We start from the raw sequence: 48332 nt of genomic DNA, 5'->3' as shown, positions 1-48332 counted from the left end.
AAGCATGAAGCCCCCTTCAAGATGAGATTTCCCATTACGCAAGTAAGTAAGATCCCTCAAAGATGATGAGGTGGATAGGTCTGGGGTGTAAGTACGGCGACGTATGTAGCTGACAGATACTAATCGATCGAGGACTTAACCTATTTTAAAAAGTAGTTACTTGAACTACACAATGTCTTTTATTCAGTTTTGAGTGAACAAGCTTTACTCAAAGAGTCTAGTAACGATGGCGAAGAGGTCACACCCGTTCCCATACCGAACACGGAAGTTAAGCTCTTCAGCGCCGATGGTAGTTGGGGGTTTCCCCCTGTGAGAGTAGGACGTTGCTAGGCACGCGAAGCCATTCCCTTTGGGGAATGGCTTTTTTGTGTTTTATAAAATACTGTTGCTTAATGAGTTGTAAGGAAATCATACATAATTCTTCAATACCTAACCTGTAAAATCAGTAAATGTTCATGCATTTTCAATATCTGCTCTATAAATTCGGTTGTGTGCTCTATGTTTACCGCGTTCCGCTCAATGACCCCAGCCAAGCGCTCAATCGTCCCCCGTATCCGCTCAATGACCCTAAGACAAACAGTGCTGCTCTATACATCCCACACTCCGCTCTACAAATTGAGTCAATAACTCTATCCATCTCACAACCCTCACAGTCTCTCACCATACTCTACTATTTAAAAGACTTTCCTTGAGTTTTTAACGAAGGCGCGATACGATTATCCTACTTGTTTAAAGGAGTGGTGCAATGGTAATGATATTAATTATTTTCACGATCAATATTGTCTATGTAACGTTTATGACAATACGAATAATCCTGACACTCAAAGGCTATCGTTATATTGCCGCAACAGTGAGTATGATTGAAACGGTAGTATACGTCATCGGGCTTGGATTGGTGCTGGATAATTTAGATCAAATCCAAAACTTGATAGCTTATGCACTTGGGTATGGTATCGGGGTTATTATCGGTTCGAAAATTGAAGAACGTTTAGCACTCGGTTATATAACGGTGAACGTGATAACAGCAGATGTCGATAAGGAAATGCCTGCTGAATTGCGCCGACTAGGTTATGGTGTGACAGACTCATCAGCTAATGGATTAAGTGGTAATCGTTCTACAATGCAGATTCTGACGCCTCGTAAATATGAAGTGCAATTGTATAAAACGATAACGGAACTCGATCCGAAAGCATTTATTATATCGTATGAGCCTAAGTCGATACACGGTGGATTCTGGGTGAAGAGTGTGAAAAGAGGCAAGTTATTTAAATGAGTAAACAAAAGATGTGGTTTGATAGAGAAGAAGATGAAACACTCGAGGAATGTTTGGAGAGAATTCAGAGCTTGGGATATACCGTTGTTGCCAGACGTGAGAAGCCACTATTTAAACAGGTTGGAGAAGAGTATATTCCGATTAGACAGCAAACACAGTTTCAAGGGATCAAAAATAGCTAATAACTGTCAGTAGAAAGAGAACAGATGGTTATTCATTCATATGTCAACTTAAAAGCGAATGATTGTAAAAGACTTATATTATAATGTTCGTCTTTTAGTTGACGGATTATGTAATAATTGATAATATAATAAGAGTAAATGAGTTCCCCGTATATGCTACAGAATTGGCTGTGGCGTTTCTACCATGACACCGTAAATGTCTACACTATGTGGGAAAGCAATTTTTCTTGGATAATCATGGAGAATAGCTAAGTTATATTAGCTATGTATCCATTTTGGTAAGGGTCCTTGAAAGTTCTGCTTTTTGTGCATGTGAAAAGTGGAGTTTTCAAGGACCTTTTTATTATTTTATATTAAATCATCTTGTGCATGAAGGAGCGGATTAGATTTGGAACCAAAAATTGGTGTCATTATGGGCAGTAAGAGCGACTGGGAAACAATGAAGCATGCATGCGACATATTGGATGAGCTAGGCGTTTCTTATGAAAAGAAAGTAGTGTCAGCCCACCGTACGCCGGATTTTATGTTTGACTATGCGGAACAAGCAGAAAAAAAAGGATTACATGCTATTATCGCAGGAGCAGGCGGAGCCGCCCATCTACCAGGGATGGTTGCAGCAAAAACGCTAGTTCCTGTTATTGGTGTGCCTGTGCAATCTAAAGCATTGAATGGCATGGACTCGCTATTATCCATCGTTCAAATGCCAGGAGGCGTACCTGTAGCGACTGTGTCAATCGGTAAAGCGGGTGCTACAAATGCTGGTCTTTTAGCAGCTCAAATGCTCTGTGTACAAGATGAAGAATTACGTAAGAAACTACAGCAAAGACGCGATGAAATGAAGAAAATCTCGCTGGAAAGCAGTGGTGAACTGAATTGAAAATGATTCAACCAGGACAGACGATCGGTATCATCGGTGGTGGTCAATTGGGGCGGATGATGGGACTTGCAGCAAAAGAGGCTGGTTTCAAGATTGCGGTACTTGATCCAACAAAAAATTCCCCTTGCGGACAGTTGGCGGATATCGAAATCGTTGCACCGTATAATGATGAAGAAGCGTTGAATGAATTAAGCCAAGTAAGTGATGTCATTACATTTGAATTTGAAAATATCGATTATGAAGGATTGAAACGGCTGACAAAGAAAGCCTATGTACCCCAAGGTGCTGAATTAGTCCGTATCACGCAAAATCGTATCAATGAAAAGGCTGAGATACGAGCGGCTGGAGTACCGGTTGCGCCTTACATAACCGCTGAGACGTACGAAGAGCTAGTGCAGAAAATTGATGAACTAGGATTTCCTTGTATCGTGAAAACTGCTTTTGGCGGCTATGACGGTAAAGGTCAAGTGAAGCTTGAAGCGAAAGAGCAAATTGAAAGTGCCAAAGATCTTTTTACACACTCTTCTTGTATAGCAGAAGCTTTCGTTCCTTTTGATAAAGAGATTTCCGTTATTATTCAAAGAAATCCAGCAGGACAAACCTATTGCCTGCCAATAGCAGAGAATATTCATAAGCATCATATTCTGCACGAATCAATTGTACCTGCACGAGTAGATGAGGCGGTTCTGCAGCAAGCCGAAGATGCAGCAAAAAAAATTGCAGGTCATTTAGAGTTAGTGGGGACACTAGCAGTTGAAATGTTCGTACTGCCTGACGGTACAATCATTATTAATGAATTAGCGCCACGCCCGCATAACTCTGGTCACTACTCAATAGAGGCATGTAACATCTCACAATTTCATCAGCATATCCGTGCGGTCTGTGGTTGGCCGTTACGTGAGCCGAAGTTATGGGCACCATCCATTATGGTGAATGTACTTGGAGAACATGTAGCACCGCTTCAAGAGCGCATCGCGGATTATCCAGAATGGTCCATTCATTTATACGGCAAAGCAGAAGTAAAAGAAAAACGTAAAATGGGTCACGTTACAATCATGACGGAAAATCTTGATGAAACATTACAAGAAATTGAACAGTCCAGTATTTGGCAAGATAATAACTAATAAAAAACTATTATTTCCACTTTGGGAGGAACCGACAATGACGAAAGTAACTATTTATGTAACACTACGTGAAAGTGTTGTAGATCCACAAGGCATCGCGACAACTGAAGCACTTCAAAAGATTGGCTATGAAGAAGTGAAAAGTGTAAGAGTTGGAAAACTGATCGAATTACAGCTTGATGGATCAGAAGAGACAATCGAAGCACGTGTGAATGAAATGTGTAAAGATCTATTGATTAATAAAGTCATTGAAGATTATCGCTTTGAAATCGGGGAGGTTGCCAGCAAATGAAGTTCGCCGTTTTAGTATTCCCAGGTCTTACTTGTGATCTTGATATGTACCATGCAATTGAGGAAACAGTAAAGCAAGATGTTGAATACGTTTGGCATACAGAAGCCGATCAACTCGATCAATTCGATGCGGTTCTATTACCGACAGGCACTTCATACGGCAACTACTTACGTCCGGGTGCATTGGCGAAAAGTTCACCTGCTTGCAAACAGTTACAAGCATTTGCTGAATCAGGTAAATTGGTTCTGGGTGTAGGTAATGGTTTCCATATCTTAGTAGAAGCAGGTATCCTTCCAGGTGGATTCTTACGTAATCAGAGTTTGAAATTCCGTTCAGCTCGAGAAACAGTACGAGTGGAAAATAATAACACAGCTTTCACCAAAGAATATACACAAGGTCAAGTGCTCACATTGCCAGTAGCTAACGAATTTGGTAACTACTACGCTGACGAGCAGACAGTAGAAGAACTTAAAAATAATAATCAAATCGTTTTCACATATGCGAATGAAAATACAGATGGCAGTACAGAAGCAATCGCAGGGATCACAAATGAAAAAGGTAATGTACTCGGTATGATGCCACTTCCTGAACGTGCAGTGGAAGAAATCATCGGTGGAACAGATGGAACAGCTTTATTCCAATCAATCATGAACAATCGGGGTGAACAGCATGTCAATTAATCACGAACCTACAGCGGAGCAAATCAAAGAAAATCGTCTATATCTCCAAATGGGCATGACAGATGCAGAGTATGAGCGTGCAGTAGAAAAACTTGGACGTACTCCGAATTACGTAGAAACAGGTCTGTTTTCTGCTATGTGGTCAGAGCATTGTTCGTATAAAAGCTCAAAGTCTGTATTACGTAGATTTCCTACCGAAGGTGCACGTGTACTACAAGGGCCAGGTGAAGGGGCTGGAATTGTAGACATTGGTGATAATCAAGCTGCGGTGTTTAAAATGGAATCTCATAACTCACCATCAGCAATCGAGCCTTTCATTGGTGCAGCAACAGGTGCAGGCGGAATCATTCGTGACGTATTTTCTATGGGTGCGCGTCCGGTGGCATTAGTCAATTCACTTCGTTTCGGAGATTTAACAGATCCTCGTGATAAATTCTTATTTGAGGAAGCAGTTGCTGGAATTGCGAGTTACGGTAACGCGATGGGAATTCCAACAGTAGCTGGTGAAGTTCAGTTCGATCAGTGCTATTCGAAGCGTCCGTTGGTCAACGCAATGGCAGTCGGTTTGTTGAATCATGAAGATATTCAAAAAGGTGTCGCAGCTGGTATTGGCAACACAGTGATATATGCGGGGGCTACAACAGGTCGCGATGGAATTCACGGAGCCACCATGTCTTCTTCCGAACTATCTATTGAAGAAGAGCAAGAACTGCCGGTAATGCAAGCAGGAGATCCATTCATTGAAAAGCTATTGATGGAAGCTTGCTTAGAGCTAGTTCAATCAGATGCGTTGATCGGTATTCAGGATATGGGTGCAGCAGGTCTTACTTCTTCAGCAGCTGAGATGGCTTCAAAAGCTGGTTATGGTGTGGAATTGAACTTGGATCTTGTACCACAGCGTGAAGAGAATATGACAGCGTATGAAATGATGCTGTCTGAATCTCAGGAACGTATGTTGATCGTTGTGAAAAAGGGTCGTGAAGAAGAAGTTATTGCATTATTCACGAAGTACGGAATTACTGCAGCAACTATCGGTCATGTAACAGATGATAAAATGCTCCGTTTGCTTCATAAAGGCGAAGTCGCAGCAGAAGTTTCAGCAGATCTACTAGCTGAAGATGCACCTAGCTATCAGAAAGAATCAAAAGAACCTGCATCGTTTGCGGAAAACCAGGCGATTGAAAATACAGAACCACAAGTAACGAACTTGAAAGAAACACTACTCGATTTATTGCAACGTCCAACGATTGCTTCAAAAGAGTGGGTCTACAATCAATTCGATACAGGTGCAAGAACGAATACAGTACTAGCACCAGGAGCATCAGCAGGTGTAATCCGTGTTAGAGGAACAAATAAAGGTATTGCGATGACAGCGGATTGTAACTCTCGATTCATTTATTTGGATCCGGAAGTTGGCGGTAAAATTGCCGTTGCTGAAGCTGCACGTAACCTTGTCTGTTCAGGTGCAGAGCCAATCGCGCTGACTGACTGCTTGAACTTTGGTAGCCCGGACAAGCCAGAAGTATTCTGGCAGTTGGAAAAATCAGCTGACGGTATTTCTGAAGCGTGTCGTAAACTGAATGCACCGGTCATTGGCGGTAATGTATCTCTTTCCAATGAAGTAAACGGTGTGCCAATCTATCCAACGCCAACAATTGGTTTGGTAGGAATCGTTCATGATTTAAGTCAAGTGACAACACCTGGTTTCAAACAAGCCGGAGATGCGATCTACTTGATTGGTCAAACAGAAACAGAATTCGGTGGCAGTGAACTGCAACAAATGATCGAAGGAAAGATCTTCGGTAAATCACCTGCAATCGATTTGGATATAGAAGCAACTCGTCAGCAACAACTTCTTGAAGCAATCCAAGCGGGATTGATTCAATCGGCTGATGATTTGTCTGAAGGTGGATTTGCAGTAGCGCTTTGTGAAGGTACATTCGGTTCACAAGGTTTGGGTGCTGATGTAACAGTGGAAGGCTCAGCAATCACTGCGTTGTTCAGTGAAACACAGTCACGTTTCTTGGTTACGGTACAAGCTGATCAAGTAGCTGCGTTTGAAGAGAAAGTTCAAGATGCAGTGAAAATCGGAACAGTGACAGATGGCGAAGAAATCGTCATTAAAGATGCAGAAGGAACTGTCCTAGTAGAAGGGACGGTAGAAGAATTCCAAACTGCTTGGAAAGGGGCTATTGCATGCTTGCTGAACTCAGAGGACTAAACGAAGAGTGCGGCGTATTTGGTATTTGGGGACATGACGATGCTGCACAGCTCAGCTATTACGCATTGCATGCTCTTCAGCATCGTGGACAGGAGGGGGCCGGTATCGTCGTTAAAGGCGATAACGGTCTCCATGCAGTGAAAGGTGAAGGTCTAGTCAATGAAGTGTTCTCAGGCGAAAAACTGAATTCACTTGAAGGACGTGGCGCAATTGGACAAGTTCGCTATACGACAAAAGATGGACGTGGTATAGAAAATGTTCAGCCACTAGTCTTCCGTTCAACAACTGGTAGCTTGGCAATCGCACATAACGGTAACCTGATCAATGCGACAGATTTAAAAGAACATTTGGAGCGTCAAGGTAGTATCTTCCAAAGTACATCCGATACTGAAGTGCTCGCTCACTTGATCAAACGTAGCAGTGGTTCACGTAATCATCGAGAACGGGTGAAAAAGGCACTTAGTATTCTAAAAGGTGCATTTGCATTCGTTTTAATGACAGATGAAGGTTTGATGGTTGCACAAGATCCAAACGGTATGCGCCCATTATCTTTAGGAAAAATTGGTGATGCGTGGGTCGTTGCATCCGAAACTTGTGCATTTGAAATTATCGGTGCTGAACATGTTCGTTCTGTGGAACCTGGCGAATTGCTGATTATCAATGATGACGGATTATCGTCCGAGCGTTTTGCAGAACCGGCAGATAATGCGATGTGTTCTATGGAATATGTCTACTTTTCCCGTCCTGATTCAAATATCGACGGAATTAATATTCATGCTGCACGTAAACGTTGTGGTAAACAATTGGCTCGTGAAGTACAGATTAGTGCAGATGTCGTCACAGGGGTTCCAGATTCCAGTATTTCAGCTGCAATTGGATTCTCTGAACAAAGCGGTATTCCGTATGAGTTGGGATTAATTAAAAATCGCTATGTCGGACGAACGTTTATTCAACCATCTCAAGCGCTGCGTGAACAAGGTGTGAAGATGAAGCTATCACCTGTACATCAAGTCGTTGATGGTAAGCGTGTGGTTATGGTTGATGATTCAATCGTTCGTGGTACAACATCTAAACGAATAGTTTCAATGCTTCGCGATGCGGGCGCTAAAGAAATACATGTCGTCATTGCTTCACCACCTTTAATCGCTCCATGTTATTACGGTGTAGATATTAGTTCAGATTCAGAATTACTTGCAACGGGTCGTACTATAGAAGAAATGCGTGATGAGATCGGCGCAGATTCCCTATCATTCCTATCAATAGATGGAATGTTGGAATCAAATGGTCGGTCACCTGAAATGAAAAACTGCGGACAATGCTTAGCTTGTTTCACGGGTGAGTATCCAACAGAGATTTATTCGGATACGACAATGCCGCACGAAAAAGAAATCGTACGATAGGAGGCCTTTCCATGTCGAAGGCATATGAAAAAGCGGGAGTTAATATAGAAGCTGGCTATGAGTCAGTTGAACGCATGAAGTCTCACGTAGCACGAACATCCCGAAAAGGGGTAGCAGGTGCATTTGGTGGGTTCGGCGGAATGTTCGATCTATCTGCGCTCGAATATAAAGAACCGGTACTAATTTCCGGTACAGACGGTGTTGGAACGAAATTGAAATTGGCATTCATGGCGGACCGTCATGACACGATCGGAATTGACTGTGTCGCAATGTGTGTGAATGATATCGTGGCACAAGGTGCAGAGCCATTGTATTTCCTTGACTATGTTGCACTAGGTAAAGCGATCCCTGAAAAAGTGGAAGCAATCGTCAAAGGTGTAGCGGATGGTTGTGTACAATCGGGTGCAGCCTTGATAGGTGGAGAAACGGCTGAAATGCCAGGTCTTTACGAAGAAGATGAATATGATTTGGCTGGCTTTGCTGTAGGAGCTTGTGAAAAGAGCAAGCTGGTTACAGGCGAGCGTGTACAAGAAGGTGACGTATTAGTTGGAATCGCATCGAGCGGTATTCACTCGAACGGTTTCTCTTTAGTACGCCATATTGTATTTGAACAATTGGGCGCAGATATTAACGGTACGATTGAAGGCTATGAAAATCTCGGTACAGTAGCGGATGCGTTGTTAAAGCCAACTAAGATCTACGCAAAGCCGGTACTTGAAATGCATCAAAAGCTTGATGTGCATTCCATGGGTCATATTACGGGCGGTGGATTCTTCGAAAACCTTCCACGTATGTTCTCTGAAGGATTTGGAGTAGAAGTAGATTTAGGCGCTTGGCCTGTACTTCCTGTATTCCACATGTTGAAAGCAAAAGGCGAATTAACAGATCGTGATTTATATAGCGTATTCAATATGGGTGTTGGGTTCGTCGTAGCCTTACCGGAAGCAGAAGCTGATCAAGCAATCGAAATCGCTAAAGCACATGGTGAAGAAGCATATGTAATCGGACGTGTTACGAAGCAAGAAGGCGTAACATTTAACGGTGAGCATGACGGGACATTGTCATAATGAATAAAGTAAAGATCGCAGTATTTGCTTCAGGGAGCGGCAGTAACTTTGCCGCTTTGGCAGAAGCTTGTAAAGCGGAGCGCATTCCAGCAGAAATCGTTTTAATGGTAACAGATAAACCGGATGCTTTCGTCAGTGAACGGGCAAACGAAATAGGTATACCAATTGCGGCCATTCGTCCTCGTGATTTCGAAACCAAAAAAGCATATGAGCAAGCAGTACTTGAAGCATTACAAGAAGCACAAGTGGAGTGGCTGATATTGGCAGGCTATATGCGATTGATCGGTCCTGTTTTATTAGAAGCATATCCTGAACGGATCATCAATATCCATCCATCGTTATTGCCTTCATTCCCAGGTAAGGATGCGATTGGACAAGCTGTAGCTGCCGGCGTTAAAGTAACAGGTGTTACAGTTCATCTTGTAGATGAAGGAATGGATACAGGTCCGATTTTAGCACAACGTGCAGTGGACGTTATTGATGGGGATGCCGAGCGAACTGCTTTAGCTATCCATGCCGTGGAACATGAATTATATACCACAACATTGCAAAACTTATTTAAAAAATGAAGAGCCTGTTGAGATGACAGGCTTTTTTTATAAACTGGAGGGAATTCCTTTGAAAAAACGCGCATTGTTAAGCGTATCGGATAAAAGTGGAATACTAGAATTTGCGAAAGAACTTGAACAGCTTGGATATGAATTATTATCTACTGGTGGTACAATGAAGCATTTGAAAGACAATGGTATTGCTGTAACGGCTGTAGATGAAGTAACAGGATTCCCAGAAATTATGGAAGGCCGCGTGAAAACATTGAATCCAATGATTCACGGTGGATTACTTGCAAAACAAGATGACCCTGAACATCAAGCGCAAATGGAAGAACACGGTATCCAGCCAATCGATGTAGTCTGTGTTAACTTGTATCCATTCAAAGAAACGATTTCTAAACCAGACGTATCAGCAGAAGATGCGATCGAAAATATTGATATTGGTGGACCAGCAATGCTTCGCGCATCTGCAAAGAATCATACATACGTAACTGTCATTGTGGATGCAGCTGACTACGGTGCGGTACTCGACGAACTGAAAGCGGATGGCAAGACGACTCTTGAAACACGCCGTCGTTTAGCAGCTAAAGTATTCCGTCATACAGCAGCCTATGATTCATTGATTTCAGGCTACTTGACAGATCTTGCAGGCGAACAATTCCCAGAACAAGTTACCTATACATACGAGTTGAAGCAACCATTGCGTTATGGAGAAAATCCTCATCAGCAGGCAGCATTCTATAGTCGCCCGCTTGGATCTGATTTCTCGATCGCCTATGCAGAACAGCTTCACGGAAAAGAATTATCTTATAACAATATCCAGGATGCAAATGCAGCGATTCAAATTGTAAAGGAATTCACTGAGCCTGCAGCCGTTGCGGTTAAGCACATGAATCCATGTGGTGTAGGTACAGGAGAGACTATTGCAGAAGCTTTCCAAAAAGCTTATGAAGCGGATTCTACGTCTATTTTTGGTGGAATCATTGCGTTGAATAAAGAAGTGGACCAGGAAACAGCCGTGCAACTTGCTGATATATTCCTTGAAATTGTCATTGCTCCTTCATTTACAGAAGAAGCACTAGAGACATTAACGAAGAAGAAAAACATTCGTCTCTTAACAATTTCATTTGAACAGCAGAAAAAAGATCAGTGGAACACGGTATCCGTTGAAGGTGGATTGTTGATGCAACAACCTGATGCGCATGGTTTTGAAGAAGCGGATATCAAGGTGGCAACAGACCGAGAGCCGACTGAAGCAGAATGGAATGCGATGAAACTGGGTTGGGCAGTTGTCAAGCACGTGAAGTCCAATGCGATTGTCGTAACAGATGAGCATATGACAATCGGTGTAGGTGCAGGTCAGATGAACCGTGTAGGTGCTGCGAAAATCGCTCTGACACAAGCAGGCGAACGTGCAAAAGGAGCAGCTCTTGCATCTGATGCATTCTTCCCTATGGATGATACAGTTGAAGCAGCGGCAAAAGCAGGTATTACGGCAATCATTCAACCGGGTGGTTCAGTAAAAGATGCAGATTCCATTAAAAAAGCCAATGAATACGGCATTACGATGGTATTCACGGGTGTACGTCATTTTAAACACTAAGAGTGCAGGGAGTAGATCAACATGAAAGTTCTTGTAATTGGAAGTGGCGGTCGTGAACATGCGATAGCCAAACAGTTTAACCAAGCGCCTTCTGTATCAGAAGTATTTGTCGCGCCTGGCAACGACGGTATGCAGCAAGATGCAACATGTGTGCACATTGCTGCTACAGACTTTGAGGCTTTGGCAAATTTTGCAATCGAACAGCGTGTTACGTTGACGTTCGTTGGACCGGAACAGCCGCTAGCGGAAGGAATTGCTGATTATTTCTTAGCTAAAGGTTTAACAGTATTCGGCCCGACTCAGGCGGCTGCTCGCATCGAAGGCAGTAAGTCATTCGCCAAGGAAATCATGGACAAGTATGATATTCCAACAGCGGCTTATGGAACATTCACGGATGCTGAAGAAGCAAAGTCATTCATCCGCGAACAAGGTGCTCCAATCGTTGTGAAAGCTGATGGATTAGCAGCTGGAAAAGGTGTAATCGTCGCGATGGAATTACAGGAAGCGTTAGATGCAGTAGATGACATGATCGGAAATCAAAAGTTCGGTGAATCATCTTCACGTGTGGTGGTAGAAGAATTTCTCGATGGTGAAGAGTTCTCTTATATGTCGTTCGTTCATGACGGACAAATCTACCCAATGGTAATTGCACAAGATCACAAACGTGCGTATGACGGTGATCGCGGTCCGAACACTGGTGGAATGGGAGCATATTCCCCAGTACCGCAAATTTCGGATGCAATTGTGCAAGAAGCATACGATCGCGTAGTCGTACCTACTGTCGAGGCTATGACAGAAGAAGGAATTCCTTTTACAGGTATCCTCTATGCTGGTTTAATACTTACTGAGCAAGGTCCGAAAGTTATTGAATTCAATGCTCGTTTTGGCGACCCAGAAACGCAAGTTGTCTTACCGCGTATGAAATCGGATTTTGGTAAGTTCATGGAAGCACTAATGGCTGGAGAATCATTCGATCTTGAATGGTATGAAGAAGCGATGTTAGGCGTTGTCATTGCATCGGAAGGGTATCCTTCTGATGTAGTGAATGGCCGTGCACTCCCAAACCTTGATGTATTGACTGATAAAGGACTTGACGTCTTTCATGCAGGAACAAAGCTAGAAGATGATCACTTCGTCGGAAACGGTGGGCGTGTACTTCTTGTTGCAGCGAAAGCAGCTACGTTAAAGGAAGCACAGGAGAAAGTCTACAATGGCCTTGCTGATCAACCATGGGATGGATTCTTCCACCGTACGGATATTGGATGGCGTACATTTGAATAAAAGATTATATGGGACTGTCTTAGAAGTGTTGCATTACTTCTAAGACAGTCTTTTTTAATACTATAGGTAGGCGTTTGAAGTCTGTGAACATGTAGTAGATGCTGCATACAATTTATTCAGTTTGGAAAAAACAAGTTATCCACAACATATTATATAATTTGTGGTTTGTTAGTGGAGAAAGTGTGAGTAAGTTGTTGGTAATGTGTGTAAGTATTCAGTATCTTGTGGATTAATAAAAAGTCGCTTGTGGACAACATTTATGTGACGTAGCTATTCCAGATTGAATTGCTATGTTACGATAAAGCAATAGTTAACAAACTAGAAAACTACTTTTAGGGACGGTGATCGGCATGTGGAGTGCGAAAGAAATACAGTCACAACTTGCAATTATTGATGGACAGAAAGCTCCTGATATCGTAATTAAAAATGCTACGTACTTACATTCTATATTCAAGAAATGGGCGCAAGGAAACATTTGGATTCAAGGTGACCGAATCATTTATGTAGGGGAGCGCATGCCGGCTATGTTTGAAGGAACAGAATGTGTTGATGCTTACGGCAAGAAAATAGTCCCAGGATACATCGAGCCGCATGTCCATCCCTTCCAATTATATAATCCAGAAACATTTGCTGACTATGCAGCACGTCGAGGAACAACAACTTTTATCTCAGATAATCTCATCTTGTTCTCGATGCTGGATCAGCAAACGGCGTTTACGTTCATTGATCAACTGAACGAACTGCCATTCTCATTTTATTGGTGGGCACGTGTTGATTCACAAACTGTATTGCAAAATGAAAAAGAGCTTTTCAATCCTGTAGATATTGTGAAATGGATGGAGCGTCCTGATGTATTGATGACAGGGGAGCTGACAGGTTGGCCTAGACTACTACAAGGTGATCAAAATATCATGCAGTCTTTAATGGAATCCAAACGACTTGGTAAAAAGATCGAAGGACATTTCCCAGGCGCATCGGAACGTACACTGGCCCGAATGAAATTGCTTGGAGCAGACGGCGATCATGAGGCGATGACTGTGGACGAAGTGGGAAGACGATTGCAGCAAGGCTATGCTGCCACATTACGCTATTCTTCAATTCGTCCAGACCTTCCAGATTTATTGAAAGGTATTGTCGAGAAGGAATGGGATGTTTTTGATCATTTGATGATGACGACAGATGGTTCCACACCATCGTTCTACCGTGAAGGCGTAATGGACCAATGCATTCAGATAGCACTTGACGCGGGAGTACCACCGATCGATGCGTATCAAATGGCATCATATAACGTGGCGAGGTACTACGATATTACGGATTTGCATAGTGTAATTGCGACAGGCCGTTTTGCGACATTGAACTTTTTAGAGGATGAACATAATCCAGTGCCAACTGATGTATTATCAAAAGGGAAGTGGGTACTCCGAGATAGTATACCGTCTGATACTTTCAAAGCGGTGGACTGGAAAGCGTTGCCGGCATTTGAATTACCTTATGAACTGACAGATGAAGACTTCACATTCCCATCTTCAATGGGAATTCAAATGATTAATGATGTGATTACGAAAGTATATGAAAGCGATCTGGATCTCAGTAGTCCAACTATTGCTTCTGGTGATGAATGTTATTTGATGTTATTGGATAAGAACGGCAAGTGGCGAGTCAATACGATGTTGAAAGGATTCGGGAATAATCTGCAAGGTTTTGCATCTTCCTATTCAAATACGGGTGATGTATTATTGATTGGGCAGGATTGGCAAGAGATGAAGAGAGCGTTTAATGAAATTAAGAAAATAGGCGGGGGCATGGCACTCGCTGAAAATGGTAAGATAATTGAAACGTTACCACTACAAGTTGCAGGCGGATTGTCTGTTCAAGCGATGGAAACCATCATTGAAGAAGAGGTAGCTATGAAAAAAGCATTAAGAGAGCGTGGTTATGCGCATGGAGATGCCGTATATACGCTGTTATTCCTTCAGTCTGTTCACTTGCCGTATGTCCGCATCACGCCGATTGGTGTCGTGCAAGTAATGAAAAATGAACTATTAATACCTCATGTAGAAAGGTAGGAACATATATTGAGATGGAATGGACGAAAGTTACTCTTGACGGCCGCGGTTAGCTTGTTATGTCTTGGGGGTTGCTCTTCGAAAGGTCAACCTGAACCAGAGGAACAACAAACTTCGATTGAAGTATCTCCTTTTACAGGTGAAATTACAGATGCAATCGACAACCGTCCTATTATAGCGACAATTAGTAATATACCTGCTGCTCGTCCACAGTCGGGACTTTCAGATGCAGATCAGATATATGAATTCTTAGCAGAAGGTCAAGTTACGCGCTTCGCTGCACTATTTCAAAGTAAAGTGCCTGATCAGATAGGTCCTATTCGAAGTGCTCGTGATTATTTCGTAAACTTAGCAGAAGGTATGGATGCATTTTATATCGCTCACGGTTATAGTCCGGATGCAAAGAGATTACTTGATGATCGGGTAGTCGATCATATAAATGGCATAAATCATGACGGGACTTTATTCGAACGTTCAGCAGATCGTCAGGCTCCGCATAACTCGTATATTTCAAAGGAACATATTGCAGAAGCATTTGGTCTTGTGAATGCATCTGAAAAAATCACTGCACAGCCGTCCTTTTCTTTCCTTAATCCTGATGAAAGTGATAAAATAGGGGATATAGCATCAGCGGTTCAAGTATCGTACAGTTCAGATCCGAATTTCATTAGTACGTATCAATATGATCAAGAAGAAAATCGGTATTATCGATCTGTAAACGGTATTGATACAGTAGATAAGTTAAACGAACGACGTATAGAAATGGCGAATATCATCGTGATGGAAATGGCTCATCAAACAGTTGATCAACAAGGCAGGCTCACAATTGATCTAGAATCTGGCGGCCAAGCTATGCTGTTTCATGAAGGGATCGCTAAACCGATCGAATGGCAAAATAAAGATGGATTTTTAACTCCAGTGGAACAAGGTGTACCTGTTAAATTAACAGCCGGGAAAACTTGGATCCACATTGTGCCATCATTATCAGGTCCTTCTACTTCCGTCACTTATACTCCGTAAGATCGACATAGAGAGAGGGCGAGAACATGCAAATAGATAAAATCCGCGGAGAACAAATAGATCAGTTGTTCCGAGCAATTCTAGAACTAAAGGATGTAGAAGAATGTTATATGTTTTTCGATGATATTTGCACGATGAGTGAAGTCCAATCACTGGCACAAAGACTGGATGTAGCCCATAAACTCAAACTGAAAAAAACCTATGACAGCATCCAACAAGAAACAGGCGCAAGTACAGCTACGATCTCTCGCATACGCCGTTGCGTAGACTACGGGTCTGGTGGCTACAACCTTATGTTGGATCGACTTTATCCTGAACTTCAAAACAATCAAACAAAAAACAACTAACACAACCGGCCAGGGAGAATACCCCACCGGTTTTTTAAAAGTTATATATAACTACTATGACCTAAGAAGGTGGAAATAAAAAATGGACTATAAAACATGGCGACATGCATTTAAAATTGATCCAGCGAAAAATATATCAGATAAACAAGTAGAAGCCATAGCTGAGTCTGGAACGGATGGAGTCATCATTGGTGGGTCTGACGGTGTCACATTGGAAAATGTACTTGATTTACTTGCACGTTTCCGTCGCTTTTCCGTACCACTTGCATTGGAAGTATCTACTGTTGAATCCGTCACGCCAGGATTCGATTATTACTTCATTCCAACTGTCTTAAACACAACGGATTCAAAATGGCTGAACGGCTTGCATCACGAAGCCCTTCGAGAATACGGACATATGATGAACTTCGATGAGCTGGTTACAGAAGGTTACTGCATTTTAAATCTGGATTGTACAGCTGCGAAGGTGACTGGCGTAGACCGTGTTCCGGATGAAGAAGATGTACAAGCATATGCACGGATGGCTGAGCACTTATTTACCTTGCCGATTTTTTATTTAGAGTACAGTGGGCAATACGGCGATCCACAAATTGTTCGGTCAGCAAAAGAATTACTTACTAACACGCGTCTCTTTTATGGTGGTGGAATTCGCTCAACAGAACAAGCGAAAGAAATGGCGGCCATTGCAGATACTGTAGTGGTAGGAAATGTTGTATACGATGATCTACAAGTGGCTCTTAAAACAGTCGATGCTGTGAAATCTGTTCCTTTACCTATGTGAGTAGTATATAATTAGAACAAACGTTCCTAAAAGGCGGTACTAATATGAATAAACTATCAGATGATTTATTAAAAGGCATGAATCCCGAGCAAGCGCGTGCAGTCAAAACGACAGAGGGACCGTTGCTCATTATGGCGGGTGCAGGTTCAGGGAAGACTCGTGTATTGACGCACCGAATTGCATATTTGGTTGTGGAAAAACAAGTGTACCCGTCCAATATATTAGCCATTACATTTACAAATAAGGCGGCACGTGAAATGCGTGACCGAATTGATGGATTACTAGGTCCAGGCTCTGGAGAACGTATGTGGGTTTCAACTTTCCACTCGATGTGTGTTCGAATTTTACGCAGGTTCGTAGATCGAATCGGCTTATCTAAAAATTTCACTATCCTTGACGGTGCAGATCAATTGACTGCAATGAAACGTGTATTGAAAGAACTGAATCTCGATCCGAAACAGAATGATCCACGTGCGATGCTCGGAATTATTGGTAATGCGAAAAACGAATGTATAGACGCGATTGAATTCCGTAAAAATTCGAATCCTCAAAACCCTCATGAACGTACAGTAGCGGATATCTATGATCGTTATACTAAAAAGTTACGTCAAAACCAGTCGATGGATTTTGATGACTTGATCATGATGACAACAGTCTTGTTTGAACGAGTTCCTGAAGTGCTTGAGTATTATCAAAATAAATTTCAGTATATTCATGTGGATGAGTACCAAGATACAAACAATGCGCAGTATCGTCTCGTCAAAATGCTGGCATCAAAATTTCGTAATGTCTGTGTAGTAGGTGACTCCGATCAGTCGATCTATCGCTGGCGTGGTGCGGATATTGGTAACATACTATCTTTTGAAAAAGATTATAAAGAAGCGAATGTCATTCTTTTAGAGCAAAACTACCGTTCCACCAAGAGAATTTTGCAAGCAGCAAATGAAGTGATCGACAATAATAAAAGTCGCTATGATAAGAAATTGCGCACAGATAACCCCGAGGGTGAATTAATCTCCATTTATAAAGCGCGCGATGAAAAAGATGAATCACAATTTGTTGTCCAACAAATCATCGAGTTGAAAGAAAAACTCGGATTAACATTGGATCAATTTGCAATTTTATACCGAACTAACGCACAGTCCCGTCTAATTGAGGAATACTTATTAAAGTCAAACCTTGATTATACAATTGTAGGCGGCACGAAATTCTATGATCGAAAAGAGATTAAAGATTTACTCGCTTACTTACGTCTAATTGCAAATCATGATGATGACCTAGCACTGGCAAGAATTATTAATGAACCAAAACGAAGCATCGGTGCAACTTCATTTGAACGTATGGCGACGTTTGCATTACAAAATGACCGCTCCATTTTCGATTCATTGCAGGAAGTAGATTTTATGGGCTTACCTAAAAGAGCATTAACAGAAGCGGTGAAGTTCCATGAATTGATCAATGGATTCACTCAAATGCAAGAATTTTTATCAATCACCGAACTAGTGAAAGAAGTTATTGATAAATCAGGCTATCGTGAGATGTTGGAAAAAGAAAAATCAATTGAGGCAGAAAGCCGTCTAGAAAACATTGAAGAGTTTTTATCGGTTACAGAAGCGTTTGAAAAACGTGCAGCTGAAGAAGAGGAAGAACCTTCCCTCGTTGCATTCTTGACTGACCTCGCTTTAGTAGCGGATATTGATACTTTGGATAAAGAAGAGAACACTTCCACCGAGAAAATCGTCCTAATGACGATGCACGCAGCAAAGGGCTTAGAATTCCCAGTGGTCTTTGTGCTTGGCATGGAAGAAAACATATTCCCACATATTCGAGCACTTGCAGATCCGGAAGAAATGGAAGAAGAACGAAGACTCGCGTATGTTGCGATTACACGCGCGGAACAGCGCCTTTACCTGACAAGTGCAGGTCACCGGATGTTGTTCGGTAAATCAAACTTCAATCAACCATCTCGTTTTCTCAATGAAATTTCGGATGAACTAACAGAGCTATTGGCAGATGGGAATGGCATGAGTGTACCTTTCGCTCAAGCACCTAAAGCGAAAACCAAACGTCCTGCAGTCAAACGTCCGGCCTATAATGAAAGTGGCGGAGAAAAAATGCAGTGGAAACCAGGAGATAAGGCGTCCCATAAAATTTGGGGAACTGGAACGGTTGTGAGTGTGAAAGGTAAGGCAGATGATATGGAACTGGACATTGCATTCCCTAACCCAGTAGGTATCAAGCGACTATTAGCTAAATTTGCACCGATTGAAAAAGAATAAAGCGTTCCTAAGGAGTGTGGAGAGTAGATGGATGATGTTCTAGAACTAGAGAAGCGGGTAGCGGAGCTCAATAAAACCTTGCATGAATACGGGCGTGCATACTATGAGTTGGATGCCCCTATCGTTCCCGATTCAGAATACGATGAGAAGATGAAGGAATTGTTGGCGATTGAAGAAGAACATCCTGACTTAATCTACCCGGATTCGCCGACACAACGAGTTGGCGGAGCACCACTTGAGGTGTTTAATAAAGTCGTTCATCGTCATCCGATGCTTAGTTTGGCAAATGCATTTAACGAAGAAGACTTAAAGGATTTCGACAGGCGTGTGAAAGAAGCGACTGGGAATGCTGTGTACGTTTGTGAACTGAAGATCGATGGTCTTGCCGTTTCATTACAATATGAAAATGGTCGTCTTGTACAAGGCGCTACTCGTGGAGACGGCTCAGTCGGAGAAGACATCACAGCCAACTTAAAAACTATTCGCTCGATACCACATAAATTGAATGAGTCTTTAACAATTGAAGTGCGTGGCGAAGCGTATATGCCCAAGAATTCATTTGTTAAATTGAATGAAGACCGTGATGAAGCAGGTGAAGTACCTTTTGCCAACCCGCGAAATGCAGCTGCAGGATCACTTCGTCAATTGGATTCAAAAGTAGCGGAGAGTAGAAACTTAGCTACTTTCATTTATGCAGTAGGCGGCGATGCGGAAGTATATGGCTTAGACAGTCACTCGGATGCGCTCAATAAAGTGGATGAACTAGGATTGACGACGAATAAGGAACGTAAGCGCTGTACGACAATTGAAGAAGTGTTAGAATACGTAGCCTACTGGACAGAAAATAGACTCAACCTCGATTATGAAATTGATGGTATTGTAATAAAAGTTGATAACTTCGAATCGCAAGAACAACTGGGTTATACAGCAAAGAGTCCTAAATGGGCTATTGCTTATAAGTTCCCTGCAGAAGAAGTGCACACTCAACTATTGGATATTGAGTTAAGCGTAGGCCGGACAGGTGTAGTGACACCAACAGGCATTCTGGAACCGGTTCTTGTAGCAGGTACAACAGTGGGACGAGCATCTTTGCATAACGAAGACTTGATCCGTGAGAAAGATATTCGTATCGGTGATCACGTCGTGTTGCGAAAGGCAGGCGATATCATTCCCGAAATCGTCATGTCATTGAAAGAACAGCGAACGGGTGAAGAAGAACCGTTCCATATGCCTGATAACTGTCCTGTATGCGATTCAGAACTTGTGAGGATTGAAGGAGAAGTGGCGCTGCGTTGTGTGAATCCTAAATGTCCTGCGCAGATGAAAGAAGCATTAATCCATTTCGTTTCAAGAAGAGCCATGAATATCGATGGTGTCGGTGAAAAGCTAATTGAACAATTGTATACTGCTGATTTGGTACAAGATGTATCCGATTTATATACTTTAACGAAAGAGTCACTATTGAGCTTGGAACGGATCGGAGAGAAATCCGCAACGAATATTTTGACGGCTATTGAACAGTCCAAAGAGAATTCATTAGAGAAATTGTTGTTTGGGTTGGGCGTTCGCCATGTCGGTGAAAAAGTCGCAAGGATCCTAGCGGAAGAGTATCGTACTCTTGATGCGTTAGAACAAGCAACAGAAGAAGAACTTGTAAATATTTTTGAAATCGGTGCGATTGTTGCTGATTCTGTGACTACTTACTTTAGTACGGAAGAAGTTCAGGAAGTAATGAACAAGTTGCGTTCTTATGGTGTGAATACCGTTTATAATGGTGCCACACGTGAAGAGTTGCCAACTACCGGACCTTTCGCTGGAAAAACAATTGTTCTAACAGGTAAGCTCGCGGAATTGACGCGTGGAGAAGCTAAAGAACAAATTGAATCGCTTGGCGGGACTGTCAGTGGCAGTGTCAGTAAGAAAACGGATCTGGTCATTGCAGGCGAAGATGCAGGCTCCAAATTGACGAAAGCGCAAGAATTAGAGATTGAAATTTGGGACGAACAAGCCATGCTTGATGCCCTTGGAGTGGATATGAATGAAAACAACGACTAAATGGCTTATGACGGGCATTCTGTCGGCAGTCTTGCTGACAGGATGTGTACCGGCGCCGAGCGATGATTCGGAAAAAGCAGTGCAAGAAACAGAAGAAAGTGAGCAGGAAATGGTGCTCATTCCTGATACTCAAGTTAAAAAGGAGTACTACCGAACACCAGTTCCATTTAAAAAGAGTGCAAGCCGAGGGTTGGTCGTCAATAATCTCAATACGAAGTATGATATTCAGGAAACAGAGGAAGGCTTATTGCGCTTGTCTTCGCTATATTACGATCCTAAAGATTATTTCTTCCAGGAAGGTCAGTATATAGACCGCGATACTGCGAAGCAATGGATCTCCAGAAAATCAAATTTTGAAGCAGGTCTCAATCCTGCAATTACTGATGATATGTCACCAGCTCAAATTGCGGATGAAGCACCGATTTATCTTGCGCATATCGTAGAGCAAAACTACTTACAAATGACAGATGACAAAAAAGTGAAATTAGCGGGAATATCTATCGGACTTGCAATGAATTCGATTTATTATCCACGTGAAGGCAGCGAACGCCGGATTGATGATAAGACAATTGAAGAAAAAGGCAAGAAGATGGCAGATATTATTTTGAGTAGATTGCGTAGTAAACCGGAGCTTGCGGATATTCCAATAGCGGTCGGGTTGTTTAAGCAAGAAAGTCGAAACGATATTGTACCAGGCACATATTTTGCCACTTCATTTGCTGCAAAAGGAAAAAATGAATTTACTGGTTGGAAAGAAGTGGACGAGCAATATGTATTACTTCCCGCGTCTTCATCAACGGGAAATTATCGTGACTTGAATACGACATTCAAGAACTTCAAACAAGACATTGATGATTACTTCCCCAGCTTTGTGAATGTTATTGGAACAGCTTTCTATAAAGACCAGAAACTACATTCATTACGAGTAGAAATCCCTATACAATTTTTTGGCAAGACAGAGCTGATTGGATTTTCGCAATACTTGACTTCACTGGTTAAAACGCATTTTAAAGATGTTCCCATCGAAGTAAGTGTAACGTCAGTTAATGGACCGGAAGTGCTAATTGTGAATGACAATGAACGAGAAGAACCGTTCGTACACGTCTATGGATATTAACAGTTTTTAGGTAGTAACACGAACTTTCCAAGAAACTGATTAAATGGTATGATTAATTGTACGATTGCAAAATGAGGAGGAACAATGTATGACAACATTTTCGAATGAAGACGTCAAGTATTTTGCGGATTTCGTCCGTATTGGCCTCTCCGAGGAAGACAAAGAAAAATTCTCTGCACAGATAGCAGATTTGATTGAAAGTGTAAGTAATTTAAAAGAAGTGGATGTTACAGACGTAAAACCTATGACGCATCCAGTTGCTATGATCAACGTCTTACGTGAAGATGAGCCAAAAGATATCTTGGACCGTGAAGTAATGCTAGCCAGTGCAGAAGATCAGGAAGATGGACTTATCAAGGTCCCAGATATCCTGTAATCGAATTCGCAGTATAGAATACCATTCATGGCACAATGATAGTAGGAGGAAAAGTGATGACGTTAACTAGTAAAACAGCAACAGAACTTCAAGCTCTTTTACAAAAAGGGGAAGTTACTGCTAAAGAAATAACAGAAGCAACATTACAAACGATTGAACAACGAGAAGAGAAAATTCACGCGTTCATTCACGTCGCAAAAGAAGAGGCAACCAAGCGTGCAGAACAGCTTGATCAAGAAGCTTCTAATACACGTGGCAGTCTTTTTGGAGTTCCAATCGGAATTAAAGATAATATTGTAACAAAAGATATGACGACAACATGTGCAAGTAAAATGTTGGAAGACTTCGTACCTGTTTACAATGCAACGGCTATAGATAAATTAGAAGCTGCCGGCGCCATTAATATGGGGAAGCTCAATATGGATGAATTTGCCATGGGTTCTACAACTGAAACATCTTATTTCGGTAATACATTAAACCCATGGAATACAGATTATGTGCCAGGTGGCTCTTCAGGTGGTTCTGCAGCAGCAGTAGCAGCAGGAGAAGTCCCACTATCCCTTGGTTCGGATACTGGCGGCTCGGTTCGTCAACCAGCTGCATTCTGTGGAATTGTTGGAATGAAACCTACATACGGTCGTATTTCACGTTTCGGTTTAACAGCATTTGCTTCTTCACTTGATCAAATCGGTACATTGTCACGCACTGTGGAAGATAATGCATTATTGCTTAGCGTAATCGCAGGTGAAGATGACAATGATAGTTCATCTTCAGCAAAGGCGGTTCCTGATTTCACGGCAGCTCTTACAGGCGATATTAATGGTCTAAAAGTTGCGGTTCCAACACCTTACCTAGGTGAAGGTGTCGATGCAGAAATTGCTACAGCAGTGAGAGAAGCAATTACTGTATTGGAATCCCTTGGAGCGGTTTGTGAAGAAGTAGAATTGCCACATATTCAATATGCGCCAACTACGTATTATGTAATTTCTTCTTCGGAAGCTCAATCCAATCTTTCACGTTTTGACGGATTGCGTTATGGCTATCACACAGAAAATGCTGAAAACCTAGAGCAAGCATATTTCCGTACACGTCAAGAAGGATTTGGCGATGAAGTGAAAAAACGTATTATTTTCGGAACGTATGCAATGAGTGCGGATCATCATGAGGATTTGTATGTACGCGCACAAAAGACGCGTACATTGATCGCACAAGACTTTGATACTGTATTTGAAAAGTATGATGTAGTCATCGGACCGACTACTGCTACAACAGCATTTAAGCTTGGCGAAACTGGCGGAGATCAACTCGTTCATTATGCAAATGATGTCTTGGCTGTACCTGCGAACCTTACAGGCCGTCCAGCATTATCCGTACCATGTGGTTTCGTCAATGAACTACCGGTTGGATTGCAAATTATGGGTAAGCACTTTGACGAGGAAACATTATACAAAGTTGCTCATGCTTATGAGCAAGCTACAGATTTCCACAAGCGTACTCCATCGATTCAGGAGGGGAAATAATCATGAACTTCGAGACAATTGTCGGATTAGAAATCCACGTAGAGCTTAAAACAGACACTAAAATCATGTCTCCAGCACCTGCTCATTTCGGTGCAGAGCCAAATAAGAATATTCACGTAACAGACATCGCATATCCTGGTGTTTTACCTACGTTAAATAAAAAAGCTGTTGAATTTGGAATGAAGGCGTCTATGGCATTGAACTGTGACGTTGCGCCAATCATGAACTTTGACCGCAAGCACTACTTCTACCCAGATAATCCGAAAGCATACCAAATCTCTCAAGACAAACGTCCTGTAGGAGCAAATGGTTGGATTGAAATTGAAGTAGACGGTAAGAAGAAGAAAATCCGCATTGAACGTGTACATTTAGAAGAAGATGCAGGAAAACTGACGCATACGGAAAATGGTCATTCATTAGTAGACCTGAACCGTCAAGGAACGCCGTTAATTGAAATTGTTACAGAAGCAGACGTACGTTCTCCAGAGGAAGCATATGCATTTTTGGAAAAACTAAAAGCGATTATTCAATATACAGGCGTATCTGATGTACGTATGGAAGAAGGCTCACTTCGTTGTGATGCAAATATTTCACTGCGTCCATTCGGTCAGGAGAAATTTGGTACAAAAACAGAGTTGAAAAACTTGAACTCGTTTAACTTTATTCGCCGCGGCATTGCGAATGAAGTAGCACGTCAAGAGAAAATTCTATTGTCTGGTGGTACTATTCAACAAGAAACTCGTCGTTATGACGAAGCAACTGGTGACACAGTATTAATGCGAATCAAAGGCAGTGCCAATGATTACCGTTTTATCAACGATCCAGACTTGCCTGAAGTTCACATCGAACAAGAATGGATTGATCGTGTTCGTAAAGAAATCCCAGAATTACCGGATGCTCGTAAAGCACGTTATGTATCTGAACTGGATCTACCGGAATATGATGCACACGTACTAACTTTAACAAAGGAAATGTCTGATTTCTTTGATGCAACAGTAAAAGCTGGAGCAGATCCAAAATTGGCTTCCAACTGGTTGATGGGCGATGTATCAGCTTATCTAAATGCAGAATCGAAAGAACTGCATGACACTCCATTGACACCTGAAAGCTTGGCGCAGCTTGTGAAATTGATTACAGATGGTACAATTTCTTCTAAAATCGCGAAAAAAGTATTTATTGACCTTGTGAAAAAAGGCGGAAATCCTGCTGATATCGTCAAAGAAAAAGGACTTGTTCAAATTTCTGATGAAGGTACATTACGTACAATCATTACAGACATCTTGGACAACAATGAACAATCAATTGAAGACTTTAAAAATGGTAAGGATCGCGCAGTTGGGTTCTTAGTAGGACAAGTTATGAAAGCAACAAAAGGACAAGCCAATCCACCGCTTGTTAATAAATTATTGATGGAAGAGATCAAGAAGCGTTAATCTATCAATCAAATGAAAACGTTCCAGGAGAGGCCGAAATAGTCTGATCCTGGACGTTTTTCCACGTTAACTTATACAGAGAAACAGGGGGGATTGTATTGAAAACAGAACAACAATATTTTGAAGAAGCTGTATCACTTCAAACGTATATGGACAAAATGGAAACACATAAGGAAAACAGTTTTTTGATCTATAATGCATTTGAAGTACCACAGGATGATGAATTTATTGAATTGCTGAAAGAAAAACAACCTCATGTATTAGTCATTACAGAAGACTGGTGTGGTGATGCGATGCTGAATAATCCAATCCTTCGGAAGATTACGGAAGCTGCCAATATAAATGTTCGCGCTGTGTTGAGGGATGAGAATCCAGAGCTGATTGACCGATATTTGACAAATGGCGGACGCTCGATTCCCATGTATCTACTATTAAATGTAGCAGGTGAGGTAGTTGAAAAGTGGGGGCCTCGAGCACCGGTTCTTCAGAAATATGTGATGGATGGTCGCGCGAAGTTACCAGCTAAAGATGCACCTGATTTTGAAGAGAAACAAAAAGCGTTTTATTCTCAGTTAATGTCTGAGTATACATCTAAGCCTGAAAATTGGCTTGCTGTTTATAGTGATATTCGTTCGACATGGCTTCCTGTTTTACAATTGTCTAAGTAACTATTTGTAAGAAACCATTTGAAAATGGTAAAGGTCTGACTTGTTTCAGACGCGAAAGGATCGAGGGGAAAGTGTATGAAACGTGCACGCATTATTTATAATCCTACTGCAGGAAGAGAAGTCTTCCGTAAACATTTAGCAGAAGTCCTCGAAAAATTAGAGAATGCGGGTTATGAAACATCCGCTCACGCTACAACTCGTGAAGGTGATGCTACAGTAGCAGCACGAGACGCGGTTCGCAGAGGATTCGATGTTATTATTGCTGCTGGCGGCGATGGGACGCTTAATGAAGTAGTTGCAGGTATCGGCCATTTTGATAAACGCCCAAAAATTGGTTTAATTCCTATGGGTACAACGAATGATTTCGCAAGAGCGTTGCGTATTCCAAGAGAAATTGATGACGCTGTAGATATTATTTGCCAAGGAGATTCCATTCCGGTCGATGTAGGCTTAATGAATGATCGCTACTTTATTAATATAGCAGGTGGCGGACGAATGACGGAATTAACTTATGAAGTGCCAAGCCGTCTCAAAACAGTAATTGGCCAGCTAGCTTATTATTTAAAAGGTATTGAAATGTTACCTTCTATACATTCCAGTCATCTTCGTATTGAGTATGATGGAAATGTGTTTGACGAAGAAGCCATGATGTTTTTGATTGGTTTGACGAACTCAGTTGGTGGGTTTGAAAAATTAGCACCTGACTCGAGTATTAACGATGGATACTTCACATTGCTTATTTTAAAGAAATGCAATATCGCAGAATTTATACGTGTGGTCACATTAGCTTCTCGTGGAGAACATATGGATGATCCTTTAGTTATTTCAGCGAAGGCGGAAAAAATTGTGGTCACTTCCAAAAATGAAGTATTATTAAACTTAGATGGAGAATATGGTGGTGTGTTGCCCGCAACTTTCCAGAATTTGTATCAACATGTTGAGATGTTTGTACCACTAGAGAAGTTACGTCCGCAAGATCAAGTGAAGAAAATCCAATAAAATATAAAAGTAAAAAGACTATTCCAGTCGAAGTTCTAACGTTCGGATGGAATAGTCTTTTATTGTGAAAAATTAATGGGATGAGCCCGATGCAATACGCATCGTATCAGGTCGATATTAGATGTATTCAATCGCTTCTCCTTGTTTAGCAGCTAACTTTGGAACTTCTTGCAACGGCATCCAACGATAACTGAGTAATTGACCTGCGTCTTTACCTTCACCTTCTACGATATATTCCCATTCATGCTTGCTTTCTCCTAGATAGGAAAAATGGAAAATCGTACGTTCATACATTACATTTTTATCTTCTGGGAAATATTTTGAAGCTTTAACTTTACCTTCTAGTATAAGTTCATCACGCACTATACCCGATTCTTCCTCGATTTCTCGATACAATGCATCCAATAGTAGTTCGTTGCGTTCAATTGTACCACCAGGAACTCGTAAACCTGCTTCAGGCTGATCTTTTTGCTCATAAACAAGCAATTTACGGTGTCTGCCTTCCCCTTTTGTAATATACGCTATTACTTTTCTTTTTACTCTTTTCATTCACTTTCACCTCTCATTAGTTAATCCATTATACTGTAAATTAATGAGATTTACAAGAGAAATGAGTTAATCAATTAGTATACAACAATTAGGTGTATTATGAATATGAAAATACGTCTAAATTTCGACAAAAATTTTTAGATATATAGGTTATTGAAATGGGTTTTAGGGGAAACCCTAAAATAGAACTACACAGGGAGTGATGATGTGTATAAAAGACAAGAAAAGCGTCTGATGTGGTTGGCATTTATTGTTGCGGGTATCATGCTACTATCAATTATTGGCAGACTATTTTCGTAAGAAGGAGGTGGATTGAGTGGACTCAGTCTTTTATTCCAGAGTGTTGACTGAATTGACGTTATCATTTCATATTATCTATGCAACCATTGGAGTGGGTGTCCCACTTATGATCATGCTGGCCCAATGGGTTGGGATTAAGAAAAACGATGAGCATTATATCTTGCTAGCCAGACGTTGGGCACGTGGTTTCGTCATCACTGTAGCTGTTGGGGTTGTGACAGGAACAGCAATTGGGTTGCAGCTGTCTTTATTATGGCCAAACTTTATGGAGCTGGCGGGAAATGTAATTGCTTTACCATTATTCATGGAGACATTCGCATTCTTTTTTGAAGCGATATTCCTTGGTATTTACTTATATACATGGGATCGTTTTGAAAATCAAAAGAAACATTTTCTACTTCTTATTCCAGTTGCGCTTGGAGCTTCATTCTCTGCAGTATTCATTACCATTGTAAACGCCTTTATGAATGCACCACAAGGCTTTAATTTAGTAAATGGGGAATTAATCAACGTGAATCCTCTTGTAGCAATGTTCAATCCTGCCATGCCCACAAAAGTGGCACACGTAGTCGGGACAGCTTATATGACATCTGCCTTTTTATTGGCTGCCATTGCAGCGTTTCGTTTGTTGCGTGGTTCGAATCATGTCTACCATAAAAAAGCTTTATATCTGACTTTGAAAGTGGGATTCATCTTCAGCGTGAGTGCCGCATTGGTTGGTGATTTATCAGGAAAGTATTTAGCTGAGTATCAACCTGAAAAGCTGGCAGCGGCTGAATGGCATTTCGAGACAGAAGAAAATGCTCCTTTAATTCTGTATGGTGTGTTGGACGATGGGGAAGTTAAGTACGCCATTAAAATACCGTATGCACTATCTATTTTAGCGCACGGTGTACCTAGTGCTGAAGTCGTTGGGTTGGATCAGTTTCCTGAAGAAGATACACCTCCACTGTATATCCATTACCTCTTTGATATTATGGTAACGATCGGAATGCTACTGTTGATGCTGTCGGCTGTATACTGGATTGGTATGTGGCGAAGATGGTCATTTATCCAGTCTCGCTTATTTCGATGGCTAATCGTTATAGGGGGACCCCTCGTTTTCATTTCACTTGAAGCGGGTTGGTGGTTAGCAGAAGTAGGACGTCAGCCGTGGATATTACGCAATATTATGCGCACTTCCGAAGGTGCGACAACTAGTGGGCAAGTACCGACTATGCTCGTACTCTTTGCACTTCTATACCTCGTTCTCGGTATCGGTAGTGTGGTTGTATTAAGGAGAATGTTCATTAGGAATCCTGTTGAACAAGAAATCATGGATCGGCAGCAGGAGAAAGGCGGTGACATTCGATGAATATCGAAATTCTAGGAATTACGGTATTATGGGTGTTTTTGTTCGGCTATATTATGATTGGTGCAATTGATTTTGGTGCTGGTTTTTTCAACGCATATAGTTTATTTACCGGCCGACAGAGAATATTAACTAATGTCATTCAGCGTTATTTGTCACCAGTCTGGGAAGTAACGAATGTTTTTCTAGTATTCTTCTTTGTGGGAATTATTGGGTTCTTCCCGAAGACCGCCTTTTATTATGGCACCACATTGCTAGTCCCGGTTAGCTTTGCCATTATCCTTCTAGCAGTCCGAGGTTCGTACTATGCATTTGAGACGTATGGAGCCCGTGGTCATAAAGGATATTCATTTGCCTATGGTTCAACGGGTTTATTACTTCCTGCATCGCTGTCGATCGTATTGACGATTTCTGAAGGCGGATTTATTGAGTTAATAAATGGGCAACCGGTCTTAGATTACTGGAAGTTGTTCACCAGTCCGCTTACGTGGTCAATTGTAGTACTTAGCATAGCGGCAACACTGTATATCTCATCAGCATTTTTGACGTGGTATGCGAATAAAGCCGGGGATCGCGAGGCGACGCAACTTTTGAGGAAGTATGCACTCATCTGGGCATTGCCGACGATCATTGCCGCTGGTGGAATTATATTCGAATTACGTAAACATAACCCGTTACATTACGAGAGTATTCAAAGATTCTGGCCTATGTTTCTAATATCGTTCATATTGTTTTTGGGAACGGTTTACTTCATTTGGAAACAGCGTCAATATGGTGCAGCATTCGGATTACTAATAGGACAATTCCTATTCGCCTTCTTTGGTTATGGTGCATCACATTATCCATATTTGCTCTACCCGTATTTGACTATTTATGATAGCTTTACGAACCAAGCCATGGCGATTGCTTTAATCATTGCATTTATATGTGGATTATTTCTGCTAATTCCATCGCTTTATTTACTATTACGTATGTTCTTGTTCAATAAAGAATATGTAAAAGGAAAAGAAAATTACCATGCATAGGGGGCGTTAAGATGAACGAATTTTTGATTTTCTATGCACCTTTTTTGGTCATCATAGCAGGTATCGCACTATCGTTCTTTGTAGTCTTGAAAGACGATGCAGTGACAAAGAATGAATATAAAAACAGTGGAAAAACAGACGTGTGATTCCGTCTGTTTTTTTGTTTGCTTCCCATGGTACACTAGAAGTATCTGAAAGATGGAGGAAAAATGATGAGCTTTGCAGTAAATAAAAACGAAAAAATACGAGTGACTATAGAAGATCTAACACATGATGGAGCGGGCGTAGCGAAAGTAGAAGGTTATCCTTTATTTATTCAAGGGACATTGCCTGGGGAAACAGTCGATATCCATGTATTGAAGACATTGAAGAAATACGGATTCGCCAAGTTACTGAATATCGTGGAACCATCCTCATCCCGCGTGACACCGCCTTGTCATGTATTCCCGACATGTGGAGGCTGCCAATTGCAGCATCTGTCTTATGAAAGCCAGTTGATTCAGAAACGTAAATCTGTCCGCGATGTAATGGACCGAATTGCTAAACTTCCTGACGTGCCTGTGCATGAAGTAAAAGGGATGGACGATCCGTGGCGTTACCGCAATAAATCACAAATACCATTTGACACGGAGAACGACCGCGTGATTACTGGCTTCTATAAAGCTCGTACGCATCACATCGTGGATACAGATGTTTGTCTGATCCAAACGAAAGAAGCAGACGAACTAATGACAATGCTTAAGTATAAGCTTCAACAGCTTGGTATCGAGACGTATGATGAACATACACACAAAGGTATGCTACGTCACTTGATCGTTAGAAAAGCACGACAGACGGGTCAAGTGATGGTTGTACTCGTGACTCGACATAGAAAATTCCCGCAAAAAGACGCGGTAGTCGAATTAATTCAACAACAGTTACCGAATGTGACGTCTATTATGCAAAATGTAAATACAGCGAATACGAACGTCATCATGGGGAACGAAATGATTACTTTATACGGAGCAGATGTCATCATTGATCGAATTGGAGATACTGAATTCGAGATTTCAGCACGTTCTTTCTATCAAATCAACCCTGTTCAAACGGAAGTCTTGTACCAACAGGCACTTGATTATGCGAACCTGACTGGAAATGAAACGGTAGTGGATGCATATTGTGGAATAGGAACGATTTCATTGTTCTTGGCTAAACAAGCGAAGGAAGTATACGGAGTTGAAATAGTGCCGCAAGCGATAGAAGATGCAAAGCGTAACGCGGAACTAAACAATATTACCAACACACGTTTTGAAGCAGGACCTGCAGAAGAGATTATTCCAAAGTGGTACGCGCAAGGTAAGCAGTTTGATGTATTAGTCGTTGATCCACCACGTAAAGGGTGCGATGAAAAATTACTAGAAACCATTCTAACGTATAAGCCGAAGAAGATTGTGTATGTGTCTTGTAATCCAGGAACATTGGCGCGAGATTTACGCATTCTTGAAGATGGGGGCTATCGCACGAAGGAAGTCCAGCCGGTAGATATGTTCCCGCATAGTAGTCATGTGGAGTGCGTAGCTTGGCTGGAATTGACATATGTAGCCCAGCAATAATCTCCAGTACTTTACAATAAACTCACAACATCTTTGTCCAGCCGTTTAAAACAAAGTCCTGTATCCAAAATCGCTTAAACCCTTGTCACTACGCTGTTTCTTGATCCTTATTTCTACTCTACTTCTTTTTAAACCGAGAAAAACGTGAACAAAAAGCGTGAAAAAAGCAGTGAAAAGTGATCAAAACGTGACCAAAAATGTGTGAAAATGAGGGAAGGATGAAAGACTTTATTTTAAACGGCAACGGTGGAATGCGGGTTTGAGTGGGGTGAAGGTACAGGAGTATTTTTTAAATGGACAACATAGTTTGGTAGCGTTAGATTTATCGGTTTTCAGTTGAATAGTAAAGTGTGTTTTATGTTTCCCTCGGACGAACGATTCGGGGGATTTACTGATGGCCTTAGTTCAATAAGAATTAATATAAAGGATATTTAAGAGATTAGCTGGAATGAAATTAGCTTTGTCATTATATCAACGTTCATATAGATGAAGTGCAAAGTCTACAAACACGCTTTTTGTTGTTACCTATAATGCATAATAAGAAGGTATTGAATACAGAATGTAATATTGTGGATGGCCAGCAACGATTAATAAATAATGCCTGTGCAACATTGAATTCAATGTTGCACAGGCATTTTGAATTATCACAATGCACGGTATCAATAAACAGTCATTTTCTTTTCATACCAATACTTCTGAAGTTTGTGTTGCTTTTTTCAACATTCTTTTCAAACTCGACATCTACAAAATACTTAGTTTCTCCTATCTTCTCAACACTTATGATTTTTCCATTTCGCCCTTTTATCCTTACTTTTTCATCCACGGCTGGAATTATCCGTGATGCTACATTGAGTACCTCGATTTTGTTTTCAAGATAATGAATGGCATACATATTCTAATCCCCTTATTTAAGATGAGTATTGGTATATATTCATTTTATGAAGATGAATGTGAATTAGAACGTGGGCAGGTGATTTTGCATACCAATTTGTTTATCACGCAGGTATCCTTTACTTAAACATATACAAACTGGTGCATTTGCCCATAAATTAGTAAAACGTCAGGAGGGCGTAGTAGATGAATCTTTAACATGCGAAGTAGGCATTGCGATTATCGGTAGTGTTATTTTTGGGCGATTATTGGAACGGTTAGGTTTTACTGATGGCTTAATCAGACTATTTGTCGCAGTTATGAAATGGCTGAAAATAAATCCATCTGTTATGATCCCCAGTGTTTATAATAGCCTTGGTGATATTAATGCAGCAGGAAAAATTTCAGGACCGATTCTTGTCAAAGCTAAAGCTACTAAAGAGGAGCAGAATATTGCCATAGCGACAATGATTCAATCACCTCAATCTTTTGCGACATTGGTGTTAGGACTAATCGCTTTATCAATATTTGGTATTCATGCATTTCCACCTGTGGTCTTCTTAATATTCAATTTATTTATAAGTTTAACGTAATGGTTTCTAATTAGTCCACTGCTTTCAATTACCTTCTTAATTTCAAACTTTAGGGGCATCCTATAATCTTTGAAAGTTTTAATGGATTTAATATATCCGCCGTTATTGAGATGAATACACTCATAAAAATTAGGACATTATAGAACCAATGCTGAATTTAAATAATTAAAGAAGCAACTAATGCAGAAATATCGTAAATATCGACTTCATGTTACAATTATTGAATCGGTTAATTTTAATAAGAAGGAGTGAACTCGTATGGCATTAAGCATATTGGAAATCATGTATATAGTTTTAATAGTACTAGCGATAGGAATTCAAGTCGTATTATATAAAAGTAAATCCAATAACAGTGTAATTATAATTAATATGTTATTTGGCCTGCTTTTATCGTACCTAGCGTTTACAACTTTTCCATCAAACTTTGCAATTCAAAGAACACTAGCAGTTGTAATGGGGATAGTAGCTATATTGGCAGTTGTTATTAAGTTCAGAAGTGAAGAGCTTGTGTTGTTAAGTAAAATTGCGCTCTCAATTTCTATCCTAGTTAGCTTAGCGTTATTATTTTTATGAAAAATTTTACACTATAAATAGAAATGACAAAGACAAGACGCCGTGTAAATGGGTGTCTTGTCTTTTTAACTTTTACTATCATAATCCTAGTGATTTCAGATAACTATATATCCGTATTGTGAGTAGTATGTGTGGACTCCATTGTATCCGCTATAGCCTTCGTTTCGTGTACCGTACCGTGCGGATGATTTGGCGGTGCATAAATAGAATACAATTTGATGGGCACAGTACCGGTGTTTATTAAATTATGCCAGGACCCAGCCGGAATAATAATAATATCATCATCCTGAACGTGCCGCTCGAAATCTACTTGTTCTTTTCTACGTCCCATCTGAACCATTCCTTGCCCTTCCTCAAGCCTAATAAATTGATCGACATGGGGATGTTTCTCTAAACCAATATCCTCTCCCGGTGCAATACTCATAAGTGTGAGTTGCAAATGGTCACCTGTCCATAACGCGGTGCGAAATGTTTGGTTTCCTTTTGTTGCCTCTTCTATATTAATCGTGAAAGGCATAGGACCATAATCTGTTTGACTATGGTGTGGTAGTACAGCATGAAATTCAGACTGATTCATTTGCTGTGAAGGATACATATGGAAACAAGGCCATATATACATCGGCTGATACCAACACGCTAATATGAAATTAGAAACAGGTTGATAGATAACACTCATCCCTCTCTTTATATTTTCATCATAGTATATGTATGGAACTCTAATTTGTGTTTAAAAGAAAAATGAGTAAATAGCTAAACTTATTGTGACTAGAATTCACAAAGTAGTCATATGTAAGCGGTTCAACTTTGAATGAATTGTGAAGGTATTCACAATGTGGCCAAACCAATTGAAAAGGATAGTATACTAAGGGTAACAAGAGAAGTTGATTATAGATTCTCGCCTAGTGAATCAACATACAACTAAAAAGGAGATTGAACAATATGTGGGTTATCACTTTGTTCGAAACAGAAAATGTACGGATCTTTGAATATGCAGAGAAAATAGAAGCTATCACTGCCATGGAGAAATTCAATGAGTACGCTGTTTTATCCTATACAAAATAAAAAGCAATGAACATACACATAGCTAATAATAATAAACGATATAAAAGAAAGTCAAAGGGAGATGGACAAACATGTGGGTAATTACTTTATTTGATCAAGCGAACGTACGAATATTTGAGTATGCTGAGAAGGTAGAAGCTTTGAATGCAATGAAGAATTTTAGTAAATATGCCGTTCTTTCTTACACAAAATAAGCAGTTGTTATTACAACCGTAGCGTACTTCGCTACGGTTTTTTACATGTAAATTGAATTGAAATATTTATAATTGGAGATGACAGTTCCTAGCCACTGTCGAAGGATGTAGTTTTATGTTGATGAAAAAATTAAATTATTTTTAAAAAATACGCATATATTGTGTTTCTATAATAAGAAAACGTTTGCAGACACAATTACGACATATGTAAGCGTTTTGACTTTGAATGATTTGTGAAAAGCTTCACATATCGGTTTCTTTTGTTGTAGAACAGAGTATGATAAGAGTAACAAAAGAAATTGGTTAGCAGATTCCATTCAAGGAACTATGCTGCCAAACAAAAGGGAGACTACACAACATGTGGGTTATCACATTGTTTGACGAAGCAAACGTAAGAATCTTTGAATATGCTGAAAAGGCCGAAGCGACAAATGCACTGAAAAACTTTAACAATTACGCAGTTCTAACATACACATACTAAGTGTTGGCTTTACTATTGATAAATGAATACAAATTAAAAGGAGACTGACAAACATGTGGGTTATTACATTATTTGATCAAGCAAACGTAAGGATCTTTGAATATGCTGAGAAGGCAGAAGCAACAAAAGCATTGAAGAACTTTAACAATTACGCAGTTCTAACATACACATACTAAGCGATGCTTTACTGGTGATAAATCAATACAAATTAAAAGGAGATTGACAAACATGTGGGTAATTACTTTGTTCGACCAAGCGAACGTACGTATTTTTGAATATGCTGAGAAAGCAGAAGCGACTGACGCGATGAAGAACTTCAGCAAATATGCAGTTCTTTCATACACAAAATAATGTCGTCATAAAAAAACCGTAGCGATATACTGCTGCGGGTTTTTTATGCATCCATTATATTTGTTAGTTAGATTATTAATTCTCACACAATCTACTATGCTAGAATACGACTATATCATCCATGACGTCAGGCTAGTAAAGAAGGAAATTATATGTTTAGTAATTTAAATATTTTTTTACAACGATGGATTGCCATATTAACACCACTTAGCTTAGTGATCGGTGTATTGTTTCATCAAGTAGGGGAGCAGTTAGTATTTATCGTCTCCTGGTTGTTTGCCTTTATGACGTTTGTAGGCAGTCTTGGCATGAATGTCAAAGAAGTGCGTATGGTAAGGAAGTATCCTGCCGTAGTGCTTGTAAGCATCGCCTTTCTGCATATAGTAATGCCTGCATGGGCTTACTTTTTATCCACGGTCTTTTTTGATGATCATTTACTGACGGTAGGTTTTGTATTGGCAGTAGCTATTCCGACGGGGGTTACGAGTGTGATTTGGGTAACCATATCGAAGGGCAATCTACCTCTGTGCTTATCTATCATATTGATTGATACATTACTGGCACCTATCATTTTACCGGCTATTCTGTATTTCGTCGTAGGAGAAAGTGTAACAATTGATACGATGTCACTAATCTTAAATTTACTGTGGATGATTGTACTTCCTACAATACTAGGTATTACGTTAAATGAACTATCAAAGGGAAGCATCCAAAAGAAATGGGGCCCCCTTTTAGCTCCCTTCTCTAAATTAAGTCTGTTTGCGATTGTTGCGATCAATGGTAGTGCAGTAGCGCCTTATGTTCAGAAGGCTTCTTTGGAACTGGTCGGCATTATTGCTCTTGTACTGTTCATAGCGTTAACGGGCTATGCAATCGCTTTATGGATTGCGCATGTACTATGGAAAGACCCAGTAATTGCTACCACATTCATGTTTGTGGGCGGCATGCGAAATATTGCGACTGGTGTTGTCATCGCGACAACGTTCTTCCCGGCAAAAGTCGTCATGCCTGTCGTTTTCGGTATGCTATTCCAGCAAGTACTTGCCTCGGCATACAATAAAGTAGGAAACTGGTATGGAAGACGTCATTTTGAGGTAAATGAAGAGGGATAAAATAAAACAACTGCCGTCATTCTGAAGATCAGAACACGGCAGTTGTTTTATTTTTTCTTCTTCTTATTCTTGGGTCTAGATCCAAACTCAGCAGAAAATTCTTCTAATGAATGACCTTCCGGACGTTGATTATTACTATTACTGGCTTCTTTGTTTTTATTCTGATACGTATCCAATGGGTTGTGTGTCCGTTCATTCATGGTTTTTTTGTTATTTTTATTCGTCATGTTCGTCCACCTCCTACCGACTATAATGGACAAAATTCGAAATTTTATGCGACAGTTGACGACATCAATAGATATCTGAAAAATGTTATCATGACTAAAAGAAGAGGTGGAACTATGCGAAAAGTATCTAGAATCGTACTGTTACTCGTCGTCGGTGCCCTTTTTATAATAGCAACAGGGTGTTCAAATCAAGAGAACAAACAGGATGAAAAAGCCAAACAATTAGAAATACGAAATAAGCAGAACAAACAAGCGTTGATTACGATTCACGACGCCGCTAAAAAAGGAAGGCTGCCCAACCAACAGTGGCAAGCAGGAGAAACTACTTTTCAACAAGTTCAAGATCAGTTGGGGGAAGCAGATAAAGTAGAACGTGATAATAAAGGAACCTATGCGGTTTATGTAAAAGAACAGTTGAAGCTTGGTTTGACAGAGAATAATTTGGTCTATAAATTGCGTACAGTGGAATCAAAACTCGATGATGTAACTCAGTCGCAAACTAGAGAAATACTAGGAGCCCCAGACAAACTAGGACAAGTAGATGAGCAAACGGCTTTTGTTTATGAATTGAATGATGAATATCAATTAACCTTGCTGTTTTCCTCTTCAGAAAACGATGCATCTATCGCAGAAGTTGCTGTTCTCCATAAGCCACGTGCTGAAATTCAGGCTGTCATAGAGGGAATGCAATTAGATGAAAAGCTCGGTCAGTTGATTCTGATGGGTGTGCGAGGTCCGCAGCTGGATTCAGTGGCGAAGGCATTGATCCAAGACAGACATGTCGGTGGCATCATTTTATTTACTCGTAATTTTGTGTCTGTTTCGCAGTCGCTTAGTTTGATTAATGATTTAAAACAAGCAAATACTAATGCCAAAACACCGTTATTCATTAGTGCAGACGAAGAAGGAGGACGTGTTACACGTTTGCCAAAAGGACTCGTAAAAACTCCTTCCAATCGTGAAGTAGGGATTGCTGAAAACGGAAAATATGCATATGATGTTGGCGAGTTAATTGGCCGCAAAATGAGTGCGTTTGGATTGAATATGAATTTTGCACCTGTACTAGACGTGGATAGCAATCCGGATAATCCAGTGATTGGTGACCGTTCCTATGGTAATGATGCACAGCTAGTCAGTAAAGCAGGAATCCAGCAAGCGAATGGTATGGCGTCGCAACATGTCATACCTGTCGTCAAACACTTTCCGGGACATGGTGATACAAGTGTAGACTCGCATATTAATTTGCCTGTGATCACGCATAATAAGGAGCGCTTAAAGAACGTAGAACTGCTTCCTTTTAAACAAGCGATTGAGGGCGGAGTAAATGCGGTAATGGTCGGCCACTTACTTGTAGAGGCGTATGATCCGAAAACACCTGCATCTTTTTCAAAAATAATCATTCAAGACTTATTGCGTGATGAATTACAGTTTGACGGTGTCGTTATTACAGACGACTTGGTCATGGGAGCTATCGAAGAAAACTATACGATTGGAGAGGTGGCAGTCCAATCTATTGTAGCAGGTGGAGATATTTTGCTCGTTGGGCATAGATATACGCCAGTAAACGAGCTACTCACTGCATTACAAGATGCTCTAAATGAAGGAGTAATTACAGAACAACGAATTAATCAAAGTGTTGAACGGATTTTACTGCTGAAGCAACAGTATGGAGTGGAAGATATTTCAAAAGAGCAAGTCGATGTGGAAGAGCTCAATCAACAAACGAAGGAGCTTATAAAGAAAATCCAGTCAGGCAATTAACGAAAAAGGAGTAAGCGCATGGAAGAACGTGTTCTATTGTTTCATGGTTTCAATAAAAGCTCATGTGATATGCAGACGTTGTCTACCTATTTAGAATATCACGGCTTTCATTGCAGATCGCTCGATTTACCGTTAACATATCATGAATTTGATCAATCACTTTTTATAGTGGAAGAAATTTTATCCGAAATGGTATCACAAAAAAATACACTTATCCATTTGGTAGGCCACAGTACAGGCGGTCTACTTATTCGAAAAGTATTGCAGGAAACACAATGGAATGATTCAATTGGTCACTGTGTGCAAATTGCCACGCCAAATCGAGGAAGTCATCTCGCGCACGTAGCGAGTAAAATTATAGGATATACTGAGTACTATAGAACATTACGTTCATTAAACGCTACGTATATTGAGCAGCTGAATTTGCCCGATATAACACCCTTTTCAATTGGCGCAATCGCGGGAACCCGAAATCATTTATGGCTTGGAAAGTTACTCCAAGGGGAAAATGATGGACGAGTAGAGTTGGATTCAGTTTATTATCCCGGATTAGCTGATTTTATTACGGTACCATATGGTCATAATGAAATCCATCACCAAAGAGAAGTAGCTGAATTAACTGCACGCTTTTTGCAAACTGGCCATTTTTGATACAGCACTTCTTTTCTACTTGAAAAAATTCACAGCTCTAATTTCCTTGTAATATTCATTTCAGCGGGCATGCTACAGCTGAGGGAATAAGGAGGATGATTGGATGCGTATTAGTGAAGAGTTGAAAAAGTTGAAAGCATTTCACTGTGATGATCGATGTGTGCTGTCCGTATACTTAAACACGAATCCTGCTGATCCTGACCAACAGCAAGCTGCGTGGAGAATTCATTTGAAATCAGGATTGAAAAGGATTGATGAATATCTCGTCGCATCGGGTGATGAAAAAGAGTTGACTGCATTTCGTTCTTTGAAAGACCGAGTGATGAAGGAAATTGAAGATAAGCAAAATGATTTGGCGAAAGGTGCTATCATTTTTGCAGCAGCAGATCCTGAAATTTGGTCTGTTCATTATGTTCAAGTGGCAGTCAAGACGAGCTTTCATTGGGAAAATCAAGCGATGACAAATGAATTGGAGTATATGTTACAAGCATATCCAGAAGCGGGAATTATACTCCCGAGTTACAGCAATGTCCGGATTTTGGATACAGCAATGGGGAGAGTCCATGACGAAACAGTGTATGAATTTGATTCGGGTCTCGATGTCTGGAAAGAACAAAAAGACATCAAGTCTTCCATACAGCGGGGAGTAGGAGGACATACAGACGGATTTGATCTGCGCTTAAAAGAGAATTTAGATCGTTTTTATAAAGACATGGGCGCTGTGGTCGGTAATATGAAAAAGAAGCGCGGATGGAAAGAAGTGCATGTGGCAGGGGAAGCGGAATTGGCCAAAAGCTTCTCATCCATCTTGCGAGAAAAGCCCGAAAGCTGTATTCACAAAAACTTTGGAAAATCGAACAATAATCACGTCATCCAAAAGATCTTCGAATCCCGCTAAGTAGTGCCATAAGAGGATGTCCCAGAGGTCCGTGACTTCAAGGGGCATTCTTTTTTGGTTTTTTGATCTTAGAGTAAGATCAAATTTTTTATACGGTGAGAGCGGATTGAAGCTTTAACCGGGGACGCGTCTCTCCAATTTATTAACAACCTATTATCATGAGGTTGCGCTAAAGATTAATAATTAAAGTAATTTCAGAATATTAATAGTATACTAAGTTCTAAAGAGGGGGATTAACATGGGGAGATTCAGGAAAATTACGCTGTGGGCACTTAGTATACTATCAATTGTAGTGGTTCTTGTTGCTATATTTGCAAACGCTTACATATCAAAGTCGAAACCATTGATAGCAGGAGAGCATCAAGTCTCATTCGTCGATCAAGAAGTAGTTATTACACGGGATCACAATGGGGTTCCGCATATTAATGCCGCTTCGGATGGAGACCTGTACCGAGCGCAAGGTTATGTGCAAGCGCAAGACCGTTTATTCCAAATGGATCTAGCACGCAGGCAGGCGAGTGGTCGTCTAGCTGAAGTTATCGGTGACAAGGCAGTTGATACGGATAAGTTATTCCGTACATTCAGTCTGCGAAATGCAGCTGAAGCTTCATATGAAGGATATGGAGAACATGCGAAAGCGGTGCTTGGCTGGTATGCAGAAGGGGTCAATGCATTCATTGAGGAAGCTACATCTGAAAAGAAATTGTCCTACGAATTTTCACTTCTTGGATATGAGCCTGAAGAGTGGACGCCTATCGATTCATTAACCATCGGGAAGTATATGGCTTATGACTTGGGAGGTAGATGGCAACCGCAAGCATTCCGCCACTGGGCGATTAATGCGTTTCCTGAAGAGAAAATGAAAGATTTATTTCTGACGTATCCCGAAAACGCAGAATCGATCATGACGGCTAATAAAGAACATAACGTGGCAGTGGCGGGACGTTTTCTACCGGAACTTTCACCGCCTGAATTCAATGGAAGTAACAACTGGGTTGTATCAGGTGAGAAGACCGCTTCCGGTAAACCATTACTCGCTGATGACCCGCATTTAGGACTGAGTACTCCGTCTATTTGGTATCAGATGCATTTACAATCCCCTGAACAAAATGTTGAAGGTGTAATTTTTGCAGGAATTCCAGGAATCATTTTGGGGAATAATGAAGAAATCGCCTGGGGTGTTACGAACGTTGGTCCAGATGTGCAAGATCTTTATATAGAGGTCCCACATCCAAGTGAAAAAGCTCAATTCCGTTATGATGGAAAGTGGGAGCAGGCAGAAGTACGTAATGAGACGATTAAAGTTAAAGGGGCCGAAGACATTCCATATGAAGTAATCGTCACGAAACACGGGCCGATCATTTCAGACGTTATGTACAAAGAGGAAGATCCCGATGCATTATTCTCCATGCAGTGGACGGCACTCGAGCCCACACTTGAACTTGAAGCGATTATGGAGATGAACAAATCATCAGATTGGGAAGGTTTTGAGAAAGCATTAGAGAAGTTTCACGCACCTGCACAGAATTTCGTCTTTGCTTCCAAGGATGGCACAATCGCGTATAAAGCAAACGGTCGCATTCCCATCCGTAAACAAGGTGACGCACAATTGGCGGTGCCAGGAGATTCTTCTGACTATGGTTGGAAAGGCTATATTCCATATGATGAACTACCACGTGTGGTAAATCCTAAAGAAGGTTTTATCGCCACAGCAAATAATGAAGTGGTCGATGAAGAGTATCCATATCACATCACGAAGTTCTGGGCACAGCCATACCGCTTCCAACGGATAGTGGAAGTGCTGCGCGAAGGCGATAACTTCACAGTGGAAGACATGATGAAACTGCAAATGGACCAAAAAAATCTCTATGCAGCAGAATTCCTTCATTCCATGATTGGATCAGTAGAAAACGTAGACCAATCAGGTGAATATAAAGAAGTATTGAATACGTTAAAAGAATGGAATCAAGTTGATTCAAAAGATAGTAGTGCTCCGCTAATTTTCCATAAGTGGATGAAACAATTGCAAATTGATATGTTCCGTGAAGAAATGCCGGCGGATGTCTATGAACTAATGCCGGGCAAAAATCAGATTACAGACGAACTTCTGCGTAAAGGATATAGCGGAGAAGAAAGCGTCTGGTTAGAAGAAAAACAAGGCATCGATCAATGGGTGTACGATTCATTTAGCAACGCAATAAAAAACATCGCCAATGACTTCGGTGACAAGCAACAAAAATGGGCATGGGGCGACTATCACCAACTAACATTCCCTCACCCACTTGCAAGTGCATCACCCATATTCGCCAAACTATTAAATCCTGAAAAGCAACCAATCGGCGGATCCAATATCACAGTACAAGCCGCCGCCTTCAAAGATGACGGCTCTGTCAACCACGGCGCATCATGGCGTTTCGTTGCAGACCTAGACGATTTAACCAAGACATATCACGTCGTCGGACCCGGCCAAAGCGGACATCTGAAATCCAAATGGTTCCACGACCAAGCAGAGGACTGGGCAAAAGGTCAATACCATGAAACACTGATGAGCCAAAACGTTCCCGACGGTCGTGTACTTACGTTGCAGCCTATAGGAAAATAATCAGAATTGCTTAAGGATCATCTCTGGGAAGTAGTGATTTACTGCTTCTTGCGATGGTCTTTTTTTAGTTGCGCTGCGCTACTGAGTGGTATTTAATTTAGGTTGTGGTTCTAATAGGAAGAAAAGCAGCGCGGTAGTGGGGCCAATGAGCATTACACTCTATAGGCAGTCAAACGAGTAGCTCTGTTCAAAACAGACAAATAAATGATCTGGTTGCATCTTACTCACCCAGTCCAAAACTATGAACTCTCTAGCCCCAGTCACTCCAAAAAAGCGCAGATTAATTTCAAAAAGCAAAAAACACATCTCACATGGTATACTATATGGATTCTAATTTGCAAAGTATTATCGGAGGAATTTTACAATGAAACATCTAGCGGGCGGCATACAATGGACCGTCTTTCTCATCGCATCATCTATTGCAGCCCCCATCGCGATCGCACACGTCTTCGGTATGGACCCCGTAGCCACATCGCTATTCATGCAACGAACCATATTCGTTCTCGGTATTGCCTGTCTGATCCAAGCATTTTTCGGACATCGAATGCCAATTAACGAAGGACCCGCAGGCTTATGGTGGGGAATCTATGTAGTCTATGCAGGCATGGTCGGTATTTTTTATACAACGTCAACAGACGCCCTGCAAGCATTGCAAAGTGGTATGTTGTACAGTGGAGTGCTATTCATTATCCTTGCAGCCACGGGAATTATTACAAAAATGAAAGTGCTCTTCACACCAGCGATCACGTTCACTTATTTAATGTTGCTAATCTTACAATTAAGCGGGACCTTTATCAAAGGCATGATGGGTGTCGAAGAAGCAGGAGACCATTTGGATCCAGTCATTTTACTCGGAAGTTTCATTGTTTTAGTGATCACGTTTATTGCGATGGCTAATAAACGGCCGTCCATATCTAGATATGCCATATTGGTTTCGATTGCACTTGGCTGGGGAATTTTCTTAATGCTAGGGAAAACACCAACCATCGCGAAAGTGTCCGATCAGTTAATCCAACTACCGAAAATGTTCGTCTATGGAAAGCCCGTATGGGACAGTGGTGTTCTCGTTACAGCGATCTTTATCACATTATTGCTAGTAGCGAATATGCTCGCATCGATCCGTGTCATGGAACATTTATTGGAGCAAACTTTTCAAATTACTCAGCCGGATCGATTACGCCAAGGAGCATTTGCTTCAGGATTTATCCATCTGATTGCGGGTGCCTTTTCTGCCATTGGTTCCGTACCGATTTCAGGGTCTGCTGGGTTTGTTGGCACGACACGTATGCCGTCCATTAAACCATTTATAATTGGTAGCACACTCCTAGTGTTAATCACGTTGTTTCCAAGTATCATGGCCATATTTGCTGCTTTGCCTGCGCCCGTTGCATACGCTGTAACTTTTGCCATCTTTACGAAAATGGTGTCGATGGCATTCAATGAACTCGATGCTGACCCAGAAAAAGAACGCGCGCGCCAAGCTGTAGCATTTGGATTGATGGTAGGTGTAGGTACAATGTTCGTCCCAGCAGAAAGCCTGTCACAACTTCCTGCCGTGGTAGCTTCAACACTATCTAACGGATTGATTACAGGAACGATCCTTGCGATCATTATTGAGCAATATATGATACGTAGAAGGCAAAGGAATTCGTATAGTAAGATGTGAAAAATCCCAACAGTTCAACCTGTTGGGATTTTTCACGAATTATTTTCTTTTATCCTCTGTTGCGCGATAGACTTCTTTCAAAGCATCCCGATACTCTTTACCGCTTGCATTTTCACGAGCGCGTGAAACTTCTTCTGCAGTGGCTTCAAACTCCATTCCCATTTCCTCGTTGATCGTTCCTTTATGAAACAAATGACGTATATCTTTATCCATAGAAATCCCTCCTCATCATAATATGGTTGAATTGGAGATAACCATACATAAAGAAGAGAATCTCATTGAAAGAAAGAGGATTCATTAGTAAATTGTCGAATGAAGTACAGTAGTCATACATTTCAGAATAGGGAGAGGATCTGCATATGAGTAAAAAAGTATTAATTCTTGGCGGAGATGCCGTAGAAGCACTGGAAATTTTCTATCCGTACTATCGTTGTTTGGAAGAAGGATTTGATACGACTATTGCTTCGCCATCGGTAAAGAAATTATATACCGTTACCCATGACTTCATCGATGGAATGGAAACATATGTTGAAAAACCAGCGTATGGTTTGGATTCACATATTGCCTTCAAAGATGTCAATCCTGCAGATTATGATGCGCTCATTATTCCAGGTGGACGTGCACCGGAGTATATCCGTCTAGACGAATCATTACCAGCTATTGTTCGGCACTTCTTTGAAGAAAATAAACCAGTGGCGGCAGTTTGCCATGCTGCACAGGTGTTATCTGTCATTCCAGATTTAATGAAAGGCAGAGAATATACGGCATATATCGCGTGTAAGCCAGACGTTACAGCATCTGGTGCCACATATATCGAAAAAGATCTTCATACGGAAGGAAATTTAGTGTCAGGACATGCTTGGCCAGATCTTCCGGGTTTAATGAGAGAATTTATGAAAATGGTCAATAAATAAAAAATGCAAAGCCTATTAAGCTTTGCATTACACTGAAGACAATTCCAGAGGTGGAGTCGTCTTCAGTTTTTTGTTTTTTAGAATGTGTTGGCAAATAGAGAAAATGTCAGTAACAAAACAATTGGAACCAGCAAAACTAAAAAGAATCCGACAACAATCATAATCGTGCCAAATCCGCGCCAAGAAGAAAATTGGTGGACAATCCCAATACCTTTGGACAAGATCACCGTGCTGAAAATACCTAGAGAAAATGTGAGGAAATTAGTGATCATCAGCGTGGTAGACAAAGTTCCAAATACATCAGCATCAGCGTTGTTCATCATATCAACAAATAAATTCTTACCGAAAATAATGACTAGTAGTAAGTTGATCGGCATCATCCAAATCATCGGAATCGAAGCGATAGGCGACATTTGCACCATATCCTTGAAATTCCCTTTACCTCCAAGCCATTTACCGACCCAAGTGTAGAGGGCAGAACTGATGAACAGGCTGATAATAGTTCCGATGAACGACGACACGATACTAAGCAGAATAATTACAGGTAATGAAAGGTCAGGTAAGAAATCAGTTTCAGTAAAGGATGTCATACCGACGCTGACCGAAGTAAGGAATAAGATAAAGAAACTATAACTCCATGTTTTATATTCGAGAACATAACGAATCGTTTGCTTAGGTTGTGTCCATATCGAAATGAGCGGTTTCATGGGAAAACCTCCCTCTATAAATATTGATGTATCAACGGTTTGAGCCGTTGTATGGGTGCCAAAAAATATTTTTGACACGATGATAAACAAAAATAGTTAGATATTTGAACATTCAGACGTCCGTGGGTACGCTACGCGGTCATCACTGGATAATACTGGTTGCGATGATGATTCTGTATACGATGCACTCTGGATCTCCGCATTGCTTATGATGACGTACCCTCCCATGTCTCTTGGCGTCAAAAGCGCCTACATTCCTTCGTTCGGTCTAGTCATAAGGCGGAGGCTGGCTAAGCTCCTTTGGGGACTCATTGGTCGTATGGATAATATAATGCCGGCTTCTCCGTGTCATCCAATTTTCTAGTCATTCACTCAGAATGTCGTGCTTAAGCAGCTCTATTGAGCGTGGGAATTTCCTTCATCATTTGCTCAGCGTCAAACGCCATATGCTTCGTACAGATTGCGTGCAGTACCTTCAGTAGTTTTCCGCAGAGAACCACGATGGACTGTTTCTTGCGTAATGGGTTCACTTGTCTGGTTGTGTAATACTCGTGCAGTTGTTTAAATGCCTTGTTATGACGCACCATTGGCATCATGACACGGAAGAGCAGTGCACGCAGCTGGCTTCTTCCTCTTTTAGAAATTCGTTTCTGTCCCTTGTGCTGTCCGGATGAATTTTCCCTCAATGTCAATCCCGCAAGTTTCAATAATTGGCGTGGATGATTGTAATGGGCAAAACTGCCGATTTCCGATAGTAAATCAATGATGGTTGCGTCTCCAAGCCCTGGGACTGTTTGGAGATACTCGTACTCAGCCGTCTCCTGAATAAACTCTGTCAGTTGTTCTTGGAGTGATTCAAGCTCCTTCTCAAGTTGGCGATAACGCTGGACAAGTGTGGCAATTTCAATACGGGCCATCTGTTGTCCTTCAGTTACACCTATAGAAGTACGCGCATTTTCAATGAGCTTTTTCGTCTTTGGCAGCTGGGGAGATTTCATCCCCTCTACCGACCGGTAGGTTGCCAGTAGTTCTGACGGTTCCTGATTCGCTATCTCATTCGGGAATGGGGTACATTCCAAAACGGCCAGCGCCATTTTCCCAAACGCTGGAAATACTTCTTGAAACTCAGGGAAATACCGGTCAGTCCAGCGGATCATCTTGTTTTTAATTGTGTTCAATTCTTCAGTAAGGTTGCCTTTCAGTGTCGAACCGACACGTAATTCAGCCTCTGTTTTTCTTAATATCCGTGGATAGCTGTAACGACCATCTTTCACTAAACGTGCGATGACAAGGGCATCCTTAGCGTCGTTCTTCGTCTGAAGATTGTCGTCAAGTTCCTTGGATTTCTTTACATGCATGGGATTACATACGACGAGGGAAATGCCCCGATCGTCGAGAAAGTAAGCCAAATTGAGCCAGTAGTGGCCGGTAGGCTCAATACCAATGATGACATCGGTTTTGCCAAATTGTTTCTTGGCGCTAAGAATGCATTCATAGAAGTATTCGAATCCTTGATTGGTTTGATGTACAGGGAACGATTTCTTCAGGATCATTCCACGTTCATCGACCATGCAGGCGTAATGTGTTCGTTTGGCAATGTCCATTCCGATGACTAGCGTTTTATCTGTAACTTGATTAATC

At 41.1% G+C, this 48332-nt stretch carries 49 protein-coding genes, 2 rRNA genes and 1 riboswitch; of the genes, 44 read left to right on the top strand and 7 right to left on the bottom strand.

The annotated features are described in order from the left end of the window. From H605_RS0115100 to H605_RS0114975, 26 genes are all read left to right on the top strand, one after another. Positions 1 to 143, top strand: a 23S ribosomal RNA gene (locus tag H605_RS0115100); the annotation flags it as partial. A gap of 73 nt (positions 144 to 216) precedes the next feature. After that, positions 217 to 332: ribosomal RNA gene (gene rrf / locus H605_RS0115095) — 5S ribosomal RNA — on the top strand. Positions 333 to 745: 413 nt separating this feature from the next. Then, positions 746 to 1273: a DUF2179 domain-containing protein gene (locus H605_RS0115090; RefSeq protein WP_029054985.1), complete on the top strand. Its 528-nt coding sequence runs from the start codon at positions 746 to 748 to the stop codon at positions 1271 to 1273. Further along, the gene (locus tag H605_RS0115085; protein WP_029054984.1) at positions 1270 to 1455 is read left to right on the top strand and encodes an NETI motif-containing protein; all 186 of its coding nucleotides are present in this window, start codon (positions 1270 to 1272) and stop codon (positions 1453 to 1455) included. The genes H605_RS0115090 and H605_RS0115085 overlap by 4 nt, the downstream gene beginning before the upstream one ends. Positions 1456 to 1582: 127 nt before the next feature. Beyond that, positions 1583 to 1683, top strand: a riboswitch (purine riboswitch). 160 nt (positions 1684 to 1843) lie between these two features. Continuing rightward, the gene (gene purE, locus H605_RS0115080) at positions 1844 to 2332 is read left to right on the top strand and encodes a 5-(carboxyamino)imidazole ribonucleotide mutase (protein WP_029054983.1); all 489 of its coding nucleotides are present in this window, start codon (positions 1844 to 1846) and stop codon (positions 2330 to 2332) included. Between the two features lie 2 nt (positions 2333 to 2334). Continuing rightward, positions 2335 to 3456, top strand: a complete 1122-nt coding sequence (purK, locus tag H605_RS0115075; protein WP_037562215.1) for a 5-(carboxyamino)imidazole ribonucleotide synthase — start codon at positions 2335 to 2337, stop codon at positions 3454 to 3456. A 37-nt stretch (positions 3457 to 3493) separates the two neighbouring features. Continuing rightward, the gene (purS, locus tag H605_RS0115070) at positions 3494 to 3748 is read left to right on the top strand and encodes a phosphoribosylformylglycinamidine synthase subunit PurS (protein ID WP_029054981.1); all 255 of its coding nucleotides are present in this window, start codon (positions 3494 to 3496) and stop codon (positions 3746 to 3748) included. After that, positions 3745 to 4428, top strand: a complete 684-nt coding sequence (gene purQ / locus H605_RS0115065) for a phosphoribosylformylglycinamidine synthase subunit PurQ (protein ID WP_029054980.1) — start codon at positions 3745 to 3747, stop codon at positions 4426 to 4428. The genes purS and purQ overlap by 4 nt, the downstream gene beginning before the upstream one ends. Beyond that, positions 4418 to 6649 (top strand): phosphoribosylformylglycinamidine synthase subunit PurL, encoded by a 2232-nt coding sequence (gene purL, locus H605_RS0115060; RefSeq protein WP_029054979.1) that lies wholly within the window; start codon positions 4418 to 4420, stop codon positions 6647 to 6649. Before purQ ends, purL begins: the two co-directional genes overlap by 11 nt. Further along, positions 6625 to 8049, top strand: coding sequence for an amidophosphoribosyltransferase (purF, locus tag H605_RS0115055; RefSeq protein ID WP_029054978.1), 1425 nt, complete (start codon positions 6625 to 6627; stop codon positions 8047 to 8049). The genes purL and purF overlap by 25 nt, the downstream gene beginning before the upstream one ends. 11 nt (positions 8050 to 8060) lie before the next feature. Beyond that, positions 8061 to 9116, top strand: a complete 1056-nt coding sequence (purM, locus tag H605_RS0115050; protein ID WP_029054977.1) for a phosphoribosylformylglycinamidine cyclo-ligase — start codon at positions 8061 to 8063, stop codon at positions 9114 to 9116. After that, on the top strand, positions 9113 to 9685 hold the full coding sequence (gene purN / locus H605_RS0115045) for a phosphoribosylglycinamide formyltransferase (protein ID WP_029054976.1): 573 nt from the start codon (positions 9113 to 9115) through the stop codon (positions 9683 to 9685). Before purM ends, purN begins: the two co-directional genes overlap by 4 nt. A 49-nt stretch (positions 9686 to 9734) precedes the next feature. After that, entirely contained in the window at positions 9735 to 11270 is a 1536-nt protein-coding gene (gene purH / locus H605_RS0115040) for a bifunctional phosphoribosylaminoimidazolecarboxamide formyltransferase/IMP cyclohydrolase (protein WP_029054975.1), read from the top strand. Positions 11271 to 11291: 21 nt separating this feature from the next. Continuing rightward, positions 11292 to 12551, top strand: a complete 1260-nt coding sequence (gene purD / locus H605_RS0115035) for a phosphoribosylamine--glycine ligase (RefSeq protein WP_029054974.1) — start codon at positions 11292 to 11294, stop codon at positions 12549 to 12551. 350 nt (positions 12552 to 12901) lie between these two features. Further along, on the top strand, positions 12902 to 14617 hold the full coding sequence (locus H605_RS0115030) for an adenine deaminase C-terminal domain-containing protein (RefSeq protein WP_029054973.1): 1716 nt from the start codon (positions 12902 to 12904) through the stop codon (positions 14615 to 14617). A gap of 9 nt (positions 14618 to 14626) precedes the next feature. Further along, positions 14627 to 15637: a DUF3048 domain-containing protein gene (locus H605_RS0115025; protein ID WP_029054972.1), complete on the top strand. Its 1011-nt coding sequence runs from the start codon at positions 14627 to 14629 to the stop codon at positions 15635 to 15637. A 26-nt stretch (positions 15638 to 15663) separates the two neighbouring features. Beyond that, the gene (locus H605_RS0115020) at positions 15664 to 15984 is read left to right on the top strand and encodes a YerC/YecD family TrpR-related protein (protein WP_029054971.1); all 321 of its coding nucleotides are present in this window, start codon (positions 15664 to 15666) and stop codon (positions 15982 to 15984) included. A gap of 82 nt (positions 15985 to 16066) precedes the next feature. Further along, entirely contained in the window at positions 16067 to 16765 is a 699-nt protein-coding gene (gene pcrB / locus H605_RS0115015) for a heptaprenylglyceryl phosphate synthase (protein WP_029054970.1), read from the top strand. A gap of 44 nt (positions 16766 to 16809) precedes the next feature. Continuing rightward, on the top strand, positions 16810 to 19044 hold the full coding sequence (pcrA, locus tag H605_RS0115010) for a DNA helicase PcrA (RefSeq protein WP_029054969.1): 2235 nt from the start codon (positions 16810 to 16812) through the stop codon (positions 19042 to 19044). A gap of 27 nt (positions 19045 to 19071) precedes the next feature. Continuing rightward, a complete protein-coding gene (gene ligA / locus H605_RS0115005) occupies positions 19072 to 21099 on the top strand; it encodes an NAD-dependent DNA ligase LigA (protein WP_029054968.1) in 2028 nt (675 codons plus the stop codon). Continuing rightward, positions 21083 to 22216: a CamS family sex pheromone protein gene (locus tag H605_RS0115000; protein ID WP_029054967.1), complete on the top strand. Its 1134-nt coding sequence runs from the start codon at positions 21083 to 21085 to the stop codon at positions 22214 to 22216. Before ligA ends, H605_RS0115000 begins: the two co-directional genes overlap by 17 nt. An 88-nt stretch (positions 22217 to 22304) precedes the next feature. Further along, positions 22305 to 22592: an Asp-tRNA(Asn)/Glu-tRNA(Gln) amidotransferase subunit GatC gene (gene gatC, locus H605_RS0114995; RefSeq protein WP_029054966.1), complete on the top strand. Its 288-nt coding sequence runs from the start codon at positions 22305 to 22307 to the stop codon at positions 22590 to 22592. Between the two features lie 56 nt (positions 22593 to 22648). Next, entirely contained in the window at positions 22649 to 24112 is a 1464-nt protein-coding gene (gene gatA, locus H605_RS0114990) for an Asp-tRNA(Asn)/Glu-tRNA(Gln) amidotransferase subunit GatA (protein ID WP_029054965.1), read from the top strand. A gap of 2 nt (positions 24113 to 24114) precedes the next feature. Then, positions 24115 to 25545 carry an Asp-tRNA(Asn)/Glu-tRNA(Gln) amidotransferase subunit GatB gene (gene gatB / locus H605_RS0114985; RefSeq protein WP_029054964.1) on the top strand — a complete coding sequence of 477 codons (1431 nt, stop codon included), beginning with the start codon at positions 24115 to 24117 and terminating at the stop codon, positions 25543 to 25545. Between the two features lie 98 nt (positions 25546 to 25643). Continuing rightward, positions 25644 to 26213, top strand: coding sequence for a thioredoxin family protein (locus H605_RS0114980; protein WP_029054963.1), 570 nt, complete (start codon positions 25644 to 25646; stop codon positions 26211 to 26213). A 75-nt stretch (positions 26214 to 26288) separates the two neighbouring features. Next, a complete protein-coding gene (locus tag H605_RS0114975) occupies positions 26289 to 27212 on the top strand; it encodes a diacylglycerol kinase (RefSeq protein WP_029054962.1) in 924 nt (307 codons plus the stop codon). 117 nt (positions 27213 to 27329) lie between these two features. On the opposite strand, the gene H605_RS0114970 is transcribed toward H605_RS0114975, so the two are convergent. Next, positions 27330 to 27761 (bottom strand): NUDIX hydrolase, encoded by a 432-nt coding sequence (locus H605_RS0114970; protein ID WP_029054961.1) that lies wholly within the window; start codon positions 27759 to 27761, stop codon positions 27330 to 27332. Between the two features lie 316 nt (positions 27762 to 28077). Between H605_RS0114970 and H605_RS0114965 the strand changes: the two genes are divergently transcribed. The 4 genes from H605_RS0114965 (at position 28078) to rlmD (ending at position 32029) form a co-directional block, all read left to right on the top strand. Continuing rightward, entirely contained in the window at positions 28078 to 29415 is a 1338-nt protein-coding gene (locus H605_RS0114965; RefSeq protein ID WP_029054960.1) for a cytochrome ubiquinol oxidase subunit I, read from the top strand. Continuing rightward, entirely contained in the window at positions 29412 to 30437 is a 1026-nt protein-coding gene (locus H605_RS0114960) for a cytochrome d ubiquinol oxidase subunit II (RefSeq protein WP_029054959.1), read from the top strand. Before H605_RS0114965 ends, H605_RS0114960 begins: the two co-directional genes overlap by 4 nt. Positions 30438 to 30448: 11 nt before the next feature. Next, positions 30449 to 30583 carry a cytochrome bd oxidase small subunit CydS family protein gene (cydS, locus tag H605_RS19625; protein WP_257788262.1) on the top strand — a complete coding sequence of 45 codons (135 nt, stop codon included), beginning with the start codon at positions 30449 to 30451 and terminating at the stop codon, positions 30581 to 30583. A 66-nt stretch (positions 30584 to 30649) separates the two neighbouring features. Further along, positions 30650 to 32029 carry a 23S rRNA (uracil(1939)-C(5))-methyltransferase RlmD gene (rlmD, locus tag H605_RS0114950; RefSeq protein ID WP_029054958.1) on the top strand — a complete coding sequence of 460 codons (1380 nt, stop codon included), beginning with the start codon at positions 30650 to 30652 and terminating at the stop codon, positions 32027 to 32029. Between the two features lie 670 nt (positions 32030 to 32699). On the opposite strand, the gene H605_RS18080 is transcribed toward rlmD, so the two are convergent. Further along, a complete protein-coding gene (locus H605_RS18080) occupies positions 32700 to 32921 on the bottom strand; it encodes a hypothetical protein (RefSeq protein ID WP_051210620.1) in 222 nt (73 codons plus the stop codon). Between the two features lie 247 nt (positions 32922 to 33168). Here H605_RS18080 and H605_RS18075 point away from each other — a divergent pair, with 247 nt between their 5' ends. Then, on the top strand, positions 33169 to 33492 hold the full coding sequence (locus H605_RS18075; protein WP_029054957.1) for a hypothetical protein: 324 nt from the start codon (positions 33169 to 33171) through the stop codon (positions 33490 to 33492). A gap of 258 nt (positions 33493 to 33750) precedes the next feature. Continuing rightward, positions 33751 to 34065: a hypothetical protein gene (locus H605_RS0114935; RefSeq protein WP_029054956.1), complete on the top strand. Its 315-nt coding sequence runs from the start codon at positions 33751 to 33753 to the stop codon at positions 34063 to 34065. 103 nt (positions 34066 to 34168) lie between these two features. Here the strand turns inward: H605_RS0114935 and H605_RS18070 are convergent, their stop codons facing one another. Then, a complete protein-coding gene (locus H605_RS18070; protein WP_051210622.1) occupies positions 34169 to 34642 on the bottom strand; it encodes a cupin domain-containing protein in 474 nt (157 codons plus the stop codon). A gap of 362 nt (positions 34643 to 35004) precedes the next feature. On the opposite strand from H605_RS18070, the gene H605_RS19620 reads away from it, so the two are divergent. The 6 genes from H605_RS19620 (at position 35005) to H605_RS0114900 (ending at position 37265) form a co-directional block, all read left to right on the top strand. Then, positions 35005 to 35127 carry a hypothetical protein gene (locus H605_RS19620; RefSeq protein ID WP_257788261.1) on the top strand — a complete coding sequence of 41 codons (123 nt, stop codon included), beginning with the start codon at positions 35005 to 35007 and terminating at the stop codon, positions 35125 to 35127. A gap of 71 nt (positions 35128 to 35198) precedes the next feature. Continuing rightward, positions 35199 to 35321 carry a hypothetical protein gene (locus tag H605_RS19615; protein WP_257788260.1) on the top strand — a complete coding sequence of 41 codons (123 nt, stop codon included), beginning with the start codon at positions 35199 to 35201 and terminating at the stop codon, positions 35319 to 35321. A 358-nt stretch (positions 35322 to 35679) separates the two neighbouring features. Then, a complete protein-coding gene (locus H605_RS19610) occupies positions 35680 to 35802 on the top strand; it encodes a hypothetical protein (RefSeq protein WP_257788259.1) in 123 nt (40 codons plus the stop codon). 53 nt (positions 35803 to 35855) lie between these two features. Continuing rightward, positions 35856 to 35978, top strand: coding sequence for a hypothetical protein (locus tag H605_RS19605; protein ID WP_255408340.1), 123 nt, complete (start codon positions 35856 to 35858; stop codon positions 35976 to 35978). 52 nt (positions 35979 to 36030) lie between these two features. Continuing rightward, the gene (locus tag H605_RS19600; RefSeq protein ID WP_255397466.1) at positions 36031 to 36153 is read left to right on the top strand and encodes a hypothetical protein; all 123 of its coding nucleotides are present in this window, start codon (positions 36031 to 36033) and stop codon (positions 36151 to 36153) included. 152 nt (positions 36154 to 36305) lie between these two features. Then, on the top strand, positions 36306 to 37265 hold the full coding sequence (locus H605_RS0114900; protein ID WP_029054955.1) for a bile acid:sodium symporter family protein: 960 nt from the start codon (positions 36306 to 36308) through the stop codon (positions 37263 to 37265). 47 nt (positions 37266 to 37312) lie between these two features. Here H605_RS0114900 and H605_RS0114895 read toward each other — a convergent pair whose 3' ends face one another. Then, positions 37313 to 37492 (bottom strand): hypothetical protein, encoded by a 180-nt coding sequence (locus tag H605_RS0114895; protein ID WP_029054954.1) that lies wholly within the window; start codon positions 37490 to 37492, stop codon positions 37313 to 37315. Between the two features lie 90 nt (positions 37493 to 37582). Between H605_RS0114895 and nagZ the strand changes: the two genes are divergently transcribed. The 5 genes from nagZ (at position 37583) to H605_RS0114870 (ending at position 45070) form a co-directional block, all read left to right on the top strand. Beyond that, complete coding sequence (nagZ, locus tag H605_RS18065) at positions 37583 to 39253, top strand: beta-N-acetylhexosaminidase (protein WP_081657967.1); 1671 nt, start codon at positions 37583 to 37585, stop codon at positions 39251 to 39253. 18 nt (positions 39254 to 39271) lie between these two features. Then, positions 39272 to 39904, top strand: coding sequence for a PGAP1-like alpha/beta domain-containing protein (locus tag H605_RS0114885; RefSeq protein ID WP_029054953.1), 633 nt, complete (start codon positions 39272 to 39274; stop codon positions 39902 to 39904). Positions 39905 to 40007: 103 nt separating this feature from the next. Beyond that, entirely contained in the window at positions 40008 to 40802 is a 795-nt protein-coding gene (locus H605_RS0114880; RefSeq protein ID WP_029054952.1) for a VLRF1 family aeRF1-type release factor, read from the top strand. A 238-nt stretch (positions 40803 to 41040) separates the two neighbouring features. Beyond that, complete coding sequence (locus tag H605_RS0114875) at positions 41041 to 43404, top strand: penicillin acylase family protein (RefSeq protein WP_029054951.1); 2364 nt, start codon at positions 41041 to 41043, stop codon at positions 43402 to 43404. A 364-nt stretch (positions 43405 to 43768) separates the two neighbouring features. Continuing rightward, positions 43769 to 45070 carry a purine/pyrimidine permease gene (locus H605_RS0114870; protein WP_029054950.1) on the top strand — a complete coding sequence of 434 codons (1302 nt, stop codon included), beginning with the start codon at positions 43769 to 43771 and terminating at the stop codon, positions 45068 to 45070. Positions 45071 to 45109: 39 nt separating this feature from the next. Here H605_RS0114870 and H605_RS19030 read toward each other — a convergent pair whose 3' ends face one another. Next, entirely contained in the window at positions 45110 to 45283 is a 174-nt protein-coding gene (locus H605_RS19030; RefSeq protein WP_155979549.1) for a hypothetical protein, read from the bottom strand. A 146-nt stretch (positions 45284 to 45429) separates the two neighbouring features. Between H605_RS19030 and H605_RS0114860 the strand changes: the two genes are divergently transcribed. Next, complete coding sequence (locus H605_RS0114860; RefSeq protein WP_029054949.1) at positions 45430 to 45984, top strand: DJ-1/PfpI family protein; 555 nt, start codon at positions 45430 to 45432, stop codon at positions 45982 to 45984. Positions 45985 to 46061: 77 nt separating this feature from the next. On the opposite strand, the gene H605_RS0114855 is transcribed toward H605_RS0114860, so the two are convergent. Together H605_RS0114855 and H605_RS18060 are read right to left on the bottom strand one after the other, a co-directional pair. Continuing rightward, positions 46062 to 46691 (bottom strand): Yip1 family protein, encoded by a 630-nt coding sequence (locus H605_RS0114855; protein WP_029054948.1) that lies wholly within the window; start codon positions 46689 to 46691, stop codon positions 46062 to 46064. A 386-nt stretch (positions 46692 to 47077) separates the two neighbouring features. Continuing rightward, positions 47078 to 48331, bottom strand: coding sequence for an IS110 family RNA-guided transposase (locus H605_RS18060; RefSeq protein ID WP_029054947.1), 1254 nt, complete (start codon positions 48329 to 48331; stop codon positions 47078 to 47080). Between the last annotated feature and the right edge of the window lies 1 nt (position 48332).

Origin of the sequence: Sporosarcina ureae DSM 2281 (assembly GCF_000425545.1) — a bacterium.
GTDB classification, from domain to species: domain Bacteria; phylum Bacillota; class Bacilli; order Bacillales_A; family Planococcaceae; genus Sporosarcina; species Sporosarcina ureae.
The sequence above is the reverse complement of the archived record's forward strand: the minus strand, read 5'-3'. Positions and strand labels throughout refer to the sequence as shown.

Excerpts from the sequence above, each read along its gene's own strand:
- H605_RS0115090 (WP_029054985.1), top strand. The coding sequence starts at position 746 with ATGGTAATGATATTAATTATTTTCACGATCAATATTGTCTATGTAACG.
- H605_RS0115085 (WP_029054984.1), top strand. The coding sequence starts at position 1,270 with ATGAGTAAACAAAAGATGTGGTTTGATAGAGAAGAAGATGAAACACTC.
- purK (WP_037562215.1), top strand. The coding sequence starts at position 2,335 with ATGATTCAACCAGGACAGACGATCGGTATCATCGGTGGTGGTCAATTG.
- purS (WP_029054981.1), top strand. The coding sequence starts at position 3,494 with ATGACGAAAGTAACTATTTATGTAACACTACGTGAAAGTGTTGTAGAT.
- purQ (WP_029054980.1), top strand. The coding sequence starts at position 3,745 with ATGAAGTTCGCCGTTTTAGTATTCCCAGGTCTTACTTGTGATCTTGAT.
- purL (WP_029054979.1), top strand. The coding sequence starts at position 4,418 with ATGTCAATTAATCACGAACCTACAGCGGAGCAAATCAAAGAAAATCGT.
- purF (WP_029054978.1), top strand. The coding sequence starts at position 6,625 with ATGCTTGCTGAACTCAGAGGACTAAACGAAGAGTGCGGCGTATTTGGT.
- purM (WP_029054977.1), top strand. The coding sequence starts at position 8,061 with ATGTCGAAGGCATATGAAAAAGCGGGAGTTAATATAGAAGCTGGCTAT.
- purD (WP_029054974.1), top strand. The coding sequence starts at position 11,292 with ATGAAAGTTCTTGTAATTGGAAGTGGCGGTCGTGAACATGCGATAGCC.
- H605_RS0115030 (WP_029054973.1), top strand. The coding sequence starts at position 12,902 with ATGTGGAGTGCGAAAGAAATACAGTCACAACTTGCAATTATTGATGGA.
- H605_RS0115020 (WP_029054971.1), top strand. The coding sequence starts at position 15,664 with ATGCAAATAGATAAAATCCGCGGAGAACAAATAGATCAGTTGTTCCGA.
- pcrB (WP_029054970.1), top strand. The coding sequence starts at position 16,067 with ATGGACTATAAAACATGGCGACATGCATTTAAAATTGATCCAGCGAAA.
- pcrA (WP_029054969.1), top strand. The coding sequence starts at position 16,810 with ATGAATAAACTATCAGATGATTTATTAAAAGGCATGAATCCCGAGCAA.
- ligA (WP_029054968.1), top strand. The coding sequence starts at position 19,072 with ATGGATGATGTTCTAGAACTAGAGAAGCGGGTAGCGGAGCTCAATAAA.
- H605_RS0115000 (WP_029054967.1), top strand. The coding sequence starts at position 21,083 with ATGAAAACAACGACTAAATGGCTTATGACGGGCATTCTGTCGGCAGTC.
- gatC (WP_029054966.1), top strand. The coding sequence starts at position 22,305 with ATGACAACATTTTCGAATGAAGACGTCAAGTATTTTGCGGATTTCGTC.
- gatA (WP_029054965.1), top strand. The coding sequence starts at position 22,649 with ATGACGTTAACTAGTAAAACAGCAACAGAACTTCAAGCTCTTTTACAA.
- gatB (WP_029054964.1), top strand. The coding sequence starts at position 24,115 with ATGAACTTCGAGACAATTGTCGGATTAGAAATCCACGTAGAGCTTAAA.
- H605_RS0114975 (WP_029054962.1), top strand. The coding sequence starts at position 26,289 with ATGAAACGTGCACGCATTATTTATAATCCTACTGCAGGAAGAGAAGTC.
- H605_RS0114970 (WP_029054961.1), bottom strand. The coding sequence starts at position 27,761 with ATGAAAAGAGTAAAAAGAAAAGTAATAGCGTATATTACAAAAGGGGAA.
- H605_RS0114960 (WP_029054959.1), top strand. The coding sequence starts at position 29,412 with ATGAATATCGAAATTCTAGGAATTACGGTATTATGGGTGTTTTTGTTC.
- cydS (WP_257788262.1), top strand. The coding sequence starts at position 30,449 with ATGAACGAATTTTTGATTTTCTATGCACCTTTTTTGGTCATCATAGCA.
- rlmD (WP_029054958.1), top strand. The coding sequence starts at position 30,650 with ATGAGCTTTGCAGTAAATAAAAACGAAAAAATACGAGTGACTATAGAA.
- H605_RS18080 (WP_051210620.1), bottom strand. The coding sequence starts at position 32,921 with ATGTATGCCATTCATTATCTTGAAAACAAAATCGAGGTACTCAATGTA.
- H605_RS0114935 (WP_029054956.1), top strand. The coding sequence starts at position 33,751 with ATGGCATTAAGCATATTGGAAATCATGTATATAGTTTTAATAGTACTA.
- H605_RS18070 (WP_051210622.1), bottom strand. The coding sequence starts at position 34,642 with ATGAATCAGTCTGAATTTCATGCTGTACTACCACACCATAGTCAAACA.
- H605_RS19620 (WP_257788261.1), top strand. The coding sequence starts at position 35,005 with ATGTGGGTTATCACTTTGTTCGAAACAGAAAATGTACGGATCTTTGAA.
- H605_RS19615 (WP_257788260.1), top strand. The coding sequence starts at position 35,199 with ATGTGGGTAATTACTTTATTTGATCAAGCGAACGTACGAATATTTGAG.
- H605_RS19610 (WP_257788259.1), top strand. The coding sequence starts at position 35,680 with ATGTGGGTTATCACATTGTTTGACGAAGCAAACGTAAGAATCTTTGAA.
- H605_RS19605 (WP_255408340.1), top strand. The coding sequence starts at position 35,856 with ATGTGGGTTATTACATTATTTGATCAAGCAAACGTAAGGATCTTTGAA.
- H605_RS19600 (WP_255397466.1), top strand. The coding sequence starts at position 36,031 with ATGTGGGTAATTACTTTGTTCGACCAAGCGAACGTACGTATTTTTGAA.
- H605_RS0114900 (WP_029054955.1), top strand. The coding sequence starts at position 36,306 with ATGTTTAGTAATTTAAATATTTTTTTACAACGATGGATTGCCATATTA.
- H605_RS0114895 (WP_029054954.1), bottom strand. The coding sequence starts at position 37,492 with ATGACGAATAAAAATAACAAAAAAACCATGAATGAACGGACACACAAC.
- nagZ (WP_081657967.1), top strand. The coding sequence starts at position 37,583 with ATGACTAAAAGAAGAGGTGGAACTATGCGAAAAGTATCTAGAATCGTA.
- H605_RS0114885 (WP_029054953.1), top strand. The coding sequence starts at position 39,272 with ATGGAAGAACGTGTTCTATTGTTTCATGGTTTCAATAAAAGCTCATGT.
- H605_RS0114880 (WP_029054952.1), top strand. The coding sequence starts at position 40,008 with ATGCGTATTAGTGAAGAGTTGAAAAAGTTGAAAGCATTTCACTGTGAT.
- H605_RS0114875 (WP_029054951.1), top strand. The coding sequence starts at position 41,041 with ATGGGGAGATTCAGGAAAATTACGCTGTGGGCACTTAGTATACTATCA.
- H605_RS0114870 (WP_029054950.1), top strand. The coding sequence starts at position 43,769 with ATGAAACATCTAGCGGGCGGCATACAATGGACCGTCTTTCTCATCGCA.
- H605_RS19030 (WP_155979549.1), bottom strand. The coding sequence starts at position 45,283 with ATGGATAAAGATATACGTCATTTGTTTCATAAAGGAACGATCAACGAG.
- H605_RS0114860 (WP_029054949.1), top strand. The coding sequence starts at position 45,430 with ATGAGTAAAAAAGTATTAATTCTTGGCGGAGATGCCGTAGAAGCACTG.
- H605_RS0114855 (WP_029054948.1), bottom strand. The coding sequence starts at position 46,691 with ATGAAACCGCTCATTTCGATATGGACACAACCTAAGCAAACGATTCGT.